We start from the raw sequence: 54,422 nt of genomic DNA on the forward strand, positions 1-54,422 counted from the left end.
CATGTCGCGGGCGCCGTCCCGGTCGTCGGCGGCGACGTAGCCGATCTTGGCGGTCTGGCCGAGGGGCTTGCCGCAGGCGACGACGGGGACGCCGGCCTCGTGCAGCCGGGCCACCACGGGATCGCCGGAGTGGCTGGAGACGAGGAGGACGCCGTCGACGTGGCCGGCCTCGATGTAGCGGAGGTTGCGGCGGCGTTCGTCCTCGGTGCCCGCGATCATCAGGAGGAGCGGGATGTCCTGGGCGGCGAGGGCCTGGGTGCAGGCCCTGAGGAGGACGTTGAAGTTGGGGTCCTCGAAGAAGCGCTCCTGCGGTTCGGTCAGGAGGAAGGCGACCGAGTCGGACTTGCCGGTGATCAGCGAGCGGGCGTGCCGGTTGACGACGTATCCCGTTCTTCGGATCGCGGCGTCGACGGCCGCCTTCGCGGTCGGGCTGACGTAGTGGCCGCCGTTGAGGACGCGGGAGACGGTGCCGCGCGAGACTCCGGCCTCGCGGGCCACGTCGTGGATGGTCGCCGGGCGGCGCCTGCTCGCTGCTGCGCTCATGCTGTGTGTTTCCCCTCGATCCCCTGTGGTCAGGACTTTACGGCGCCGGAGAGCAGGTCGAGGCTCCAGAAGCGCTGGATGACCAGGAACAGGGCGATGAGCGGGACGACGGCGAGGAAGGCTCCGGTGATGACGAGGGTGTAGAGGGAGGGCTGGCTGGCGCCCTGCTTGAGGAGGGTGAACAGGCCGACGGTCATGGGGAACTTCTCGTCGTCGCCGAGCATGATGAAGGGCAGCAGGAAGTTGTTCCAGATGGCGACGAACTGGAAGAGGAAGATCGTCACCAGGCCCGGGGCCATCATGGGGACGGCGATCCGCAGGAAGATCCGCCATTCGCCCGCGCCGTCCATGCGGCCCGCCTCGACGAGTTCCATCGGGATGGCGGCCTCGGCGTAGATCCGGCCGAGGTAGACGCCGTACGGGGAGAGGACCAGCGGCAGCAGCACGGAGGCGTACGTGTCCGTGAGGTCGGCCTCGGCCATGATCAGGTACTGCGGGATGGCGAGGATGACCGGGGGCATGAGGACGCCGGTGAGGATGACGTTGAAGAAGGGCTCGCGGCCGCGGAAGCGGTAGACCGCGAAGGCGTAGCCGGCGAAGGCGGAGACCACGGTGGACAGGACGGCGCCGAGGCCCGCGTAGAAGACGGAGTTGCCCATCCATCGCCAGTAGATGCCCTCGCGGTACGTGTCGAGGTCGGCGAGGTTGTCGGCGAAGCCGTCGCCGGGCAGGAAGGTGAAGGTGGAGAAGAGGTCCTGGCCCGACTTGGTGGCGGCGACCACGACCCAGGCGACGGGGAGCAGGCAGTAGAGCGCCCCGAGGACGAGCGCGGCGGTGGGGAGCAGGGCCGTGCGGCGGGGGCGGGGCGGGCCCTGGGAGGTGCCGGGGGTGGTGCCGGCGGCCGGGGCGGACGCGCGGAGCGGCGGGGAGGCGAGCCCGGTCATCGGCCTGCTCCTTGTGCGGTGCGGCGGTTGGAGGCCCTCAGGAGGGTGAAGGAGAGCGCGAAGGTGGCGAGGGCGAGCACCACGGCGGTGGCCGAGGCGGCGTGGATGTTCCCGCCGGTGAAGGCGTCGCCGTAGACCTTCATGAGGGGGCTCCAGGTGGAGGGGATGCCGTTGGTGAGCGGCTTGAGCGTCATGGGCTCGTTGAAGACCTGGAGGGTGGCGATGATCGAGAAGAAGAAGGTGAGCACCAGGGAGGGCGCCACCATCGGGATCTTGATGCGGAGCGCGATCTGCAGCTCCGAGCAGCCGTCGAGCTTGGCCGCCTCGTGCACCTCGGCGGGCAGGGAGCGCAGCGCGGTGTAGATGACGATCATGTTGAAGCCGGTGCCGCCCCAGACGGCGATGTTCGCCATCGACAGGTAGAGGAGTCCGCCGTCCATGAGGTCGGGCCGCGGGAGTCCGAGGGCGTCGAGGAGGTGGAGGAAGGGACTGACGTCGGGGAGGTAGAGGAAGCCCCAGAGGAGCGCCGCGATGACGCCGGGCACGGCGTACGGCAGGAAGATCGCGAGGCGGGCGAAGGAACGGGCGCGGACGCGCTCGGTGTCGAGCAGGAGCGCGAAGAGCAGGGCGAGGCCGAGCATGACGGGGACGACGATCGCGCCGTAGCCGAGGACGCGCAGGGCGCTGTGGAGGAACTCGGAGTCGGTGAGGGCGGCGGTGTAGTTCTCCAGGCCGGCCCAGACCTCGCTCCTGGCTCCCTTGCCGAGGCCGAGGCCCTTGATCTCGACCTTGTGGAAGCTGAGCCAGACGGCGTAGCCGATGGGCAGGGCGAAGAAGAGGGCGAAGAGGACGGCGGCGGGGAGGAGGAAGAGGTAGGGGGCGCTTCGCGCTCGTTTGGGGGTGGTGGTGGGCGACGGGAGGTCGTACGGGGCCGCTTCGGCCCCGTACGACCGGCGCACGCCCTGGCGGGGCCGCGTCACTTGGCGACTCCGAAGCCCTGCTTCTCCAGGTCCGCGACGGTGGTGTTCCGGACGGCGGTCAGGGCGGTGCCGAAGCCGGACCTGGCCTTGGCGGCCTTGCCGAACTCGTCCTTGAAGGAGGTGTAGGCGACGTTCACGTTGGGGCCCCAGGCGGCCGGCGCGGTGGTCTTCGCGATCTCGGCGGCGCGGGTGTAGAAGTCGGGCTGGTTGGCGAAGTAGGCGGGGGCCTCGGCGAGGGCGCCGCTGGTCTGGGCGGCGGTGGCGGCGGGGTAGATGCCGCTCTCCTTGACGAGGGCGGCGAGGGCCTTCGGGTCGGTGTTCAGCCAGACGGCGAACTTCGCGGCGGCCTCCTTGTGCTTCGAGTCGGAGGTGACGGCGGTGGAGGAACCGCCCCAGCTGCCGGTGGAGTTCCCGTCCTCGGTCCACTGCGGGAGCGGGGCCATGGCCCACTTGCCCTTGCCGTCGGGGGCGGCGGTGGTGAGGGTGCCGGGGGCCCAGACGGCGCTGACCCAGGCGAGCTGCTCGCCGGTGTTCATGGCCTTGTTCCAGGCGGGGGTGTACATCGGCTGGTTGTCGATGGCGCCCTCGGCGACCAGGCCGCCCCAGAAGTCGGCGACCTTCTTGGTGGCGGCGTCGTCGATGCCGACCTTCCACTTCTCGCCCTCGAAGGTCCACCACTTGGCGCCGGCCTGCTGGGAGAGGCCGGCGAAGAGGCCGGCGTCGTTGGCGGAGAAGGTGGTCAGGGACTTGCCGGGGGCCTTCTTCTTCAGGGTGCGGGCGGTGGCGGCGAACTCGTCCCAGGTGGTGGGGACGGAGAGGCCGTACTGCTCGAAGAGGTCCTCGCGGTAGAAGAACATCAGCGGCCCGGAGTCCTGCGGCAGGGCGTAGACGGCCTCGCCGCCGAAGGTGGTCTGCTGCCAGATGCCGGGTGCGAAGGCGTTCTTGACGTCCTCGGGGACCTCGGCGGCCACGTCGGCCAGGGAGTCGTTGCTGACGAGGGTGGGGAGGGCCTGGTACTCGGCCTGGACGAGGTCCGGTCCCTTGTGCGCCTTGGTCGCGGTGATGACCTTGGTGACGAGGTCGTCGCCGGAAGCCTGCTTCTGCACGGTGACCTTGATGTCGGGGTGCTCGGCGTTCCAGAGGGCGGCGACCTTGTCCATGCCGGGTGCCCAGGCCCAGTAGGTGAGCGAGACGGGGCCGGAGCCGGCGCCCGCCTCGTCGTCGGAGCCGGAGGAGCCGCAGGCGGAGAGTGCGGTGGCGCCGAGCAGGACGGCGGTGGCGGCGGCGAGACCGCGGCGCGTGATGTGAGGCATGGGGTGCTTCTCCCTGACCGAAAAAGGGGCCTCTCCCTGGAGCGGGGTGGCCGGTCATGCATCTGTGAGCGTTCACAGTAGAGAAACGTTCCAGACACTTGTCAATGGTTGTTCGTGTGCGGTTATGTTGCGTTGCCGCATCGAGATCGAGTGTGTGCACGTTCCCAGGTAGCCCAGAGCTTCCGTCTTCCGAGGTTTCAGGAGAGACTCATGCCGCAGACCACTCCGAAGGGCCTGCACCGGCTCGCGTTCGGCGGGGACTACAACCCCGAGCAGTGGCCGGAAAGCATCTGGCAGGAGGACGTCCGGCTGATGCGGGAGGCCGGCGTCACCATGGTGAGCGTCGGGATCTTCTCCTGGGCCCTCCTCGAACCCGAGCCGGGCCGCTACGACTTCGGCTGGCTCGACCGGCTCCTCGACCTGCTCCACGAGAACGGCGTCCGCGTCGACCTGGGCACCCCCACCGTGGCGCCGCCCGCCTGGTTCTACCGCGCCCACCCCGAGGCCCTGCCCGTCACCGCCGAGGGCGTCCGCTTCTCCTACGGCTCACGCGGGGCGATCTGCCACGGCAACGGCGACTACCGCGCGGCCGCCGCCGGCATCACCACCCGGCTGGCCCGCCGCTACGGCAGCCACCCGGCGCTCGCCCTGTGGCACGTCCACAACGAGTACGGCGTCCCCGTCAGCGCCTGCTACTGCGACAACTGCGCCGCCCGCTTCCGCCGCTGGCTCCACGAGACGTACGGCTCGGTCGACGCCGTCAACGAGGCCTGGGGCACCGCCTTCTGGGGCCAGCGCTACGGCTCGTACGAGGAGATCGACCCGCCCCGCGTCACCCCCACCGTCGGCAACCCGGCCCAGCAGCTCGACTACCGCCGCTTCGCCGACGCCACCATCCGGGAGAACTTCCGGGCGGAACGGGACGTCCTGCACGAGCTCGCCCCCGGCATCCCCGTCACCACCAACTTCATGACCGCGCTCAGCCAGTGCGACTCCCTCGACTACTGGGCCTGGGGCCGCGAGGTCGACCTCGTCACCAACGACCACTACCTCATCACCGACGGCCGCCGCACCCACGTCAACCTCGCCATGGCCGCCGACCTCACCCGCTCCGTCGCCGGCGGCGCGCCCTGGCTGCTCCTGGAGCACTCCACCTCCGGCGTGAACTGGCAGCCCCGCAACCCCGCCAAGCGCCCCGGCGAGATGGCCCGCAACTCCCTCGCCCACGTCGCCCGCGGCTCCGAGGGCGCCATGTTCTTCCAGTGGCGCCAGTCCCGGCGCGGCGCCGAGAAGTTCCACTCCGCGATGGTCCCGCACGGCGGCACCGACACCCGGATCTGGCGGGAGGTCGTCGCCCTCGGCGCCGACGTGGAGGCCCTCGCCGAGATCCGCGGCACCCGGACCGTCCCGGACGTCGCCATGGTCTGGGACTGGCACTCCTGGTGGGCGCAGAGCCTGGAGTGGCGGCCGAGCGAGGCCCACGAGGCCCGCGAGCGCGCCGACGGCTTCTACGAGGCCCTCTACGACCGGCACCTCACCGTCGACTTCGCCCACCCCGAGTCCGACCTCTCGGCGTACCCGCTGGTCGTCGTCCCCGCGCTCTACCTCACCACCGAGGCCGCCGGAGACAACCTGCGGGAGTACGTCGAGAACGGCGGCACCCTCGTCGTCTCGTACTTCTCCGGGATCGTCGACGAGCACGACGCCGTCCACCCCGGCGCCCACCCGGGCGCCCTGCGCGAGGTCCTCGGCCTCACCGTGGACGAGTGGTCCCCGCTCCTGGACGACCAGCGGGTGACCGTCACCGGACCGGACGGCGCCACACTCACCGGCGACGTCTGGACGGAGTTCGTCCGGCCGCGCGGCGCGGAGACGGTGTGGACGTACGCGGACGGACCGGCCGCCGGCGGGCCCGCCGTCACCCGCCACCGGCTCGGCCGGGGCACCGCCTGGTACGTCTCCACCCGGCTCGACGCGGCCTCGCTCGACGCGATCCTCGCCGCCGCCTGCGAGGACGCCGGGGTCGCCCCGCGCACCGGACTCCCGCGCGACGTCGAGGTCGTGCACCGCGCCGGGGACGCCGGGCAGCGGTACGTCTTCGCGCTGAACCACTCCGCCGAGGACGCCGAGGTGCCGCTGGACGGCTCCGGCACGGAGCTCCTCCACGGCGATCCGGCGGACGGCAGGCTGACCGTCCCGGCCGGCGCCGTCAGGGTCGTACGCCTCGACGCCTGACCACACCTCCTCCGGGGCCCTCCGATCTCCCCGGGGGCGGCCCGCACCCGTTGCGCCGCCCCCGGGCGAGCCGTGCCACCGCACCACCCGCAAGGAACCGCCCCGCACCACTTCCCCGTCCGTCACCGTCGAAGGGACTCGACGATGCGCACCACCAGAAGCCGCTTCCGCCTGCGGGCCCCGTCGCTCGCCGCCGTGCTCGGCGCGGGCCTGTTGCTCGCCCCGCTCCCGGCGCACGAGGCCGCCGCCGCGAGCACCCTCGCCAATGCCGGTTTCGAGGCCGGCGGCACCGGGACCGCCACCCCCTCCGGCTGGTCCACCTACTCCGCCGCCGGCCAGGACGCCGCCTCCTTCACCGAGGCCGGGGGCCACAGCGGCAGCTTCCGCCTCACCCACTGGTCCTCCGCCGCGTACAAGGTGGAGACCTACCAGTACCTCTCCGGTCTCACCGACGGCGACTACACGCTCAGCGCCTGGGTCCGCTCCGGCGGCGGGCAGAACTCCGCCTACCTCGCCCTGCGCAACTGCGGCTCCGCCGAGCAGCGCACCGACCTCCCGGTGACGTCGAGCGGCTGGATACGGATCGTCACCCCGGTCAAGGTCGTCGGCGGGGCCTGCACGATCAGCGTCAACTCCGACGCCAAGGCGGGCAACTGGATCAACGTCGACGACCTGACGTTCGCCTCGGGCACGAGCGGTCTGACGGTCAGGGGCGTCGACCTGTCCGCGCTGAAGAAGAGCGAGGACCTCGGCGGGACGTACAGGTCGAGCGCGGGCACCACCGGTGACGCGGTGGCGCTGCTCAAGGGGGCGGGCGCGAACTACGGCCGCCTCAAGGTGTGGGTGAACCCGGCCGACGGCTACAACGACAAGGCCCGCGTCCTGGCCACCGCGCAGAGGATCAAGGCGCAGGGCATGAAGCTGCTCGTCGACTTCCACTACTCGGACATCTGGGCCGACCCGGGGGCCCAGACGAAGCCGGCGGCCTGGTCGGGGCACTCGTACACCCAGCTGAAGACCGATGTCCACGACCACACGTACGACGTGCTCAACGCCCTCAAGGCGCAGGGCACCGCGGCCGACATGGTGCAGATCGGCAACGAGATCAACACCGGCATGCTGTGGCCCGAGGGCTCCACGAGCAACTGGACCCAGCTGGCCGGGCTGCTGAAGTCCGGGATCTCCGCCGCCAAGGAGGTCAGTTCGAGCACCCGGATCGCACTGCACCTCGCCAACGGCGGCGACAACGCCCTGTACCGCACCTGGTTCGACAACGCGGCGGCGCAGGGCGTGAGTTACGACGTGATCGCGCTGTCCTTCTACGGCTACTGGCACGGCGCCCTGCCCTCGCTCCAGGCCAACCTGGACGACATCTCGGCCCGTTACGGCAAGAAGGTGATGGTCGCGGAGACCGCGTACCCGTTCCGGCTGGACAGCGAGGACAGCCACGAGAACATCATCGACCTGCCGAGCGAGCTCGTCTCCGGCTACCCGGCGAGCAGCGCCGGCCAGTCGGCGTGGCTGCGTGACGTGATGAACGTCGTCGAGGCGGTGCCGAACGGCCGCGGCCTGGGCGTCATCTACTGGGAGCCGGCGTGGACCGCCGTCGCGGGCAACGGCTGGGACCCGGCCGACTCCTCGTCCGGCAACGGCTGGGAGAACCAGGCCCTGTTCGACTACGACGGCAAGCTGCTCCCGGCGGCGGGCCGGCTGGCCCACCGCTGACCGACCCGTACAGCCGACGGAACACCGGGGCGGACTCCTGAAGGAGCCCGCCCCTTCGGCGTGGCCGCTACCACTCGGCCGGCGAGCCGTCGTCCCGGCGCCGGGCCGGGTTGCGCCAGCGGTGCCCCACCTCGGCGGCCCGTCCGACCGCCTTCGCGTCGACCTCGATCCCGAGGCCCGGGCCGGCCGGCAGGGCCACGTGACCGTCCTCGTACCGGAAGACCGAGGGGTCGACGAGGTAGTCGAGCAGGTCGGACGGCCGCCCGCGCCTCGGCGGGGGCGGTGCCCCTGCGCGCCGGTGTCGGAGCGGGGATCGCGATCGGCGGCCGGCTCTACCGGGGCTTCACCGACAGCGCCGGCGAGTGGGGCCACACCTGCCTCGCCGTCGACGGCCGGCTGTGCACCTGCGGCAACCGGGACTGCGTCGAGGCGTACGTCAGCACCCGGGGGATCGCGCAGACCCGGCGCGAGCTCGCCCCGGGCGACGCGCGGGCGGCGGGGACGGACGACGCGGCGACGGTCGCCGCCCTGGCCCGCGCGGTGGCGGAGCGGGACCCGGTGGCCGAGGCCGTCGTCGACCGGACCGCGCGTCACCCGGGGGCGGCGGTCGCCAATCTGCTGAACCTGCTGAACCCCCGCGCGCTCGTCCTCGGCAACCAGGTCGTGGACCTGCTCGGCGAGCGACTGCTGAGCGCCACGTACGAGGCGGTCACCCGGCACGTCCTGCCGCTGCCGCACCGGGCGGCGGCCCTGCGGCGCAGCGCGGTGCCGCACAACGCGGTCACGCGGGGCACGGCCGCCTTCGCCCTGGAGGGCTTCCTCGACGACCGGGAGGTCTTCGGGCCGGTCAGCCGCATGCGCCGGCCGCGCGGGCGCCGGGACGCGGGACGCGCGGACGCCGACGCGAGCGCGTGACGCGTGCCCGACTCAGCGTCCCGCCCGATGGCCCAGGCGTGCCGAGAGTTCGCCGGCGCCCCTGACCGCGAGGGCGGTGAGTTCGTTCTCCCGCTCCTCGCTCCAGCGGTGCACCGGCACGGAGACGGACAGCGCCGCGACGACCCGGCCGGAGCGGTCCCGTACGGGTGCGGCGACACAGCTGACGTCGGGGTTGGACTCCTGCTGCTCGACGGCGACCCCGAGGACCCGGATCTCCGCGAGGGCGGCCCGCAGCGCGTCCGGGTCGGTGAGGCTCCTGGGCGTCATGGCGACGAGTTCGCGCCCTTCGAGGCGCTCGTCGAGCTCGTCCTCGGGGAGCGTGGCGAGCAGCATCTTGCCGACGGCCGTGCAGTGGGCGGGGAGCCGGCGACCGACCGCCGAGACCATCCGCACCGCGTGACTGGAGTCCACCTTGGCGATGTAGATGACGTCGGTGTCCTCCAGGAGGGCGACGTGGACGGTCTCGCCGCAGGTGTCGGCCACCTCGCGGGCCACCTCCCGGCCCTCGGCCGCGAGGTCGAGCTGCTCCGCGTACCGGCTGCCGAGCTGGTACGTGCGGACGCCGAGCCGGTAGCGGCCGGGCTGTTCCGGCACGGGGGCGAGGTAGTTGCGGGCGGTCAGGGTGGTGACCAGCTCGTGGGTGGTGGTGCGCGGCAGCCGGAGCCTGCGGGTGATCTCGGGGGCGGACAGCGTGCCGTCGCCCTCGAGGAAGAGCTCCAGTATGTCGAATGCCCTGGTCACCGCGGGTACGAGTCGTCCCATGGCCCCCCACCTCACGCTCGCACTGTTCGATATTCCGCACCACGACCGAAATCGCGGACAGAGAGTAGCGTGGGCGCGCTTCCGTCGACACCCCCGTGGGCCGCTCCCCACGGTCACGCCGCCACTCGCCGGACCGCGTCCGGCCTTCCGAACGGAGCAAGCACCGTGCGCATCACGGGAATCACCACTCATGCCGTCGGCACGCCCCGGCGCAACCTCACGTACGTCCTGGTCCACACGGACGAGGGGCTGACCGGCGTCGGCGAGACCCGCACGCTCGGCCACACCGACGCCCTGGTCGGGTATCTCCGCGAGGCGGAGGCGAACCACATCGCGGGCTCCGACCCGTTCGCCGTGGAGGACCTCGTCCGGCGCATGAGGTACGGGGACTTCGGACGGGCCGGCGAGATCGTCATGTCCGGGATCGCCGTGGTGGAGACGGCCTGCTGGGGCATCAAGGGCAAGGCGCTCGGCGTGCCCGTCCGGCAGCTGCTCGGCGGGAAGGTGACCGACCGGGTCAAGGCGTACGCCAACGGCCGGTACACCACCGAGCGCACCCCGGAGGTCTATCACGCGGCGGCCCGCGCGTGTCCCGTACCGCGTCCGCCACCCCGGGCAGAGGACCCCGATGGCCACGCGACCGGCACCCCGACGTCCCGGCAGCAGGGTCCGTCGGCCCGCTTCCCGGCAGCCGGCGCCTGGCGGCCCTTCACCACCAGCCGAGTGCGCGGCCCTTCACCGCTCGTCGGGCGCGCGGCCCTTCAGTCCGCCCGCGGCGGCTCGGCGAGCAGGTCGTCGACGAGGGTGAGGCGCGTCTCGGGGAAGTACTCCGCGATCGCCTCGCGCATCATCGCCTCGCCCTCCGGATCGGGGGTCCCGCACCTCTCCCGCGTCTCACGGTCGGGCCATCGGGCGTACGCCACCCAGGTGCCGTCGTCCGCCCGGTGGAGCCGGGAGCCGTAGCTGCCGCACTCCCGGTGGATCGCCACGGTCACCCGGTGCCAGCCGTCGACGAGCAGTTGCTCCTTGCCCGGACTCACCCGCCACCGGTACACCACCGCGAACATCTCTCCGCCTCCCTCGTCCTGGCCGACGGCCCGCGCCGCCCCCGGGAAGGAGAGAACTATACCGATCGGTTCACTGTCAAGACTGAACGGTTCAGGAAACAGGGGAGTCCGCCTTTCGTCGAAGCGCTTCGGCATCGCGCCGCCCCCGCTCCGGACACCTCGACTTCCCCGCGTCACGGTCGTCCCGGGTCGCCGAAGCGATCACTCGACGGGTCGCGTCGAGGCGATTCACATGGACGCACCACCGTCCTGGCCGCGGGGAGAACGGCCCGTCGTACACGTCGTTCGCCTACGACGAGCAGTCCGGCGCGGTCATCGTGGACCGCACGAAGGCCGCGGGCGACGTGGTGACCCCTGCGGATCCGGTGGAGGGAGGCGAACTCCTCTACAGTTCCTGCGACTTCGCCGACCGGGTGACGGAGGCCGCCGTGACGGTGGCGGGCGGGGGCGCGGTCGAGCCGGCCCCCGGCGACGGCACCCTCCTGGCCCGGATCGAGGTCGCGTGGCCCGGATCGAGGTCGCGCCGGCGGGTGGCCCGTACGCCTACCGCACGCTCGGCGCCCTGCTGCACCTCCAGGACGTGACGGACCTCCGGGTCCGGCCGCACGGGCCCGTACGCCTCGCGCACATCGCCTTCGCGGGCTGAACGGTCCGCCGCCGGGGGCCCGGCACCGGTTCGTTCCCGGGGCGGGCCCCGATGACGAGGCATGCGCACCCCGCATGGCGGGCCTGCGGGATCCTCGCTTGTCGCAACCCTCGCGATCGCTCACGCTGGGACGCATGACCACAGCGCACCCGAGCGCGGCGGACGCCGCCGTGCTGGCACCCCTCCACGCCTACATGCGCGGCCACGCCACCGGCGACCCGGCCCACTTCCGCGCCGCTTTCCTGCCCGGCGCCCACGTCGAGGGCATCCGGGACGGCGCGTTCGTCTCGTGGACCCTGGACGAGTACTGCGCGCTCTTCCCCGGCCGGCCGGCCCCGGACGAGCCGGACCGGTCCCGCGTCATCGACGCCGTCGAGGTCCACGGAACGGTCGCCACCGCGACGATGACGCTCCACCACGGGACGGACACCTTCACCGACGTGTTCCTGCTGCTCCGGGTGGACGGCGGCTGGCTCATCGCCAACAAGGCCTACCACCGGCACTCCTGAGCTCAGGCCCCGTCCGCCCAGACGCCGTCCCGCATGATGTGGCGCCCCGCGATCTCGGGCTCCTCGATCCAGGCCTCCACCGCCACCGGCCCGACCCGGAACCAGACGTAGGCGGGGCCGGACTTCCGGGGGTCCCAGCCGCACTTCGCGGCGAAGGCCTCGATCGCCGCCACCGGTACGTCGTCGCTCGGGTGGGTCGTGACCTCGCCGTCCATGAGGACGACGTCCCGGGTGTCTCCGAGCGCGAGCCGGGCACGGCCCCCGGCGGCGAGGTTCCGCCCGGTGGGGTTGGTCCGCCGGGTGCACAGCCAGACGGCCTCGCCGTCCCAGAGGAAGGCCAGCGGCACGAGATACGGCCGTCCGTCTCCGTCGGCCGAGGCCACCCAGATGTCCACCTCCTTCTCGAGCCGCGCCAGCACGTCCTTCTTCCGCTGCGCGGTGTCGCGCAGCGTCCCCTTGTTCTCGGTCATGCGGGCGACCCTACTCGGGCGGTGGGGAGGAGCAGCAGGACGACGGCGACGAGGGCCGCACTCACCCAGAGCGGGCCCCGGTCCCCGGCCGCCGTGCCGAGGGCGAGCCCGGCGAGGAGCGGGCCGAGGACGGCGCCGGTGTTGAGCGCGGCCGTCGCGTAGGCACCGGCCAGGGTGGGGGCTCCGTCGGCCTCGTGCATGACCCGGGTGATCAGGGTGGCGCCCACCGCGAACGACAGCGTGCCGAGGACGAACACGAGGACGAGAACGGCGGCCGGCCACGCGGCGAACAGGGCCAGTGCCGGCCAGCCCACGAGCAGCAGCGGTGCACCGGCGGACAGTACGGGGCCGGGCCGCCGGTCGGCGAGCCGTCCGGCGATGCCCACCCCGGCGAAGGATCCGGCGCCGAAGAGCACCAGGACGACGGGGACCCACACCGCGCCGAGCCGGGCCGTGCCGGTCACGAGGGGCGCGAGGAAGGTGAAGCTGCCGAAGGTGGCGGCGTTCACCAGGGCGCCGAGCAGCATCACCAGGAGCAGGCGCGGGCGCCTCAGCCGCGCGAGCTCCGCCCGCAGCGCCGGTCGCACCGCCCGCTCCCCGTCCGGGACGGGGAGGCCGCGCAGGACGCCGAGGACGGCGGGCAGACAGAGGACGGCGACGGCCCAGAAGGCGGCCCGCCACCCGAGGAGCGCCCCGAGCAGCGCGCCGCCGGGAACGCCGGCGATCGTGGCCACGGTCGTGCCGGACAGCAGGACGGCAAGCGCGCGGCCCTTCCGCTCCGGCGGGACGAGCGCGGCGGCGGTCGTCAGGGCGACGGCGAGGAACCCGGCGTTCGCGAGGGCGGCGGCGACACGGGTGGCGAGGAGCACCGGGAAGCTCGTGGTGGTGGCCGCGAGGACGTGGGCGGCCAGGAACACGAGGACGAGGCCGGGGAGTCCGGACCGGCCGGACCGGCCACGGGCGAGTACGGCCGTCAGCGGGGCGCCGACGACCATCCCGGCGGCGAAGGCCGCGGTGAGCAGTCCGGCGGTCCCGACCGGGACGCCGAGTTCCGCGGCGATGTCCGGCAGCAGGCCGGCGAGCATGAACTCGGAGGTGCCCATGGCGAAGACGGCCAGGGCGAGCAGGTACAGGGGAAGGGGCAGGGGGCGGCGTTGGGCCTGGGGCTGGGGCACGGATGGCTCCGGGGTGGGCGAGAACGGTGGACGTCGTCTCGTCACCGCCGCCGGCCCGGGTGCCGCCCTCCCGTGCGCGGGCGTGCGCGACCGGCCGCGCGGTCGCGGCAGCAGGTCGGTGATGTCACCGGCTCAGGGGAGAACGGACTCAGGGGCTGACGGCACGTGACCGAAAGCCCCCCGCTCTGGACGCCTCGGGGCTCGCCATACGGGGCAGGCTAGCGGCCCGGTACGCCGCCCGCACCGGTTTCCCGCCCGCCGACGCCTCAGGCGCCGGGCCGCTGCTCCTTGAGCGAGTCGACGAAGGCGGTGAAGGCGGCGGCGGAGACGGCGAAGGTCGGGCCGCCCGGAACCTTCGAGTCGCGGACGGGGACGGTGCCGAGGGTGGGGACGAGGTTGTGGGCGACTTCGACGCAGTCAGCGCCACCGTTGCCGCTGAAGGAAGACTTGAACCAGAGGGGAGACTCGTTGGTCACAGCATGCCCTTTCGCACTTCCTTGATCATGGTCACGGAGCCGGCTTGCGAGAGCGATTCCGCCGCGAGCTGATGATAGGCCGTGAGCATGGACGATACGGCTCCGTTTTCCCGCTCCAAATGGCCTTTGGACTGCGATTCGGCATAGGAGATCACGGACCTGTCAGGCAAGGTCAGCAGGTAGAGAGGAAGATCGAGCGGGCGCCTCTCCCCTATGGCGAACGGCGCCACCTGGACGACGGTGTTTGGGTGCTCCGCGAACTCCACGAGCCGGTCGAGCTGCGCAGCCATGACGCCGGGGCCGCCTACGGGGCGACGGAGACAGCTCTCGTCCATCACGACGAAGAGCATCGGGGGCCTCCCTTGCTCCAGGATCTTCTGGCGCTCCATCAGGTACGCCATTCGCTCTGCGGCCTGGTCCGCCGTAGCGGCCCCACGCGAGACGAAGCTATCCGTCACTGTCCGCGCGTACTCGGGCGTCTGAAGGAGCCCCGGGATGATCCCGATCGTGAACAGGCGGATCTCAACGGCCTTGCGCTCTTGGGCGACGTATTCAGGGAAGCCCTCCAGCAGCACACCGTGCCGCACTTGCCGACACTCGCGATCGAACGACTGACCTGTTCCCACCAGTCCGAACGACTCGTCAATAGCTCTCGAGAATCTGAGAGTTGCGGGTCGACTACCGATTTCGACGCCCGAAATATGCTTGCCGGAGTATCCCGTACGCGCGGCCAGCTCCTCCTGCGTCCAGCCCCGCTCCTCGCGTAACCTGCGCAGACGTGCCCCGTACGCGGCCATGGGTCCACTGTCCGGGTCAAGCCTCTTGCGATAGCCCACAGTTCTCCCCCAGAAAACCGAACGTTGAGGACTCTCCGACTGTAGGCCACGCCGAGTGCTCCAGGTAGTGGTTTCACTACGGAGAGGAGCGACCATGCCCGCATGCGACCACCCCGGCCCGGTCCCCGGCCTCGGGACGTTCATGGCGGAAGACACCACCGAGGGGACCCCTCGGCTCGGCAAAGTCACCGCGTGGGACGGGAACGTCGTCCATCTGCAACCGCCAGGCGGGGGAACCGTGTGGACGGCCGCACCGTCCGGGCTTCGCCGCCCGACCGAGGAAGAACGCGCGCTGATCCTTGTCCTCACCCGCCCGGTCACGGCGACGAGGCCGACACGCCGTGCACGGCAGACCTGTCCCGAGCCACCAGTGGTGCTCTCGGTGGACCCCGTACCGCCCGCCGTACCGGCCCCGGGCTGCGCGACGTGCGCGCTCGCCGCCGATTGGGAGCGGTACCGCCTCCGGACGCACGACCAGTCGGCGGCGGCGGACTTCCGGGTCGAGATGCGCAACCACCCTCACGCCAAGCCGAAGTTGAGCCTCCCGGTGGACCCTCCTGAGCAGCCGTGATCACGGCGGAGGTTCCGCACCGCCAAGGCGCCGCGGAGCCGCCCCCGTCGGGTCAGACGGTGATCGGCTTGCGGTAGCGGACGTGCTCGCCCTGGCGCCGGAACCCCACGCTCTCGTAGAGGTCGTAGGAGCGGTGCGGATTCGCGGTCCCTGTGTACAACCGGGCGGTTTCGGCACCGTGCTCGCGAAGGCATCGCAACCCGTCCAGCAGCAGGGCCCGCCCGAGTCCCAGCCGTCTCGACTCCTTCCGGACGCTCAATTCCTCGACCTCGCCCACGGTGGGGTCCTGCCGACGGATGGAGCACAGGGCGACACCGGCCATGTGTTTCCCCTCCCAAGCGGCCCGCCAGCAGGTCGGATCGGCCGTGGCGAGGAAGCTCTCGAAGGTCCACCTCTCGGTGAAGGCGGCGCCCGCATAGGAGTCGACGACCGTCTTCCAGGCCGCGCGGTAGCTGCTTGGATCGATGCGACCGACTCGGATGCCGACCGGCAACGTCTTGCGGTCGGGGAGCTGTCGGAGATCTGCCAGCTCCAGCTCCACCAGGCTGAAGACACGTCGGTATCCGGTTTCGAGCAGCAGTGTCGTCGCATCCTGTTCAGAGGCCATGGCGTTCGCGCCGAGCACGGCCGTCCGTGCGGTTCCGTGCTGTCGCACGAGCCGGCGGATACGGCGTTCCGCCCAGCCGAGCATGGCTGAGCCGATGCCCCGGCCGCGGTGCTCGGGCAGCAGGTAGCCACGGTGCAGGTACAACCACGTCCCGTCTCGCTCCTGCCACCACCTGATCGTCGAGTAGCCGACGACGCCACCGTCGTGCTCCACCAGGACTTGGTCATGGGACGGGTCGTCCAGCCTGGCGGAGGCTTCGGCGATCTCGGCTGCCGTCGGGAGACCTTCCACGACCGAGCGGGCATCGATCCGGTCCCGCTTCGCGCAGCCCAGCCGCACGGCGGCCATGGCGCCGTGGTCTTCCTGACCGCGGTACGGCCGGAAGACGTAACCAGGCACGCATTCCAGCGGCACAAGGCCGTCGCCGCTGCTCACGCCCACACCAGGACCCCCGTCGCGTCGGATGTGCGATGTCATCGATCACGCAAGCGTAGGCCGCGTCGATCGAACGGCGGAACTCGTTTGGTGCGGCGCGCCCCGGACGTACTCCATGGCCTTCCTGTTCGCTGCTGGTGCCGCCGTCGGCCTGCCAGATGTCGACGCTCTGGCCGTTCTTCACGAAGGGCGTGAAGCGTTCGCCGAGGCCGAGGATCTGCTCGCCGACGCCGAGTGCCGGCTGGACGGCCATATGGTGGGCGCCGTCGGGGGTGGTGACGAAGGCGGTGCCCTTGCGGCCCGCCTCGGCGAGGGGGCGGCCCGCCGGATCGCGGAACTCCAGGGTCCAGGGCTTCGAGCGGTCCAGGCGCAACCGGAGGGGTCCGGAGGCGAGTTCGACGACGGGTCCGTCCTCGTGGACCGCGCCCTCGGCGTTCCCGGAGGCGTCGAGGGCGAAGTCGGGGCCCGGGCGGGCCTTTCCGGCGTGGTGGGTGACGCGGACGCCGATGACTCCCTCAGTCATCCCGGAACAGTCATCCCGGAAAACAACACGGCGAACCAGCCCCCGGGTCCCGCCCACTCCGTTCAGAAAGCGCTTGCGCGACCCATTGACGAAACATCAGCGCCCCCTTAGCTTCATGCCCGTTGCACTTCGTACGTCATATATGAGACGCGATACACGAGATCTGAGAGTGCTCCATGGCCTTCGCCCCCAGCCCCATCCCCTCCCGCACCCAGTACGTCCTGGAAGCGATCAAGCACGACATCCTCACCGGGGGCCTCAGACCCGGCCAGGCGCTCGTGGAGACCGAACTCGCCGCGCGCTTCGGGGTGTCGAAGACCCCGGTCCGCGAGGCGCTCAAGACCCTCGCGGGCAGCGGGCTCGTGGTGATGAGCCAGTACAAGGGCGTCACGGTCCGGACGGTCGACGCGGACATGGCCCGCGCGGTGTACGACGTGCGCCTGCTCCTGGAGCCCGAGGCCGTCCGCCGCGCCGTCGCCTCCGGCGCCCCGCTCGACGCGGCCGACGAGGCCCTGCGCCGCGCCGCCGGAGCCGAGGACCCGGCCGAACGGTCCCTCGCCAACCGGGACTTCCACCGGGCGCTCTACCTGCCCTGCGGCAATCCGCTGCTCGGCCGGATGCTCGACGAGGTCCGCGACCAGGCGGCCCTGGTCTCCACGGTCGCCTGGGCCGCCGTCCCCTCCTGGGAGCGCGAGGCCGCCGAGCACGCGGAGATCCTGCGCCTCGCCGTCGCGGGCGACGTCGAGGGGGCGGGCAGGGCCGTGCACGACCACATCGCCTCGTTCGTCGAGCGCGCCTTCCCCCGGTCCCCCGAACCGCGTCTCCCCCAGTCCCCCGTGAACAGCGAACGAGCGAACAGCGAGTGAGCATGGAATTCGAGACGATGAGGGCCGCCCTCGCCGACGTCGTGGCCATCCCGGTCACCCCGTTCGCCGAGGACGGCTCCGTGGACACCGCCGCCCACCGCGCGCTCCTGCGCCGGCTGCTCGACGGCGGGGTCCGCACCCTCACCCCCAACGGCAACACCGGCGAGTTCTACGCCCTCACCCCCGAGGAGCGCCGCTCCCTCACCGAGGCCACCGTCGAGGAGGCCGCCGGTCGCGCCGCGGTCCTGGTCGGCGTCGGACACGACGTGCCGACCGCGGTGGAGGCCGCCCGGCACGCCCGCGCCGCCGGCGCCCACATGGTGATGGTCCACCAGCCCGTCCACCCGTACGTCTCCGAGAGCGGCTGGGTCGACTACCACCGGGCCATCGCCGAGGCCGTGCCCGAGCTCGGCGTCGTCCCCTACCTCCGCAACCCGCTCCTGAGCGGGGCCCGGCTCGCCGAACTCGGCTCCGCCTGCCCCAACGTCGTCGGCGTGAAGTACGCCGTCCCGGACGCGGCCCGGTTCGCCGGCTTCGCGCGTGACGCGGGCCTCGACCGGTTCGTGTGGGTGGCGGGCCTCGCCGAGCCGTACGCGCCCGCGTACTTCGCGGGCGGCGCGACCGGCTTCACCTCCGGTCTGGTCAACGTCTCCCCCGCACTCTCCCTGGAGATGCTGGAGGCGCTGCGGGCGGGCGACTACCCGACGGCGATGAAGGTGTGGGAGCGGATCCGCCGCTTCGAGGAGCTGCGCGCGGCCAACGCGAGCGCCGACAACGTGACCGTGGTGAAGGAGGCCCTCGCCTCGCTCGGCCTGTGCCGCCGTGACATCCGCCCGCCGAGCCGGGAACTCCCGGAGGCGGAGCGGGCCGAGGTGGCGGCGATAGCCGCCGGGTGGCCGGTATGAGCAGGCGTCCGGAGGAGCTCCGCAGCCACCAGTGGTACGGCACGGACGGGCTGCGCTCGTTCAGCCACCGCGCCCGCACCCGGCAGCTCGGCTACCTGCCCGAGGAGCACCTCGGCAAGCCGGTGATCGCGGTCCTCAACACCTGGTCCGACATCAACCCCTGCCACGTCCATCTGCGGGACCGGGCGCAGGCGGTGAAGCGGGGCGTGTGGCAGGCGGGCGGCTTCCCGCTGGAATTCCCGGTCTCCACCCTGTCGGAGACCTTCCAGAAGCCGACCCCCATGCTCTACCGCAACCTCCTGGCGATGGAGACGGAGGAGCTGCTGCGCTCGTACCCGGTGGACGGGGCGGTCCTCATGGGCGGCTGCGACAAGACGACCCCGGCGCTCCTCATGGGCGCGGCCTCGGTCGACCTGCCGACCGTGTTCGTGCCGGCGGGACCGATGCTGCCGGGCCACTGGCGGGGCGAGACGCTCGGCTCCGGCACGGACATGTGGAAGTACTGGGACGAGAAGCGGGCCGGAACGATCGGCGACTGCGAGATGGCCGAGCTGGAGAGCGGTCTCGCCCGCTCCCCCGGCCACTGCATGACGATGGGCACGGCGTCCACGCTCACCGCCGCCGCCGAGACCCTGGGCGTGACCGTGCCGGGTGCCTCCTCGGTGCCGGCGGTGGACTCCGGGCACGACCGGATGGCCGCCGCGTCGGGGCTGCGGATCGTGGAGCTCGTGCGGAAGGACGTCAGGCTCTCCCGGATCCTGACCCGGGAGGCGTACGAGGACGCCGTGGCGGCCGTCCTGGCCCTCGGCGGTTCGACCAACGCGGTCATCCATCTGATCGCGATGGCCGGCCGGTCGGGGGTGAAGCTGACGCTCGACGACTTCGACCGGATCGCGCGGACCGTGCCGGTGCTCGCGAACCTGCGGCCCGGCGGGCGGTACCTGATGGAGGACTTCCACTTCGCGGGCGGCATGACCGGGTTCCTGTCCCGGCTGACCGACGTGCTCCACCTGGACCGGCCGACCGTCTCGCACGCGACGCTGCGCGAGCAGCTGGCCGGCGCCCTCGTCCACGACGACGAGGTGATCCGGCAGCGGTCGAGGCCGCTGGCCGCCGAGGGCGGGGTCGCGGTCCTGCGCGGCAACCTCTGCCCCGACGGCGCCGTCATCAAGCACATCGCGGCCGAGCCCCGCCTCCTGAAGCACACCGGTCCCGCGGTCGTCTTCGACGACTACCGGACGATGCAGCGGACCATCGACGACCCGGCGCTCGGGATCACGGCCGAGCACGTGCTCGTGCTGCGCGGCGCGGGTCCGAAGGGCGGGCCGGGGATGCCCGAGTACGGCATGCTGCCCATCCCCCGGTACCTCCTGGAGCAGGGGGTGCGGGACATGGTCCGGATCTCGGACGCCCGGATGAGCGGGACGAGTTACGGGGCGTGCGTGCTGCACGTGGCGCCCGAGTCGCACGTCGGCGGACCCCTCGCCCTCGTCCGTACGGGCGACACGATCACCCTCGACGTCGCGGCCCGCTCCCTCCACCTGCACGTCACGACCGAGGAGCTGGACGGCCGCAGGGCCGCGTGGACGCCGCCGCCGGCCCGGTACGAGCGCGGCTACGGCGCGCTCTACATGGAGCAGATCTCCCAGGCGGACACCGGCTGCGACTTCGCGTTCCTGGCCCGGCCGGGAGCCACCCCCGATCCGTACGCGGGCTGATCCACGCCCGGCCGCGCACTCCCCGTCCCGCCCGTCCGAAATCTCGAACGTCGTTCGCGAAGCGCTTCACCGAGAACGGAGCCGCCGTCATGGCCTCAGCTGTGACCCCAGCACGCCGAGCCGCCGTCGTGGCCCCGGCCGTGACCCCCTCACGCCGGGCCGCCCTGCCCTACCTGCTGATCGCCCCCGCGGGCCTGCTGATGCTGGGGTTCATCGCGTACCCGGTGCTCAGCGTCTTCTATTACAGCCTGCGCCACCACAACCCCACCAAGCCCTGGCGGAACGGCTTCGCCGGCCTGGACAACTTCACCCGGATCTTCACCGACGACCCGCGGTTCTGGGGGACGCTGACCTTCAGCCTCAAGTGGGTCGTGGTGGAGGTGGCCCTCCAGCTCCTCTTCGGGCTCGCGCTCGCCCTCATCGTGAACCAGACCTTCGCCGGCCGCGCGCTCGGCCGGGCCCTGGTCTTCTCGCCCTGGGCGGTCTCGGGCGTCCTCACCTCGGCGATCTGGGTGCTGCTCTACAACTCCCAGACCGGGATCAGCCGTTACCTCGCGGACCTCGGCATGGGCACGTACGGCACGTCCTGGCTCTCCGACACCTCGACCGTCTTCCCCGCGGCGGTCGTCGCCGACCTCTGGCGCGGGGTGCCCTTCTTCGCGATCCTCATCCTGGCCGACCTCCAGTCCGTGCCGAAGGACCTGTACGAGGCGGCCGAGGTCGACGGGGCGGGCAGGCTCAGGCAGTTCCTGCACATCACGCTCCCCCACCTCCGGGACGCGATCGTCCTGTCCACGCTGCTGCGCGCGGTCTGGGAGTTCAACAACGTCGACCTGCTGTACACGCTGACCGGCGGCGGCCCCGCGGGCGAGACCACCACCCTGCCGCTCTACATCGCCCACACCAGCGTCGACGCCCACAACTTCGGTTACGCCTCCGCCCTCACCACGGTGGCGTTCGTGATCCTTCTCTTCTGCTCGATGGTCTATCTGCGCCTGAGCAAGTTCGGAGGCGACGGCAAGTGACAGCCGCGATCCCCCTGACCGCCGCTCCCGCCCGCACGAGGCACAGGGCCTGGGACGAGGTGCCCCGCTGGCAGATCTACCTGCCGCTCGGGATCTACCTCCTCTTCACCCTCGTGCCCTTCTACTGGATCCTGCTCTTCGCCGTACGGCCCGCCGGCTCGACCTCGCTGCTGCCCTGGCCGATGACGACGGCGCACTTCGAGAAGGTGTGGACCGAGCGGAACTTCGCCGTCTTCTTCCAGAACAGCCTGCTCATCGGCCTGGCGGTGCTCGTCAGCACCACCGTCGTCGCCCTGGCCGGCGGATACGCCCTCGCCCGCTTCGACTTCCGGATCAAGAAGGGCTTCATGCTGGCCCTGCTCTGCTCCCAGTTCGTGCCGGGCGCCCTGCTCCTCGTCCCGCTCTTCCAGATCTTCGCCGGGCTGCGGATGATCAACTCGCTGGGCAGCGTCGTCATCGCCGAGACCGTCTTCCAGCTCCCGCTGTCGATGATCCTCATCAGCGGCTTCATCAGGAACGTGCCGTACTCCCTGGAGGAGGCGGCCTGGGTCGACGGCTGCAACCGCTTCCACGCCTTCCGGATCGTCGTCCTGCCGCTGCTGCGGCCCGGACTGGTCGCCGTCGGCTCCTTCGCCTTCGTGCACGCCTGGAACCACTTCCTCTTCGCCCTGATGTTCCTCAGCAGCCAGGACAAGCAGACCATCCCCGTCGGCCTCAACACCCTCATGGGCGCCGACAGCGTCGACCTCGGCGCGCTCGCCGCGGGCGGCGTCATCGCCGCCGTCCCCGTGGTCGTCGTCTTCGCCTTCATCCAGAAGTGGCTGGTCACCGGCTTCAGCGCCGGGGCGGTGAAGGGATGACCGGGAACCCCACGACCAAGGAAGACATGAACACCGCACGCACCCCGCTGCCGGTCGTCCTCGCCGGCGCCCGCGGCCACGGCCGCAGCCACCTCCTCAACATCCGCCGCCTCGAAGAGCGCGGTCTCGTCCGCCTCGCCGGGGTCTGCGAGCTCCGCCCCCTCGACGCGGCCGAACTGGACGGCATCGGCGACCCGGAGCAGTCCGCCGACTTCGAGACGCTCCTCGCCTCCACCGGCGCCCGGATCGCCGTGCTCTCCACCCCCATCCAGACCCACACCGACATGGCACTCGCCGCCGCCCGGCACGGCGCGCACATCCTCCTGGAGAAGCCGCCCGCCCCCTCGTACGCCGAGTTCCGCCGGATGGCCGACGGCGTCGAGGCCGCCGGAGCGGCCTGCCAGATCGGCTTCCAGTCGCTCGGCTCGCACGCCGTCCCCGCGGTCCGCCGGATGGTGGAGGAGGGCGCGATCGGCGAACTCCTCGGCGTCGGCGCGGCCGGCGCCTGGATCCGCGACGAGGCGTACTTCCGGCGCGCGCCCTGGGCGGGACACCGGCGGCTCGACGGCGTGGACGTCGTCGACGGGGCCCTCACCAACCCGCTCGCGCACGCCGTCGCCACGGCGCTCGCGGTCTCCGGCTCCACCCGCGCCGAGGACGCCCCGCACATCGAGACGGAACTGCTGCGCGCGAACGCCATCGAGTCCGACGACACCTCGGCGGTACGGGTCGTGACCTCGGCCGGCACCCCGGTCACGGTCGCGGCGACGCTGTGCGCGGAGAAGTCCGCGGAGCCGTACGTCCTCGTCCACGGCAGCCGGGGCCGGATCACCTTCTGGTACCGGCAGGACCGGGTCCTGGTGCAGCGCGCCGGGCACGGTCCCGTGGAGACCGATCACGGCCGCACCGACCTCCTGGAGAACCTCGTCGCGCACGTCACCGAGGGCGAGCGGCTGTGGGTGCCCCCGGCGGAGACCGGTGCCTTCATGCGGGTCGTCGAGGCGGTGCGGACCGCCCCCGAGCCCCTGGACGTCCCCGCCGCCCACTGGCGCACCGAGCCCGGCGGGAGCGGGCCGCGCCGGGTCGTCGAAGGCGTGGACGCCCTGGTCGACGCGAGCGCCGAAGCCCTCGCGCTCTTCTCCGAACTCGGCGCCCCCTGGGCGCCGTCGCCCCGGGCGGAGGCCCGATGACCGCCGGCGCCTCCACCGTCCTGCGCTGCGCGGGCCGCGTCGTCGCCCGCTACACCACCCGGCCCGAGCTCGCCGCCGACCGCTCCCCCCGGCCGTACCTCCACCCCGTCACCACCCTCGCCGGGCTGCCGGTGACGGAGACCGCGCCCGAGGACCACCCCCATCACCTCGGGGCGGGCGTCGCCGTGGCCGACGTCGCGGGCCACAACTTCTGGGGCGGGCGCACCTTCGTGCGCGGCCGGGGCTCCGTCGAGCTCGACAACCACGGGACGCAGCGGCACGACGGCTTCAAGCTGTGCGACCCGGACGGCTTCGTGGAGGAGCTGAGCTGGACGGCCGGCGGCGAGCGGCTGCTCCGCGAGCACCGGACGGCGGCGGCCACCGCGCTCACCGACACCGCCTGGGCGCTCGACCTCACGTTCTCCCTGACCAACGTGTCGGGGCGGGAGCTGTCGATCGGCAGCCCGGCGACGAACGGCAGGCCCGGGGCCGCGTACGGCGGCTTCTTCTGGCGCGCGCCGAAGGAGGCGGCGGCACCCGTCGTCTTCGGGCCGGAGACGGACGGCGAGGAGGCCGTGCACGGCGCCGTCGCCGACTGGGCGGCCCTGGCCGGCGAGGGCTGGACCCTGGTGTTCGCCGGGGCGACCGCGCGGACCCGCCGCGACCCGTGGTTCGTGCGGGCCGCCGAGTACCCCGGGGTCGGCTCCTCCCTCGCGCACGGGGCGCGGCTCCCGGTGGCGGCCGGGGAGACCTTCGTACGCCGGGTGGTGACCGTGGTCGCCGACGGCCGGCTCGACCGGCCGCAGGCCGCGGCCCTGGTGCGCAAGGCGGTGGCCTCATGAGCGCCCCGCCCGCCGGCGACCTGGGCGACGGCACGTACCGCAATCCGGTCCTGGCGGCCGACTGGTCGGACCCGGACGTCCTGCGGGTCGGCGAGGACTACTACCTGACCGCGTCCAGCTTCGGCCGCGCCCCCGGGCTGCCCCTGCTGCACTCCCGGGACCTGGTCAACTGGACGCTGGTCGGCCACGCCCTGGAGCGGCTCGAACCGGCCGCGGCGTTCACCGCGCCCCGGCACGACCGCGGGGTGTGGGCGCCCTCGCTCCGCCACCACGACGGCCGGTTCTGGATCTTCTGGGGCGACCCCGACCACGGGATCTTCCAGGTCAACGCCCCTTCGGTGCGCGGCCCCTGGACCGCGCCGCACCTGGTGAAGGCGGGCCGCGGTCTGATCGACCCCTGCCCGCTGTGGGACGAGGAGTCGGGCGGGGCGTACCTCGTGCACGCCCTGGCCAGGTCCCGTGCCGGGGTCAGCAACCGGCTGATCGGGCACCGGATGAGCCCGGCCGGCGACGAGGTCCTCGACGAGGGCCGGGTCCTGGTCGACGCCGACCGGATCCCCGGCTGGTTCACCCTGGAGGGCCCGAAGCTGTACCGGCACGACGGCCGGTTCTGGATCCTGGCTCCGGCCGGGGGCGTGGCCACCGGCTGGCAGGGCGCCTTCCGGTCCCGGTCGTTCTCCGGCCCGTACGAGGAGCGGATCGTCCTGGCCCAGGGCGGCACCGACGTCAACGGGCCGCACCAGGGCGGATGGGTGCGCACCCAGCGCGGCGAGGACTGGTTCCTGCACTTCCAGCAGTCCGGCGCGCACGGCCGGCTCGTCCACCTCCAGCCGATGCGCTGGGGCGCGGACGGCTGGCCGGTGCTCGGCGACGGGGGCGCACCCGTCCGGGTCCACCGGAAGCCGGACCTGCCGGAGCAGCCGCCCGCCCGGCCCGCGGTGGACGACACCTTCCCCGGCGGGCGGTTCGGCCGGCAGTGGCAGTGGACCGCCAACCCGGCCGCGGGCTGGGCCAGTCAGCACGCGGGCGACGGCCTGCGCCTCGGCTGTGTGCGCACGGAGCACCCGGACGATCTGCGGAGCGTGCCGCACGTGCTCACCCAGCGGCTGCCGGCCGGGGCCCTGACCGTCGAGGTCGGGCTGCGGCTCGCCGGCGAGGCGCCCGGGGCCCGCGCGGGCCTGGTCGTCCTGGGCGACGCGTACGCCTGGATCGGTCTGGAGCGGGCTCCGGACGGCACGACCCGGCTCGTGCACCGCTTCGCCCCGGCCGGCGCCGACCGGGAGCGGGACGCGGCGCACGCGCTGCCCGTCCCCGGGGACCGGGCGCTGCTGCGGATCGAGGTCACGGCGGACGCGCGCTGCCGCTTCTCGTACGCCGTCGACGGGGCCGCGGCCCCGGTCCGGCTCGGGCCGGAGTTCGCCGCCACGCCCTGGCGCTGGGTCGGCGCGCTCCTCGGCCTGTTCGCGGGCGCGCCGGAGGGCGCGGGGCACGCCGGGACGGCCGTGTTCTCCGCCTTCCGCGTCACCCCCGCCTGACGTCTCCCCTCCGAACCCCCCACCTCCCCATCACCCGCAAGACCCGAGAGAAGAGAGCCGACGATGACCATCTTCCCCGGCGGGCGGCGCAGAGCCGCTCTCGCCCTCGCCCTGTCCGGTGTCCTCGCCCTGACCGCCACCGCCTGCGGTGACGACGGCAGCGGCGCGGCCGGTGACAAGGGCACCGAGGGATCGGGCAAGGGAAAGATCACCTTCTGGGACAACAACGGCGGTGTCCGCACCGAGGTCTGGAAGGAGATCATCGCGGACTTCGAGAAGGCGAACCCCGACATCGACGTCGAGTACGTCGGGATCGCCTCCAAGGAGGTCCAGTCCAAGTACGACACCGCCATCCAGGGCGACGGCCTGCCGGACGTGGGCGGCGTCGGTGCGGCGATGCTCGCCGGGATCGCCGCGCAGAACGCCCTGGAGCCGCTGGACGCCCGCATCGAGGCGAGTTCGCTCAAGGGCAAGCTGAACCCGGGCATGCTCGCGAGCGTGAAGTCCGCGGGCGGTCAGGGCAAGCTGTTCACCGTCCCCACCTCGGCGAGCAACGGCGTGCTGTACTACCGCACCGACCTGTTCGAGGCCGCGGGTCTGCCGGAGCCCACCACCTGGTCGAAGTTCTACGCGGCGGCCGACAAGCTGACCGCCGTCGACAAGAACCGCTTCGGCTACACGATCCGCGGCGGCGCCGGTTCCATCGCCCAGGCGCTCGACGCCATGTACGGCCAGAGCGGCATCACCAGCTTCTGGAACGGCGACAGGACGACCGTCAACGACCCGAAGAACGTGGCCGCCCTGGAGAAGTACGCGGCGCTGTACAAGAAGAACACCCCGGCCGCCGACGTCAACAACGACTTCACCAAGATGGTCGCCCAGTGGGACAGCGGCGAGATCGGCATGCTGAACCACAACCTGGGCTCGTACCAGGACCACGTGAAGGCGCTCGGCACGGACAGGTTCCGGGGCATTCCGAACCCGACGCTCGACGACGGCACCCGCGTCCAGGTCTCCAACCCGGTCGACGGCCTGGGGCTCTTCTCGTCCAGCAAGAACAAGGCCGCCGCCTGGAAGTTCATCGAGTTCGCGGCCTCCCACGCCTCCAACAGCAAGTGGAACAGGTCCGCCGGCGCGATCCCCGCCAACACCGAGGCCGCCGCCGACCCGTGGCTCGCGGAGGCCGAGCCGACCAAGCTCGGCGCCGAGGTCCTCTTCAGCGGCAAGGCCACGATCGTGGAGCTGCCCTACTACCTGCCGGACTGGAACACCATCTCCAAGGCCGACAACGAGCCCGGTTTCCAGAAGGTCCTGCTCGGCAAGTCCACCGCGAAGGAGTTCCTCGACCACCTCGCCGAGCAGCTGAACACGGCCCAGGCCGAGTGGAAGCAGCAGAACAGGTGAGCGTCGGCCGCCGCACGGTCGTCACGGCCGGGGCGGGCCTCGCGCTCGCCCTGGCCGGGGCCCCCGCCGCCCGAGCCCAAGGACATCCCCACATGCGCACCCTCTTCATCGCGGGCGACTCCACGGCCGCCCGGAAGTACGCCGACGCCGCGCCGGAGACCGGCTGGGGCATGGCGCTCCCCTTCTTCCTGCACCGGGGCCTGACGGTCGCCAACCACGCCGTCAACGGCCGCAGCACCAAGAGCTTCCTCGACGAGGGGCGGCTCGACCCGGTCCTGGCGGCGCTCCGCCCCGGCGACCTGCTCCTGGTGCAGTTCGGCCACAACGACGAGAAGGCCGCCGACCCCACCCGCCACACCGAGCCGTGGACCACCTACCAGGACAACCTCCGGGTCTTCGTCGAGGGGGCGCGCTCCCGGGCCGCCCTCCCGGTGCTCGCCACCCCGGTGGAGCGGCGGAGGTTCGCCGTGGACGGCACCGCGCTGCGCACCCACGGCGCCTATCCGGCGGCGATGCGGGAGGTGGCCCGGGAGTCGGACGTACCGCTGCTCGACATCGAGGCGCTGTCCCTGGCGCTGTGGCAGCGGCTGGGGCCGGAGGCCACGAAGACGTACTTCAACTGGACGGCGACCGAGCGGGACGACACCCACTTCAATCCGCCCGGGGCGATCGAGGTGGCCCGGCTCGTCGCCACCGAGCTGCTCGCCACCCACGTCCTCGCGCCGCGCGAGACGCGCCGCCTGCACGACGGGATCGACCCCGCCCGGATCACCTGGCCCGCTTCCGAGGAGAGCCCCTCATGAACCGACGCAAGCAGCTGGGAGCGGTGGCCGCGGCCGCCCTCGTCCTCACCGTCACCGCGCCGGCGGCCGGTGCGCACGCCGGTCACCGGCCGGCCGCCGACCCGGCCCGCGCGGTCCTGCCGGCCGGGGACGGCTGGGCCGCCGCCGACGGCGGCACCACCGGCGGGTCCGCCGCCGACGCCTCCCGGGTCTTCACCGTCACCACCTGGGAGGAGTTCCGGGACGCGCTCGCCGTGCCCGGCACGGAGCCCCGCATCGTGAAGGTGGCCGGCGTCCTGGACGCGACCGCCGCCGGCTGCGCCGCCTTCGAGGCCCCCGGCTACGACTTCACCCGCTACCTCGCCGACTACGACCCGGCCGTCTGGGGGTACGAGAACGAGGTCAGCGGCCCCCAGGAGGAGCTGCGGGCGGCCTCGGCCACGGCACAGGGACGGGCGATCAAGGCGCAGGTGCCCGCCAACACCACGATCGTCGGGGTGGGGAGGCACGCGGGGATCACCGGCGGCAGCCTCCAGGTGCAGGGCGTGGACAACGTCGTCGTCCGCAACCTGACCCTGGAGTCCCCGCTCGACTGCTTCCCGCAGTGGGACCCCACCGACGGCGCGACCGGGGCGTGGAACTCCGAGTACGACAGCCTGGTCGTGCACGGCTCCACGCACGTCTGGATCGACCACAACACCTTCACCGACGGCGCCCACCCGGACAGTTCGCTGCCCTCGTACTACGGGGAGGTGTACCAGCGGCACGACGGCGAGCTGGACGTCGTGCGGGGCGCGGACCTCGTCACCGCCTCCTGGAACGTCTTCGCCGACCACGACAAGACCCTGATGATCGGCAACAGCGACGGCGCGGGCGCCACCGACCGGGGCAAGCTCCGGGTCACCCTCCACCACAACCTCTTCGAGAACGTGGTGGAGCGGGCGCCCCGGGTGCGCTTCGGCCGGGTCGACGCGTACAACAACCACTTCGTCGTGCCGGGTTCGGCGTACGTGTACAGCCTCGGCATCGGCCAGGAGTCGCAGCTGGTCGCCGAACGGAACGCGTTCACGCTCGCCGCGGGCGTCCCCGCCGGGAAGATCCTCAAGAAGTGGAAGGACGCGCCGGTCACCACCACCGCCAACCACGTCAACGGCGCCCCGGTCGACCTGCTCGCCGTCCACAACGCCCAGTACCCCGCAGAGCAGCTCCGCGCGGACGCGGGCTGGACCCCCGTCCTGCGCACCCGGGTCGACCACCCGAAGGCCGTCCCCGCCCTCGTCGACCGGCACGCGGGCGCCGGCCGCCTCCGCTGAGACCCCCAGGAGGACACGCATGCCCGCGCACCCCGACGGAGCCGCCCGCCCCGGACGCCGCACCCTGCTGGCCGCCGGTCTCGGCGGCGCCCTCGCCCCGGCCCTGCAGGCCGGGACCGCGACCGCCGCCCCCCGGGCCCCTTTCGGCCGCCTCGGCTCGCCCGGCGACCGGCTCACCCCCCGGACCCTGTACGTCCACCCCGGCGGTCTCGGCGACCACACCACGGTCCAGGCGGCGGTCACGGCGGCCGACGGTCCCGGCCGGACGCTGGTGCTCGCCCCCGGCACGTACCGCGAGACGGTCGTCGTCGGCCCCGGCCGCACGGACATGACCTGGATCGGCGCGAGCGGGGACCCCCGGGACGTCGTCGTGGTGTACGCCAACGCGGCCGGCACGCCCCGGCCCGGCGGCGGCACCCACGGCACGTCCGGATCCGCGACCACCACCGTCCAGGCGGACGGCTTCACCGCGCAGGACGTCACCTTCGCCAACGACTTCCTCCGCACGGACCTCCCCGGGAACCCCGGCACCCAGGCCGTCGCGCTGAAGGCGCAGGGCGACCGGTCGGCCTTCTTCCACTGCCGGTTCCTCGGCCATCAGGACACCCTGTACGCCGACTCGACGGCGCTCACGGCCGTGGCCCGGCAGTACTTCGCGCACTGCCATGTGGAGGGGGACGTCGACTTCGTCTTCGGCCGGGCCCGGGCGGTCTTCGAGCACTGCCACTTCCGGACGCTGGTCCGCCCGGACCTGGCGGCGGCCCCGTACGGCTTCGTCTTCGCGCCGTCCACGGCCCGGAGCAATCCGTACGGCTTCCTCGTCGCCCGCTGCCGGATCACCAGTGAGGCGCCGGACGGCTTCTACAAGCTGGCCAGGCCCTGGGTGCCGGGCTCCGACCCCACGGCCCGGCCGTCGCTCGTGGTCCGGGACGGCGTCCTCGGCCCCGGCATCGACGCCGTCGCGCCGTACGCGAACATGCGGGACGCCCACCCCTGGCAGGAGCAGCGCTTCGCCGAGTACCGCAACACCGGCCCGGGCGCGGTGATCACGGTCCCGGAGAACCGCCCCCAGCTCGATCCCGCCGAGGCCGCGTCCGCGACCCGGACGGCGTACCTGGGCGACTGGACGCCGCGACGGCCCTGCGCCTGACGGCCGCTCGCGCCCTCACGGGCGCAGGAGGGGGAACTCGGCCTCCGCCCAGAGCTCCCGGGGAGCGGCGGGCACGTCGTGCGCGTCGCACTCGTCCGTCCGCCACACCTTCGGCTGCCCCGGGGCGTCGTCGTACGACGGCCAGCCGGGGTCCCCGGTGGCGGCGAAGCCGGACCAGGCACCCACCATCCGGTGGGCGAGGTCGTGGTCGGCGGCGGTGGGGGCGCCGCCGATGAGGAAGGTCACGCACTCCTCGTCGACGTTGCCGAAGGCGAAGGGGACGTCCGCGCAGTGCCAGGCCCGCACGATCCCGCGCGGGTCCGTGCGCCGCCGGTCGAAGAGGGCCTGGAACGCCCGGCCGCCGCCCCGGGCGTGCTGCTCGACGAGTCGGTGGGCGTACTCGCCGAAGAGGAGGTCGCCGAAGACGGCCAGGTAGACGTCGGCGACCGGGGCGTCGGGCAACGCGGCGCGATAGCCGGCGAGGAGGCCGTCGGGGAGCCCGAAGTCCTCGGCGAACGCCGCCAGTCGCTCCTCGGTGGTGACCTCGGCGCAGCTGCCGACGGCGTCGAGCAGCCGGTACTCCTCCGTGGTGTGGCAGACGAGGAGGTCCACGTCCCCGGCCGCGCCGGCGGCCAGGCCCGTGAGGGGGTCGACGGGCAGGACGTCTCCGTCGAGGACGGGGGCGTAGAGCGAGGGGTCGTAGTGGCGGGATCCGGAGGCGGGGTCGCGCCGGTACTCCTCGACGACCCGGTCGGAGGCGGCGAGCAGCGCCTGCGGGGTCGCGGAGAGCAGGCCCTCGGCGGTGGCCGGGCGGCCGGCCGCGGCGGCGACCTCGCGGGTGGTCGCGGCGGCTAGGTCCCGTGGGTAGTGGGGGCTGGCGGGGCTGTGGGCGATGGCGCGGCGGAACAGGCCGCGGGCCCGGTCCATCACCATGAGGCAGGCGATCGACGCAGCCCCCGCGGAGTGACCGGCGACCGTGACGTTGCCGGGGTCGCCGCCGAACGCGGCGACGTTCTCCCGGACCCAGCGCAGGGCGGCGATCTGGTCGAGCAGCCCCCGGTTGTCAGGGAAGGCGGTCCCGTCGGCGTCGGGCACGTGCCCGAACCCCTCGAAGCCGACCCGGTAGTTGAGGGTGACGACGACCAGTCCGGCGCGGGCCAGGGCGGTGCCGTCGAGGTCGGGCTGGGCCGAGGAGCCGAAGGTGTAGGCGCCGCCGTGGATCCAGACGAGGACGGGCAGGGAGCCGCCGTCCGGGGCCGGGGTCCAGACGTTGACGGTGAGGACGTCCTCGTCGCCGGGCGACCACACGGGAGAGCCGGGCAGCTCCGCCGACTGCGGGGCCACGGGGCCGAAGGCCGTGCAGTCCCGCACTCCGGTCCACGCCTCCGCCGGGGCGGGCTCCCGGAACCGCAGGGCGCCGAACGGCGGTGCGGCGTGGGGGATTCCGAGCGCGGCGACGACGTCGCCGGACGCCCGGAAGCCCCGCACCGCACCGCTGGCCGTCTTGAAGATGTCCATGGGCTCAGCTTGTCATCGCGTCCGTGGCCGGCACCAACACCGAGATCATGACGATTCACGCGCCGCCGGTGTCAATGCCGGGCCGCGGCCGTCAGGCAGCAGGTCGACGCGGTCGATCGCCGTGCCCGGGCTGAGGGTTGCCGGGTGCGGCCGGCTGCTGCCGGAGCACCGCGGACCGGCCCCCTCCCCCGTACGGGCGGGAGGAGATCGGTCCGGAGTCGCGGGCGAGCCGCCCTCAGCCCAGCCGGGCGTCCGCGTAGACGTCCATCGCCTGCTGCTGGTACTCGGCGAGGCCGTCGGCGATCCTGTCGAAGTTCTCGCGGAAGCGCGGGTCCTCGACGTACGTCCGGGCCAGACCCCGGTACGCCTCGGCGCACGGGGTCCAGAAGCGGCAGACGTCCCGGTAGTGGGCGTCCACCTCGGCCTGGACGGCCGGGTCGGCGGCGGGCGTGCCGGCGGCCATGTGCTCCGCGAAGCGGATCATCCGGGCGGTGGCCTCGCGCTGCCACTGCTCGACGGCCTCGGGGGGCAGCCCTTCGAGCGCCTGCCGGGACCGCTCGTACGCCTCCGGCCACCGCTCCCGCGCCTCGGCCTCGATCTCGGGGTCGGCCCCGAAGCCCTCGAAGAGGTTCTCGGGGCGGTTGATGCTCACCATGTCCTGGTCCTCGCTTTCCTCGAGTTCGGCGATGGTGCGGGCCACCGTGCGGGCCAGGGTGCCGAGCCGGTCCCGCTCCGCGAGCAGCCGGGCGTGGTGCTCGCGCAGGACCGCCACGCGGTCCGCCCCGCTGTCCAGGACGTCCCGGATCTCGCGCAGGCCGAGGTCCAGCTCCCGCATGAGCAGGATCTGCTGGAGGCGCAGCAGCTGGGGCTCCTCGTAGTACCGGTGCCCGTCGCCCGCGGTCCAGGCGGGCGCGAGCAGGCCGATCTCGTCGTAGTGCCGCAGCGTCCGGGAGGTCACCCCGGACATCCGGGCCACATCCGCGATCGACCAGGCCATGACGGTGTCCTTCCTTCGCCGGGGGCCGGTGTCTCCGGCCCCGTACGAAGACCGTAGGAGTTGACGCCGCGTCAACCGCAAGTCGTTCAGGAGCCGCCGTACCCGAAGCCGCCCCGGAGGACGGTGCGGCCGCCGTCGGCACCGGTGAGCAGGACGGTGTACGTGTCGGCCGAGGCGTCCCGTACGCCCTCGGCGTGGTTGTACTGGGCGGCGAAGGTGTGGGGACCGGGCGGCACCGCGCGGCCCGGCTTGAGGGTCCACCGGTAGACCAGGGCACGGGGTTCCTCGGTCACCGTGACGGTGAAGTCCTCGGCGGGCCGGGTGCGCCAGTGGCCGGTGCTCACGACGCCGGGCGTGCGGGCGACCCGCAGCTCGACGGTGAGGCCGGCGACCGGGGACTCCGTCGTCACGGCGAGGTCGCTCTGCGCCCACCAGCGGTTGCTGCCGGGGTCGATCGTGCCGGCCGCCCGTGCCGTCGGACCGGGCGCGGGCAGGGTGGTGGCGGGTCCGGCCGGCCGGTCGTCCAGGGTGGTCGCCGCGAGGCCGCCGAGGCCGACGACCCCGGCGACGGCGGCGACGACGGCCACGACCGCCGGCCGGCGGCGGCCGGACCAGGGGCGCGGCGGCCGGTTCCGGCGCCCGGCCGGGGCGGGCGCGGCCATGCCCCGCTCCACCCGGGCGAGGATGCGGGCGTGGTCGGGCCGGTGTGCGAGCGCTGCCTCCCGCAGCTCGCGGCGGAGCTGTGCCTCGTCCATCAGCGCCTTCCCGCGGCGAGTTCGGTGGCGGCCCGGTCGCCGAGCAGCCGCTGGAGTTCCGCCATGCCCTTGGCGGTCTGGCTCTTGACCGTCCCGACGGAGACGCCGAGCGCGAGGGCGGTGTCGCGTTCGGACAGGTCGAAGGCGTGCCGGAGCACGACGCAGGCGCGCTTGCGGAAGGGCAGGGCGCGCAGGGCGGTGCGGACCGTCCACGACGGCGGGTACGTCCGGGTCCTCGGTGTGCTCCGGGCGCCGGTCCCAGAAGGCGGCGATCCGGCGCCGTTCGCGGACGGTGCCTCGGATGCGGGTGCGGACGAGGTTGGCGACGACGCCCCGGGCGTAGGCGGCGGGGTGGTCGGCGGCTCGGACCCGGTCCCAGCGGTGCCAGAGGGCGAGCATGGCGTCGGCGGCCACGTCGTCGGCGGCGTCGGTCTCGCCGGTCAGCAGGTGGGCCAGGCGCGCGAGTTCGGCGTAGTGGCGCTCGAAGAAGGCCCGGAACTCCGTCGCGCCGTCGTCGGCCGTGATCACGAGACGGAGGCGGACGCCGGGCCCGTGCTCGCGCGGGGCGTCAGGCGGGGCGGGATGAGCTCCGTGCCGCGAGGGGCCCCGCCGGACAGGCGCGCGACGAGCCGCTCGACGGCCAGCCGGCCCATCTCCTGGGCGGGTACGGAGACGGAGGTGAGCGGCACGGAGGCGTGCACGGCGACCTGGTCGGGGCAGATGGCGACGACGGAGACGTCCTCGGGCACGGCACGGCCCTGGTGGCGCAGGAGCGCGAGGAGCGGCTCGACGGCGGCCTCGTTCTGGACGACGAGGCCCGTGGTGCCGGGGCGTTCCTCGAAGACGCGGGTGACGGCGGCGGCGACGGCCGCGTAGGTGCCCTCGACGGGCCGGTGGAGCAGCCCGACGCCGTGGGCGCCGGCGGCGGCGCGCAGTCCGGTGAGGGTGCGGGCGGCGAAGCCCGTACCCCTCTCGTACACGGCGGGGGGTTCGCCGAGGACGGCGATCCGGGTGTGGCCGAGTCCGGCCAGGTGTTCGACGCAGCGGGCTCCGGCGGCCCCGAAGTCGAGGTCGACGGAGTCGAGTCCGGTGGCGTCGGCGGCCTCGGCGGTCTCGGCGGGCAGGCCGATGAGGACGGAGGGGCGCTCGGCCTCCTGGAGGCAGGGGAGCCGGGGGTCGTCGAGCCCCACGTCCATGACGATCATGGCGTCGGCGACGGCACTGCCCTCGACGCGGCGGACGGCTTCGGAGCCTTCCTCGCCGGTGAGCAGCAGCACGTCGTAGCCGTGGGAGCGGGCCGTGGTGGTGACGGCCATCGCGATCTCCATCGTCACCGGCACGTAGAGGCCGGTGCGGAGCGGCATCATCAGCGCGAGGACGTCCGTCCGGCTGCTGGCGAGGGCACGGGCGCCGGCGTGCGGCCGGTAGCCGAGGGCGTCGATGCTGTGCTGGATGCGCTCGCGGGTGGGCGCGGATATGGAGCGTTTGCCGCTGAGCACGTAGCTGACGGTGCTGGCCGAGACCCCGGCGTGGCGGGCGACATCGGCGAGGGTGACCACGTGCGTGCTCCTGGACGGTTCCCGGTGTTCCGGGCGACCGCCCGACGATTCGGCTCCCGACCCTAAGCGGCGGCTCGACGAGCTGTCCAGACGGACCGCGAAGCCTCCGGTGTCCGGGGAGGGCGCGCTCGCCCGCACCTCGGTGGGCGGGCGTCCCGCGGGGGCGAGGGGCGTCCCCTGCCCGAGCGGGGCCGGGAGCCCGCCGAGGCGGCTACCGGTCGTGACCGCCTCCTGTGAACGTGCGAAGCGCTCCGGCGGGTGCTCGAATGGGAGAGGACTTCCTCCGGCCGCGTCCGGCGAGATGCGACACGGACGGGGGCGGATTTCGGTCAGGTCCTCACCAACCGCATGTGGAGTGGTCATGAGCGATGAATTCGAGGACATGGGACCGGTGGACTATCTGGTCATCGAGTTTCCCGGCAACCGCATGACGGGCAAGGGGCTGCCCATGCTCCTCGACCTGGTGGACAGAGGCATCGTCCGCATTCTCGATCTCGTGTTCGTCCGGAAGGACACCGACGGCAGTGTCGTCGGCATGGAACTTCGGGACCTCGACGCCGACGGCGAGCTGGACCTGTCCGTGTTCGAGGGTTCCTCGTCCGGGCTCCTCGGACAGGACGACTTCGACGAGGCGGGGGCGGCCCTCGAGCCGGGCAATTCCGCCGGCATCCTCGTCTACGAGAACCTCTGGGCCGCCCCCCTCGCGCGGGAACTGCGGCGCGGCGGCGCGCAGCTCGTGGCCGGCGGGCGCATCCCCGTGCAGGCCCTGCTGGCCTCGCTGGACGCCGAGGAGGAAGCCGGCGGCAGCGCCGCTGCCTGACACCGGCGGACGGCCGTCTCGGGACGACCGAGAAGGCCGACCCACTCGAAAGCGGTCAAGGAGGACCGACATGCCAGGGCTTCTCAGAGGTGTGGCGCGCACCGCGGTGGTGGCCGGGACGGCGACCGCCGTCTCCAACAGGGTCTCGCGACGTCAGGCGGGCCGTTGGGCCCAACAGGACATGGCGGCGGCCGAACAGTACGCACCGCCGCCGCCACCGCCCCAGGCCGCGCCCCCCGCACCGGCCGACGACATGAGCAGCAAGATCGATCAGCTCAAGGAACTCGGACAGCTGAAGGAACAAGGCGTGCTGACCGAGGAGGAGTTCGCGGTCCAGAAGAGCCGGATCCTCGGCTCCTGACCGCCGGCGCGGGCGTCCCCCGCCCCGGGCGGCTCACTGCTGCCGGGGCGAGGGACGGCGCGGCCGACCGCTCGGACGCTCGCCGAAGGCGGGGACGCGGGGGCCCTGCGGCAGGAGCTCGGTGACGACGAAGGACAGGACGACGGCCAGCACCACCAGGGCCACCGTCTCGACGTTCCCCAGCAGGAGCACGACCAGGATCACACTGCTCACGGGCAGCCGCAGGGCCGCGGTCACCGAGGCGGCCATGCCGACCGCCATCGCCGGCACGAGCCCCAGGCCCGGCAGCGGGGCCAGCAGGACTCCGGTCGCCCCGCCCAGGAACAGGGCGGGGAAGACGGGGCCGCCGCGGAGGCTTCCCAGACATAGCATGTACGCGAGCCCCTTGAAGACCAGCACCGCGACGAGGGCGCCCACCGACCACGCGTGGGGATCCCGCGCCAGGTCGGACAGCGTGGCCTCGCCGGACAGGGCCGCCTCCGCCGGCGAGCGGCCGGTGGTGACGGCGTAGAGCGTGACGCAGACCGCTGCGCCCGCCGCGCAGAGGACGGTGTTCCGTACGATCCGGCTCACCACGAAGCGTGCCGCGAACCGGCCGCCCACGAGGGTCCAGTGGACGACGAACGCGACAACGGGCGCCACCACGAGCACCCACAGCACGTCCGCCGCGTCGAGCGGCGGCGGCTCGGGCAGACCGATGTCCAGGCTTCCCGTCTCCAGTCCCGTCCAGTGGACGAAGCCGGTGAAGATCAGCGCTCCCACGCCGCTGGACAGCAGGGCCGGCAGCATCACCGCGAACAGCTGGGGTCCGCCCACCCCGGCCACCTCCATGAGCAGCACGGCGCCGACCACCGGGTTCCCGAAGAGCGCGGAGATGGCCGCCGCCGCCCCCGCGGCGCCGAGCAGCGCCGTGCTCGCCTGCGTCTGCGGTGCCCGGGCCAGGCCGGCGAAGAACAGCGCCAGCCCCCCTCCGAGGGCGATCAACGGCGCCTCGGGCCCCAGGACGGCGCCCAGCGGGAGTCCGGCCACCGCGGTGAGGACGACACCGGGCAGCGCCCCCTTCGAGACCCCTCCCGAATGGAGCCCGCCCGCCGGGACGTGGCCGCCCCGGCCGGGAAGATGTGCGACCGCCAGACCGACGACGAGGCCGGCGACCGGCAGCAGTGCGAGCCCCCACCACCAGGGAGCCTGCTTCCAGCCCAGGTCCCTGGGCCAGTCCGTCCAGACGAGCTGCTCGAGCTGGTGCAGCGTCACGAGGAACCAGAAGGCGATGAGCGCGACCGGAACGCCGATCAGCCCGGAGAACACCAGAGCCTTGCGGTATTCGGGTCGCCGCAGCATGGTCCGCAGCAGGTCGGCTTCCTGGGGCTGGCTTCCCGGAGCGTCCGCCGACGGGGGCTGCGGTGGGGTTCCGGCGATGGGGTCCTCCTCGGCTCGGCACCACCCCGGGAGGCCAGGTCGGTGGGGCACGGGTGGCGATAGCGGCGCATATGCGGGCGTATATACCGTGAGGGCGGCACGGTTATGCGTGTGCGCATCGATTCGGCGTCGCGACAGCCCCGGAGGGGTCCCTCCGGCCGGGAACGGTTCCCCTGCCGGCCCGTACGTCAGAGCGCGTCCGGGCCGCGCTGTCCCGTGCGTACGCGCACCACCGTCTCCACCGGCACCGCCCACACCTTGCCGTCGCCGATCCTGCCCGTGTGGGCGGCACGGACGATGGCGTCGACGACCGGGTCCGCGTCGGCGTCCTCCACGACGACTTCGATGCGGACCTTGGGGACCAGGTCCACCCGGTACTCGGCGCCCCGGTACACCTCGGTGTGACCGCGCTGGCGCCCGTAGCCGCTGGCCTCGGTGACCGTGAGCCCGTTGACGCCGAGTTCCTGGAGCGCGTTCTTCACCTCGTCAAGGCGGAACGGCTTGACGATCGCGGTGATCAGCTTCATGCGGAGGGCTTCCTGTCCTTGACGAGCGAGGTGACGGGGGACGCGGCGTGCAGCGGCGAGCCACCGTGGCCGAGCACGCCGTGATCGTAGGCGGTCTCCGCGTGCACCGTCTGGTCGAGTCCCGTCACCTCCTCCTCGGCGGAGGCCCGAAGTCCCATCACCCGGTCGAGGACCTTGCCGATCCCGTAGGTGACGAGGAAGGTGTACGCCGCCACGGCCGCCACCGCGAGGGCCTGCCGACCGAGCTGGGCGAGCCCGCCGCCGTAGAACAGCCCCTCCTTGCCGCCGGTCATCTCCGAGGTCGCGAACAGGCCGATCAGCAGCGTGCCGACGACACCGCCGGCGAAGTGCACGCCCACGACGTCGAGCGAGTCGTCGTACCCGAAGCGGAACTTCCAGGCGACCGCGTACGAGCAGACGACGCCCGCGGCGAGACCGACCGCCGCCGCCCCGGGCATCGCGACGACCCCGCACGCCGGAGTGATCGCGACGAGCCCCGCGACCGCGCCGGACGCCGCGCCGAACGTGGTCGGGTGGCCGTCGCGCCGCTGCTCGACGAAGAGCCAGCCGAGCAGGCCGGTGCACCCGGCGACGAGGGTGTTGAGGAGGGACGCGGCGGCCAGACCGTTCGCGCCGAGCGCCGAACCGCCGTTGAAGCCGAGCCAGCCGAACCAGAGGAGCCCCGCGCCGAGCAGCACCATCGGCAGGTTGTGCGGCCGCATCGCCTCCTTCTTGAAGCCGATGCGCGGGCCGATCACCAGGCACAGCGCGAGGCCGGACGCGCCCGACGAGATTTCGACGACGAGTCCGCCGGCGAAGTCGAGGGCGCCCAGCGAGTGCGCGATCCAGCCGTCGGGGCCCCACACCCAGTGCGCCACGGGAACGTATACGAGCAGCGTCCACACCGGCACGAAGACGAGCCAGCCCGCGAATCTGGTGCGGTCCGCGACCGCGCCGCTGATCAGCGCCGCCGTGATGATCGCGAACGTCAGCTGGAAGGTGCTGAAGAGGAACGTGGGAACGGTGCCGGTGAGGGTGTCCGGACCGATCCCCGCCAGGCCGAGGTGGCCGAGGCCGCCGATCAGACCGGCGAAGGCGTCGTCGTCGAACGCGAGCGAGTGGCCCGCGACCAGCCAGACCACCGTGACGAGGGCGATCGACACGAAGCTCATCATCAGCATGTTGAGGACGCTCTTCGTACGGACCATGCCCCCGTAGAACAGGGCCAGGCCGGGGGTCATCAGCAGAACGAGCGCGGTGGCGACGAGCAGCCAGGCGGTGTCGCCGGTGTCGAGCCGGGGTGCGGCGGCGAGGGGCATCGAGGGTCTCCTCCTACGGTTTGGGGGAGAGCCTCGTGGCGGCGCATTTCGCGATGCGTACACGGAAGTTTCCGCAGTGTTTCGCATTGCGCGGATATTGCCGAACCCTCACGTCGCACCCCGCTCCGCCCTGGGGGTCCCCGGCCGGAGTCCGGGGGGGAACGACCGCCCGCTACGGGCGGAGCGGGCCACGACGGACGGCCGGCGGAAGCGGGCGGGCGGCAGGACGCCCCGGGCCCGTAGGCCGGCCGCGACCGGCGTCGCGCACTCCGTGGCCCCCCGCACCGACGTGCGGGTGTCGTCCCGCTTCTCCGCCGTTTCGACGAGGGGCCTGTCAGACCAGCCTGATGACGTTCCAGGACATCGGCTCCAGGACCGCCCGCAGCACCCCGTCCGCGAGGCGCGCGCCCTCCACCGCGTGCGGCACGACCCGCTCCGGCTCGTCGCGGGTGTTGCGGGCCTCGGGGTCCGCGTCGGCGAGCGCGCTGTGCTCCACGACCCGGCTCAGGTCGAGGCCGCGGAGCGCCACCTCCAGGGGCAGGGGCGCGTTCCGGCCACGGTTGACCGCGAAGACCGTCACCCCGCCGTCCTCGCCGCGCACGGCCGTGGCGTGCAGCAGCGGGACGTCCCCGAACCGGTCCGTCGGATACGTCGGCGAGACCACCCGCACGTCGAGGACGGTCCCCCGGCCGTACCGGGAGGCCTGGGCGAAGGGGAAGAAGATGGTCTGGCGCCAGGCGGGGCCGTCGGGCTCGGTCATGATCGGGGCGATCACGTTGACCAGCTGGGCGAGACAGGCCACCGCGACCCGGTCGGCGTGGCGGAGCAGCGTGATCAGGAGGCTGCCGAAGACGACGGCGTCGGTGACGGTGTAGACGTCCTCCAGGAGGCGCGGCGCCTCCTGCCAGTCCTCCACCGGGTGCGGATCGGCCCGGCGCTGGTACCAGACGTTCCACTCGTCGAAGGAGAGGGTGAGCTTCTTCGGGGACTTCAGCCGGGCACCGACGTGGTCGCAGGTGGCGACGACCTCCTCGATGAAGGCCTCCATGTCGACGGCGGAGGCGAGGAAGGAGTCGCGGTCGCCGTCGGTCTCCTCGTAGTAGGCGTGCAGCGAGACGTGGTCGACGACGTCGTACGTCTCCGCGAGCACGGTGGCCTCCCAGGCGGCGAAGGTCGGCATGCCGCGCCCCGAGCTTCCGCAGGCGACGAGTTCGAGGCCGGGGTCGATCCGGCGCAGGGCCCGCGCGGTCTGGGCGGCGAGCCGGCCGTACTCCTCGGCGGTCTTCTGGCCGGTCTGCCAGGTGCCGTCCATCTCGTTGCCGAGGCACCACAGGCGGATGCCGAAGAGGTCCTTGTCGCCGTGGGCGATGCGGCGTTCGGAGAGCTCGGTGCCGCCGGGGTGGTTGGCGTACTCGACGAGGTCCATGGCCTCGGCGATGCCGCGGGTGCCGAGGTTGAGCGCCATCATCGGCTCGGCCTGCGGGCCGAGCTTGCGGAGGAAGGCCATGAACTCGCCCAGGCCGAAGCGGTTGGTCTCGACGGACCGCCAGGCGACGTCGAGCCGGCGCGGCCGCTGCTCGACCGGACCGACGCCGTCCTCCCAGCGGTGGCCGGAGACGAAGTTGCCGCCGGGGTAGCGGATGACGGTGACGCCGAGCTCGCGGACGAGCTCCAGGACGTCGGTGCGCAGTCCGTCCTCGTCGGCGGCGGGGTGGCCGGGCTCGTGGATGCCGGTGTACACGCAGCGCCCGAGGTGCTCGACGAAGGAGCCGAAGAGCCGGGGGTCGACGGGGCCGACGGTGAAGTCGGGGTCGAGGGTGAAGCGGGCGGCGGGCTCGGGAAGTGACACGCGAATCCCTCTCGTTCGAGATGTTCGAAATATCGACCGACGGTCGTATGTCCGGACGAGAACGTAGGAGCGGAGCCCGCGCGCGTCAATGGGACCGTGTCCGCGCGAACGTCGCAGGTCGCGGGCGCCGGCACGGGCGAGCGAGCACGGGCCTCCCGGGGCGGGCCCGGCGGCGCGGGGCGCTCGGGCGACCGGGCCGGCCGTGGCGCGCGGAAGACGCCCGGGCAACGCGGCTGACGGCCCGTCAACCACTACGCTCGGCCCGTGACCAGCCGTTCGGACCGGGCCGCCGCCCGCACCGCCCTGCCCAGGATCGGGGTGGAGGAGGAGTTCCTCCTCGTCGACCGGACGAACCGGACCCCGTTCGGCTCCGCGGCCGCCGTGGTCAAGCGCGCCCGTGACCGACTGGCCGACCGGGTCGGACCGGAGATCTTCACCGACATGGTGGAGACCCGCACCCGACCGGTCGCCGATCTGCTCGGTCTGCGCACCGAACTGGCCGAGCTGCGCGCGGGGGTGGCCGGGGCCGCCGACGAGGCGGGCTGCCTGGCGCTGGCGTCCGGCACCGCCCCGCTCGCCCCGCTCGACGGCCAGGAGCTCACCGACGAGGCGCGGTACCGGCGGATCGCCGACCGCTACGGCCCGCTGGTGACCGCCGCGAGCGGCATCGGGGTGTGCGGGTGCCATGTGCACCTGGAGGTGGCGGACCGCGAGGAGGCGGTGCTGCTCGGCAACCGGTTGCGCCCCTGGCTGCCCGCGCTGCAGTCGCTGGCCGCCAACTCCCCTTTCCACTGCGGCCGGGACAGCGGCTACGCGAGCTGGCGTTTCATGCGCTGGGCACAGCTGCCGGGAGCCGGACCGGCCCCGCTGCTGGCCGGCGCCGCGGAGTACGACCTGCTGGTGGACCGACTGGTCGGCTCCGGCATGCTGGTCGACCGGCGGACGGTCTACTGGCACTGCCGGCCCAATGAGCACTGGCCGACCCTGGAGGTACGGGTCGCCGACGTGTGCGCGGAGCTCGACACCGTCCTGCTGCTGGCCGGACTGCTTCGTGGGCTCGCGGCCGCGCTGCTGGCCGAGGTCCGCCGGGAAGTCCCCGCGCCGGGGATCAGCGATGCGCTGCTGCGCGCCGCCCACTGGCGGTCGGCGCGCGACGGCTTGGCGGGGCACGGTCTGGACCCGCTGAGCGGGACCCTGCGCCCGGCGGTGGAGCTGGTCGAGGACCTCCTCGCGAAGGCCGCCCCGGCCCTGGCGGCAGCCGGCGAGCTCGACCTGGTGCGGGAGCTGTGGGCCCGCCGACGGGTCGCCGGATGCGGCGCCGCCCGGCAGCGTGCGGTGTTCGCGCGGCGGGGCTCGCTCGCCGACGTGGTCGACGAGGTGGCGCTCCGCACGGACGCTTAGCGCCCCGCACGCGGAACGACGAAGCCTGGCGGCGGGCACCCGCCGGGGGCGCCCGGCGGGTGCCGGGAGACACCTCCTAAGGCCGGGCGGGACCCTCTCGGGGACCGCCCGGCCTCGTCGTACGCGGAGCCCGCTCTCGCGGGGCGGGCTGTTATTCGAGCAGCTCCGCGTACGAGCCCATGGCCAGGGCGATGTCCGCCTGGGCCCAGAACCGGTGGTAGGTGAAGACGGGGGCGGCGCCGCCCGCCAGGTAGGCCTCGACCTTCGGCCAGGCCGGGTCGTCCTTGTAGAAGGAGCGGATCGAGGCGAAGGTGGAGGAGGAGTTCACCGCGTCGCCGTTCGGCATGGTGCCGGTCCAGCCGCTCGGCACGTACACCGGGTCGTCGAAGCGGTTGTAGTCGGCGCGGGTCTCCGGGACGGCGATGCCCAGGGCGTCCTGGTGGTGGTTCCACATGCCGTCGAGGAGGGCCTTGGCGACGCGCTTGGCCTCGGCGTGGCCGGACTTGGCGGCGTAGTAGGTGAGCGTCTTGGCGTAGGCGGCGGCCACGCCGACGTCGTCGGTGTAGTCGGCCACGGTGACGTGCAGTCCGGCGTTGGCTCCGGGGTTCGCCGCGTTCCAGGTGTCGGGCGCGCCGGACCACTGGAGGGTGGAGGGGACGCGGTAGGTGCCGTCCGGGTTGATCGTGGTCTTGGACAGCGCCCAGGAGACCCACTTGTCGAGGACGGTCTTCGCCTTGGCGTCGCCCGTCTGCTGGTAGTACTCGGCGACCCGTTCCATGGACCAGGCCTGGAAGCCGAACCACTGGTTGGACGCGGGGTCGTGGTAGACGGGCTTCTCGTCGTAGTACATGCCGTGGAAGGTGGGGGTGCCGGCCGGCGGGGTGGCGTAGCGGCCCTGCCAGCTGTTGGTGGCGCCGCCCGCGATGGCGCCCTCGTCCGACTGGAGCCAGCGGTAGAACTCCAGCTGTCGGCCGAGGCTGGTGGCCCAGTCGGCCGCGCCCGTCGCCGACTTGGGCTTGAGGGGGGCGTAGGAGCTGAGGGCGTAGGCGGCGAGGGGGTTCTGGTAGCCGCTGTGGTTGTGGCTGGAGCCGATGCGCCAGGACCAGCCGGCCGAGGTGTCGGTGGCACCGCCCCAGGCGTAGTACCAGGACAGCAGGTAGTGGGCGCTGTCCTTGCCGGTGCCGGCCGGGCAGGCGGTCGGTCCGACGCAGTTCCCGACCTTCTTGAAGTACTTGTCGAACATGGCGTACCGCAGGTAGTCGCCCATCTTGGCGGCCTTGCCGACGGTCGTGGCGACCTGGGAGCCCTTGCCCTGCTGCTTGGCCCAGAGGTCGGCCCAGTAGGCGGCCTGGATGGCGCGGGCGTCGGCGTCGGGGGCGTCGGTGAACTTCCACTGCTTGGCGTAGGAGGAGTCTCCGGTGAAGAGGTCCAGGTAGCCGTTCTTCCCGCCGAAGGAGAAGTTGTCGCAGGTGGGGTGGGTGACGGTCTCCCAGACGGACTCCTGCGGGCCGCGCTGGAAGGTGTTGATGTACGAGGGGCCGGTCGCCGTCGGTCCGGCGGAGCACTTCCCGGGCTCGTTGCCGTAGCCGTAGACGTTGTCGACGTCCTGGATCCAGTGCATGCCGTAGATGTCGTCGGTGCCGTAGGCGCTCTTGAGCTCGGCGGCGATCGGGTCGGAGCCGGAGGTCACGCCGGAGTCGAGCCTCGCCGGGTACTGGGACGGGAGGTCCCACTCGGGGGCGTACGTCGCCGGCTTGGAGGCGTTGTAGGAGGAGCCGGTGGGCTGGTCGGCGTGGGTGGGGATCATGAATTTCTCCATGGTCTCCCAGGCGCCGTTGAACTTGGTCCAGTCACCGGTGATCTTGCCGTACATGGCCTGGAGCCAGATGAGGTAGCTGTACGCCTCCGAGGTCGTCTCGTGCCCGTGGTCGGGGGCCTCGACGATCAGGGTCTCCACGGAGTGGTACGGGATGCCCTCGGGCGAGAAGTAGCCGTTGGCCGGGTTGGTGATCTTCCCGTGCAGGTCGAGGAAGCGCGCGTCGTACGTGGAGTCCGCGGCCAGCTGGGCGACGGTGACCTCGGCCTTGGCGTGACCGGGGGCGGTCGCGGTGAAGACGGCGGAGCCGGTGCCGGTGGCCGCGGCGGCGACGGTCACCTTCTGGGCGGTGTTCCAGTTCGCCGGGGTGAAGGTGAGGGCGGCCGGGGTCGCGGTGAGGTTGGTGTTGCCCGAGGTACGGGCGATGCTCACCGTGACGTTGGCGGTCGGGGCGGTGGAGAGCTTCAGGTCGAAGGTGCCCGTGGAGCCCTGGCGCACGCCGAGCTGGGTCGGTGAGGCGACGAGCGCGGGTCCGGCGGCGACGGTGATGCCGACGGGCGCGGACTCGGCGGAGGCGCCGAGGCTGTCGTAGGCCTTGGCGTAGAGGGAGTGGGCGCCGGCGGCGAGACCGGTGGCGCTGTAGGTGAAGGGCGCGGTGGTGTCGGTGCCGAGGAGGGTGGTGTCGCTGTAGAACTCCACCTTGTTCACGGTGGCGCTGTCGGCCGCGGCGGCGGTGGCGGCGAGCGGCACCGCGTCGCCCTCGGTGTAGACGGCTCCCGGGGCGGGGCTGGTCAGGACCGCGACCGGGGGCTGGTGGGCGCCGGCGCACGTGGTGCCGTTGACGGCGAAGCCGGTCGGGGCGGCGTTGGTCCCGCTGTAGGAGAACTGGGCGCCGGTGGTGGTGGCGGCGCCCGCGGCGAGGGTGCCGTTCCAGGACGCGTTGGTCACCGTGACGTTCTTGCCGGACTGCGACCAGACGCCGTTCCAGCCGTTGGTGAGTTTCTGGTCGCCGGCGTAGGAGTACGTCAGCGTCCAGCCGTTGAGGGGTTCGGCGGCCCTGTTGGTGAGGGTGAGTTCGGCGGTGAAGCCCGAACCCCAGTCGTTGGTCCTGTAGTCGACGCTGCACTGGACGGCGGCGGCCTGGGCCGTCGTGGCGCCGACGGCCGTGAGGCCGAGGGGGAGGGAGAGCGATGCGGCCAGCGCGGTCAGGCGCCGCCGTGTTCGCGTTCTCTGTCGGAGAGATGCCATGGGGGTGGTTCTCCTCGCGGCTCGGGAGGTCGGGGTTGCGAAGAGCGGGAAGTGCGACGGTCAAGCCCTGAACCAGTGGGAGCGCTCCCACTGTGCAGTTGGGGCCCAACGCCGTCAAGGTGTGTGAGGAAGTCGAAGCCAAAAGTCGGGGAATTTACTCAACTCCTCTTTTGCTTGGCGGCTGTTGGCGCTACGGTCTGCCCCGACCCAGTGGGAGCGATTCCATCCAGTCGGCACACCGTCAGGGGTGTGCCCTCGCTGCGAGGACTCGCTCATGCGACATCCCCCACGTCTGTCCGCGCTGCTCGCAGGAGCGGCGCTCACGATGGCGAGCACCGCTCTCGCCGTCATGGGTACGGCCTCAGGAGCCGCGGCCGCACCCGCCTGCACGGTGGAGTACTCGGTCGTCGGCCAGTGGGCCGGCGGCTATCAGGGCGCCGTGACCGTCACCAACGGCGGTGCCGCGCTGAACGGTTGGCGCCTCGGCTTCGACTTCCCGGCCGGCCAGGTCCTCAGTCAGGGCTGGGGCGGCAAGTGGTCCCAGTCCGGGACGTCCGTCACGGTCGTCAACGAGGGCTGGAACGGCGCGCTCGGCACGGGCGCCAAGGTCTCGGCCGGCTTCATCGCCTCCTGGACCGGCACCAACACGGCGCCCACCGCGTTCACGCTCAACGGCACGCCGTGCGACACGGATGCGCCTCCGACCCCCACGCCGACGCCGACACCCACCACGCCGACGCCGACACCCACCGATCCGACCGTTCCCCCGACCACCCCTCCGACGACTCCCCCGACCACCCCGACACCGGTGACCGGAGCACCCGAACTCACCGTCTCCGGGAACAGGTTCACCGACCAGAACGGCGCCACCCGCCGTCTCCTCGGCGTCAACCGCTCGGGCGGCGAGTTCATGTGCGTCCAGGGCTACGGCTTCTTCGACGGCCCCGTCGACGACGCCTCCGTCCGGGCGATCGCCGACTGGAAGGCCAACACGGTCCGCATCCCCCTCAACGAGGAGTGCTGGCTCGGCCTGGACAACATCAAACCCGAGTACCGGGGTGCGAACTACGTCACCGCCGTCAAGGACCTGGTGGCCAAGGTGCTCGCCCACGGCATGACCCCCGTGGTCGAGCTCCACTGGACGCACGGCCAGTACACCGGGAACTCGGCGGGCTGCTCCGACGTGCACGCCACCTGCCAGAAGCCGATGCCGGACGCCCGGTACACCCCGGCGTTCTGGACCTCGGTCGCGAACACCTTCAAGAACGACGAGCGGGTCGTCTTCGACCTCTTCAACGAGCCCTACCCGGACCGGGCGACCTCCACCGCCGCGCAGGCCTGGTCCTGCTGGCGCGACGGAGGCACCTGCCCCGGCATCGGCTACGAGGTCGCCGGCATGCAGGACCTGGTGGACGCCGTCCGCGCCACGGGGGCGAAGAACCTCGTCCTCGTCCCGGGCCTCGCGTACTCCAACGACCTGAGCCAGTGGCTCACGTACCGCCCCACGGACCCGGCGGGCAATCTGGCCGCCGCCTGGCACGTCTACAACTTCAACACCTGCGCCGACGAGACGTGCTGGAACAGCACCCTCGCCCCCGTGGCCGCCCAAGTGCCCCTCCTCGCGGGCGAGATCGGAGAGAACACCTGCGGGCACGCGTTCATCGACCGCGTCATGAAGTGGTTCGACGACCGCGGCCTCTCGTACCTGGGCTGGACCTGGAACACCTGGAACTGCAACTCCGGCCCCGCGCTCATCACTTCGTACGACGGCACCCCCACCACGTTCGGCATCGGGCTGCGCGACCACCTGCGCGCCCTCACCTCCTGAGAGGAACCCCCACCCCATGAGCCGCACCAGCCGCACCGCCCTCCTGGCGGCACTCGGCCTCGTCACCGCGACCGGAGCCACCGCCACGGTCTTCGGCACCGCCACCGCCGGCGCCGCCGCCGCCGGCTGCAAGGTCGAGTACCAGATCACCAACCAGTGGAACACCGGCTTCGGCGCCAACGTCGTCGTCACGAACACCGGCGACCCGACGTCCTCGTGGACCCTGGAATGGAGCTACGCCGGCAACCAGCAGGTCACCCAGGGCTGGAACGCCACCATCACCCAGTCCGGGGCCGCCGTCACCGCCAAGAGCATGTCCTACAACGGCGCGCTCGCGAGCGGCGGTTCGACCTCCTTCGGCTTCAACGGCTCCTACAGCGGCACCAACGCCGTGCCGGCCGCCTTCAAGCTGAACGGCGTCACCTGCAACACGGCCACGCAGCCGACCGACCCGCCCACCACTCCCCCGACGACCCCGCCGACCACACCGCCCACCACCCCGCCGGCGGGCACCAAGGCCGACAACCCGTACGCCGGCGCCAAGGTGTACGTGAACCCCGAGTGGTCCGCGAAGGCGGCGGCCGAGCCCGGCGGCACCAAGGTCTCCAACCAGCCCACCGGCGTCTGGCTGGACCGCATCGCCGCGATCAACGGTTCGAGCACCTCCATGGGCCTGCGCGCCCACCTCGACGAGGCCCTGAGGCAGAAGGGCTCCGGCGAGCTCGTCGTCCAGCTGGTCATCTACAACCTGCCCGGCCGCGACTGCGCCGCGCTCGCCTCCAACGGCGAGCTCGGCCCGACGGAGATCGGCCGCTACAAGACCGAGTACATCGACCCGATCGCCGCGATCCTCGCCGACTCCAAGTACGCGGGCCTGCGGATCGTCACCACCGTCGAGATCGACTCGCTGCCCAACCTGGTCACCAACGTCTCCGGGCGTCCCACGGCCACCGCCAACTGCGACGTCATGAAGGCGAACGGCAACTACATCACCGGCGTCGGCTACGCGCTCAAGAAGCTCGGCGCGATCGCCAACGTCTACAACTACGTCGACGCGGGCCACCACGGCTGGCTGGGCTGGGACGACAACTTCGGCCCCTCCGCCGAACTGTTCAAGCAGGCCGCCACGGCGGAGGGCTCGACCCTCTCCAACGTGCACGGCTTCATCGTCAACACGGCCAACTACAGCGCCCTGAAGGAGGACCACTTCAAGATCGACGACAGCGTGAACGGCGTCTCCGTGCGCCAGTCCAAGTGGGTGGACTGGAACCGCTACACCGACGAGCTGTCGTACGCCCAGGCCATGCGCGCCAAGCTGGTCTCGATCGGCTTCGACAGCAACCTCGGCATGCTGATCGACACCTCCCGCAACGGCTGGGGCGGCACCGCCCGGCCCACCGGCCCGGGCGCGCTCACCAGCGTCGACACGTACGTCAACGGCGGCCGCTACGACCGGCGCCTCAACCCCGGCAACTGGTGCAACCAGTCCGGAGCGGGTCTCGGCGAACGGCCCCAGGCGGCACCCGCCGCGGGCATCGACGCGTACGTCTGGATGAAGCCCCCGGGCGAGTCCGACGGCGCCTCCAAGGAGATCCCGAACGACGAGGGCAAGGGCTTCGACCGGATGTGCGACCCGACGTACACGGGCAACGTCCGCAACGGGAACAGCATGTCCGGCGCGCTGCCGGACGCCCCGCTCGCCGGGAAGTGGTTCTCGGCGCAGTTCCAGGAGCTCCTGAAGAACGCCCACCCGGCGCTGTAACCCCGCCCGTGGGCCTGCGGCCGGCCGGACCCCCGGGTCCCGGCCGGCCGCAGTGCCGTGCGGAGCCCCGTACCGCTCAGGACGAGTCGCGCACCACCAGCTCCGTCGGCAGCACGTGGCGGCGCGGCTCCACCGGGGCGGCCTCCGCGTTCCCGGGGATCTCCTGGATCAGCATCCGCGCCATGGTGCGGCCCATCTCCTCGGTGGGCTGCCGCACGCTCGTCAGCGGCGGGTCCATGAGCCGCGCGACCGGCGAGTCGTCGACCCCCACGAGGGCCACGTCCTCCGGCACTCGGCGGCCCGCCTCGCGCAGGACGCCCCGCGCGCCGGCCGCCATCACGTCGGAGGCGGCGAAGACGGCGTCCAGGTCCGGCCGGCGGTCCAGGAGCCGCCGCATGGCCCGTCGGCCGCCCTCCTCGGTGAAGTCGCCGTTGGCGACGAGCGTCTCGTCGGGCGGGAGTCCGGCCTCAGTGAGACCGGCCCGGTAGCCGCCGAGCCGGGCGCGCGCCACGTACATGTCGAGGGGGCCGGTGACGGTCGCGACCCGCCTCCGGCCGCGGCCCACCAGGTGGGCGACGGCCGCCCGTCCGGCGCCGATGTTGTCGGAGTCCACGTACGGCACGGGCTCGGCCTCCGCGCGGCGGCCGTTCAGCACGACCGGGAGGCCCAGTTCCCTGATGCGGTCGGGAAGCGGGTCGTCGCCGTGGACCGAGGCGAGCAGCACCCCGTCGACGCGCTGGGCGGCGAGGTACTGCTCGAAGCGCTGCCGCTCCTGCTCGCTGCGGACCAGGGTGAGCAGGAGCTGTCTGTCGGCCTCGGCGAGTTCGGCGCTGACCCCGCGGATGAGGTCGAGGAAGTAGGGCTCGGCGAAGAGCCGGGCCTCGGCCTCGGGGATGACGAGCGCGATCGCGTCGGTGCGGCTGCCCGCCAGGGCGCGGGCGGCCTGGTTGGGCACGTAGCCGAGTTCGGCGACGGCTCGGGCGACGGCCCTTCTGGTCTGCTCGCTCACCCGGGGGGAGCCGTTGATGACCCGGGAGACCGTGCCCCGGCCGACCCCGGCCATGGCCGCGACCTGCTCCAGGGTGGGTCTGCCGCTCTGCCGTCCGCTCACAACTTCCGAACTCCCCTCGTAGGACAACGCGCCGCTCACCTGCCCGGAAGGACGCCCGGACGGATGGGAGCGCTCCCACAGTAGTCCACGGTCACGCGCCGCGTCACGCGCCCGCGTTCAGGAGATGACGGCCCGGCACCCCGCGGGACGCCGCGAAACCCCCGGAAAACCTTCCGGTAACGAATCCGCGTTCATGTCTTGACACCCGCACCCGCCAGGCAGCAACCTTCCGGCAACGACGTGGGAGCGCTCCCATCGGGACGCGACACAGCCTTCATCAGGTCCTGGCGGCCGCCGCCGAGCCGCGATCAGCCGGCCGGACCCCTTGGCGCACAAAGAGCACCACCTTGGACGAGGAGAGTGGAATGCGCACTTCCAGCAGCAGACGCGGACGCCGGGCGGCGATCGCGGCGGTCGCCGTCGTCGTGACCGGCACGACCCTGCTCACCGGTTGCGGCAGCGACGAGGACAACGGCGCCGGCAAGGACGGCCAGGGCTCCGGGAAGATCACGCTGCGGATCGGGACCTTCGGTTCCTTCGGCTACGACAACAAGACCGGCGCCAAGCTCTACGCCGAGTACGAGCGGCTCCACCCGAACATCAAGATCGAGGAGTCGAACGTCTCCGACGGCCAGAAGTACTGGGACACGCTGAAGCTGCGCCTCGCCCAGAACAGCGGCGTCGCCGACATCCAGGCCGTCGAGGTGGGCTACATCGCCGAGGCGACCGGCACCGCCATGGCGAACAAGTGGGTCGACCTGGGCAAGGAGGGCGGCGCGGACCTCGGCGACTTCGTCGACTGGAAGGTCAAGCAGGCCACCACGGCCGACGGCAAGGTCATCGGCCTCGGCACCGACATCGGCCCCATGGCCATCTGCTACAACAAGGAACTCTTCGCCAAGGCCAAGCTGCCCACCGCCCGCGAGGAGGTCGGCAAGCTGTGGGCCGGCGACTGGTCCAAGTTCATCGAGACCGGCGAGAAGTACAAGGCGGCGGCGCCCGCGGGCACCTCCTTCCACGACTCCGCGAGCGGCCTGTTCAACGCCGTCGTCTCCAGCGACCCGGTGCAGTACGCCAACGCGAGCGGCGAGCTCGACTGGGAGAACAGCCCCGGCGTGAAGAAGGCCTGGGAGACCGCCGTGAAGGCGGCCCAGGGCGGACTCACCGCCAAGCTGCGCCAGTTCGACGAGAAGGGCACGTGGAACGCGGCCTTCAAGAACTCGAAGTTCGCCACGGTCGCCTGCCCGAGCTGGATGACCGGCATCATCAAGGACCAGGCCGGTCCCGCCAACCAGGGCAAGTGGGACATCGCCGCCCCGCCGGTCGCCGGCAACTGGGGCGGCTCCTTCCTCGCCGTGCCCAAGGCCGGCAAGCACACCAAGGAGGCCGCCGAGCTCGCCGCCTGGCTGACCGCCCCGGAGCAGCACGCCAAGGTGTTCGCGGTCAACGGCAACATCCCCTCGTCCAAGGACACGCTCCTCTCCTCGGCGGTCCAGGAGGCGAAGCTGCCGTACTTCGGCGACACGCCGGTCGGCAAGATCTTCTCCAGCGCGGCGGTCGGCATCACCCCCGCCGTCATCAGCCGCTACGACGGCCAGGTGAAGACCTTCCTCACCGACAACGGCATCCTCGACATCGAGCAGCGCGGCACCGACCCGGCCAAGGCCTGGGAGAACGTCAAGAAGCTGGTCGACGACAAGATCGACCAGTAGCGGGGGCGCCTGCCGGTCCGCCGCCGTCCGCGGGCGGCGGCGGACCGGCACCGTCCGCACCACCGCACGCATCGACCTGGAAGGACGCCCCCGTGGCCACCTCCGTTCGGGCGAAGCGGGCCGGCTCCCCGCCGCCCGCCGCGCCGCCCTCCTCCCCCGGCGGCCCGCGCGGCCGCCGTGCCGCCCCGGGCGCCTGGCGCAGCACGCTCTACCGCTGGGACATCAAGGCGATCCCGTACGTCTTCATCGCCCCCTTCTTCCTCACCTTCGCGGCCTTCGGCCTCTTCCCGCTGCTCTACACCGGCTGGCTCTCGCTGAACCGGGTCGAACTCGGCGGCGACCCGACGTGGAAGGGCCTGGAGAACTACACCGACCTCGCGACCAGCGAGTTCTTCTGGAACGCGCTCCTCAACACCTTCACCATCGGGGTGATCTCGACCGTCCCGCAGCTGCTCATGGCCCTGGGCCTGGCGCACCTGCTCAACTACAAGCTCCGCGGCCGCGGCTTCTTCCGGGTCGCGATCCTCGCCCCGTACGCCACCTCGATCGCGGCGGCGACCCTGGTCTTCGCCCAGCTGTTCAACACCGACTACGGGATGATCAACGGCCTCCTCGGCTGGATCGGCATCGACCCTGTGGACTGGGAGTCCTCCAAGTGGCCGGCGCAGATCGCGATCTCGGTGATCGTCACCTGGCGCTGGACCGGCTACAACGCCCTGATCTACCTGGCCGCCATGCAGGCCGTGCCGCAGGACCTGTACGAGGCGGCCTCGCTCGACGGGGCCTCGCGCTGGCGGCAGTTCATCAGCGTCACCATCCCGTCGATCCGGCCGACGATCCTCTTCACGATCATCGTCTCCACCATCGGCGCCACCCAGCTGTTCGGCGAGCCGATGCTCTTCGGCGGCAGCGTCGGCATCAGCGGCGGCAGCGGCAACCAGTTCCAGACGCTGAGCCTGCTGATGTACGAGAAGGGCTGGGTGACCGGCGCCCTGGGACAGGCCTCCGCGATCGCCTGGGTCATGCTCCTGCTCCTCCTCCTGATCGGCGGCGTCCAGGCGCTGGTCTCCCGCCGCGACCGCACGAAGCCGAGGGGATGACCTCATGGCCCGCACACTCGACACGACGCCGATCGGGACCGGGGCCCCGGCGGCCCGGCCGGGGCCCCGCTTCCGCCAGTCGGCCGGCCGTCAGCACCACGCGGGACCGGTGACGTACGTCCTGCTCGTCGTCGCCGCGTTCGTCTCGCTCTTCCCGCTGTACTGGAACGTGGTCGCCGCCTCCCACACCGGCGAGCGGGTCGTGGAGGCCCCGGCGCCGCTGCTGCCCGGCAAGCGGCTCCTGGACAACCTCAGCTTCGCCTGGAACCAGGTCGACATGGGCGAAGCGCTGGTCAACACCACGATCGTGGCGAGCCTGGTGGCGCTGTCCACCGTGCTCTTCTCCACGCTCGCCGGCTTCGCCTTCGCCAAACTGCCCTTCCGGGGCCGGGGGATGCTGCTGTCGCTCGTGGTCGCCACGATGACGGTCCCGCCGCAGCTCAGCGTGATCCCGCTCTACCAGATCATCACGGACCTCGGCTGGTTCGACCAGCTCCAGTCGGTCGTACTGCCCTCGCTCGTCGCCGCCTTCGGCGTCTTCTTCATGCGCCAGTTCCTGGTGGAGGCGCTGCCGATGGAGCTGGTGGAGGCGGCCCGGATGGACGGGGCGCACAGCCTCCGGATCATCTGGCACGTGGTCTTCCCCGTGGCCAGGCCCGCCATGGCGGTGCTCGGCATGCTGGTCTTCGTCCAGGCCTGGAACGACTTCTTCTGGCCGTTCATCGCGCTCACCCCGGACGGCAACCCCACGCTGCAGGTGGCGCTCGCCGGCCTCGGCGCGGGCAACCACACCGTGGACCACGCCGTGGTGCTGACCGGCGCCCTGATCTCCACCGTGCCGCTGCTGCTGGTCTTCGCCTTCCTCGGCAAGCACATCGTCGGCGGCATCACGGCCGGCGCCGTCAAGAGCTGACCGGCCGCGCCGCCCCCCTCTCCGTACCGAAGTACCGAAGTACCGACGTGCCGACGTACCCGTA

General features: G+C 72.5%; 45 protein-coding genes and 4 pseudogenes (1 of these 49 only partly in view). 26 read left to right on the plus strand and 23 right to left on the minus strand.

Annotated elements, in window-relative coordinates; genetic code table 11:
* The 4 genes in view from K7G60_RS07530 to K7G60_RS07545 are tightly spaced (at most 29 nt apart) and all read right to left on the minus strand, a layout consistent with a single transcriptional unit that may run on beyond the window.
* On the minus strand, positions 1–543 hold the 5' portion of the coding sequence (locus K7G60_RS07530) for a LacI family DNA-binding transcriptional regulator (RefSeq protein WP_225800013.1). The gene continues 483 nt to the left of window position 1, outside the view; 543 of the gene's 1,026 nt are visible here — the first part of the coding sequence; the start codon lies at positions 541–543; the stop codon falls past the left edge of the window.
* Between the two features lie 29 nt (positions 544–572).
* Positions 573–1,487 (minus strand): carbohydrate ABC transporter permease, encoded by a 915-nt coding sequence (locus K7G60_RS07535; RefSeq protein ID WP_225800014.1) that lies wholly within the window; start codon positions 1,485–1,487, stop codon positions 573–575.
* Complete coding sequence (locus K7G60_RS07540) at positions 1,484–2,446, minus strand: carbohydrate ABC transporter permease (RefSeq protein ID WP_374115606.1); 963 nt, start codon at positions 2,444–2,446, stop codon at positions 1,484–1,486. Before K7G60_RS07540 ends, K7G60_RS07535 begins: the two co-directional genes overlap by 4 nt.
* A 17-nt stretch (positions 2,447–2,463) precedes the next feature.
* Positions 2,464–3,780, minus strand: a complete 1,317-nt coding sequence (locus K7G60_RS07545) for an ABC transporter substrate-binding protein (protein ID WP_225800016.1) — start codon at positions 3,778–3,780, stop codon at positions 2,464–2,466.
* A 210-nt stretch (positions 3,781–3,990) separates the two neighbouring features.
* Here K7G60_RS07545 and K7G60_RS07550 point away from each other — a divergent pair, with 210 nt between their 5' ends.
* Positions 3,991–6,015, plus strand: coding sequence for a beta-galactosidase (locus K7G60_RS07550; protein WP_225800017.1), 2,025 nt, complete (start codon positions 3,991–3,993; stop codon positions 6,013–6,015).
* A 144-nt stretch (positions 6,016–6,159) separates the two neighbouring features.
* A complete protein-coding gene (locus K7G60_RS07555; RefSeq protein WP_225800018.1) occupies positions 6,160–7,740 on the plus strand; it encodes an arabinogalactan endo-1,4-beta-galactosidase in 1,581 nt (526 codons plus the stop codon).
* A gap of 67 nt (positions 7,741–7,807) precedes the next feature.
* Here K7G60_RS07555 and K7G60_RS38795 read toward each other — a convergent pair whose 3' ends face one another.
* The gene (locus K7G60_RS38795; RefSeq protein WP_263985622.1) at positions 7,808–7,939 is read right to left on the minus strand and encodes a hypothetical protein; all 132 of its coding nucleotides are present in this window, start codon (positions 7,937–7,939) and stop codon (positions 7,808–7,810) included.
* Between the two features lie 83 nt (positions 7,940–8,022).
* On the opposite strand from K7G60_RS38795, the gene K7G60_RS07560 reads away from it, so the two are divergent.
* Positions 8,023–8,655 carry an ROK family protein gene (locus K7G60_RS07560; RefSeq protein ID WP_225800019.1) on the plus strand — a complete coding sequence of 211 codons (633 nt, stop codon included), beginning with the start codon at positions 8,023–8,025 and terminating at the stop codon, positions 8,653–8,655.
* Between the two features lie 12 nt (positions 8,656–8,667).
* Here K7G60_RS07560 and K7G60_RS07565 read toward each other — a convergent pair whose 3' ends face one another.
* On the minus strand, positions 8,668–9,438 hold the full coding sequence (locus tag K7G60_RS07565; RefSeq protein ID WP_225800020.1) for an IclR family transcriptional regulator: 771 nt from the start codon (positions 9,436–9,438) through the stop codon (positions 8,668–8,670).
* 165 nt (positions 9,439–9,603) lie between these two features.
* Between K7G60_RS07565 and K7G60_RS07570 the strand changes: the two are divergent.
* From K7G60_RS07570 to K7G60_RS07585, 3 genes and pseudogenes are all read left to right on the plus strand, one after another.
* Positions 9,604–10,023: pseudogene (locus K7G60_RS07570) on the plus strand (mandelate racemase/muconate lactonizing enzyme family protein); the annotation flags it as partial.
* A 984-nt stretch (positions 10,024–11,007) separates the two neighbouring features.
* A complete protein-coding gene (locus K7G60_RS07580; protein WP_225800021.1) occupies positions 11,008–11,151 on the plus strand; it encodes a hypothetical protein in 144 nt (47 codons plus the stop codon).
* Between the two features lie 164 nt (positions 11,152–11,315).
* A pseudogene (locus K7G60_RS07585) lies at positions 11,316–11,660 on the plus strand (nuclear transport factor 2 family protein); the annotation flags it as partial.
* Positions 11,661–11,662: 2 nt separating this feature from the next.
* Here the strand turns inward: K7G60_RS07585 and K7G60_RS07590 are convergent.
* From K7G60_RS07590 to K7G60_RS07615, 6 genes and pseudogenes are all read right to left on the minus strand, one after another.
* Positions 11,663–12,130 (minus strand): pyridoxamine 5'-phosphate oxidase family protein, encoded by a 468-nt coding sequence (locus K7G60_RS07590; RefSeq protein WP_225800022.1) that lies wholly within the window; start codon positions 12,128–12,130, stop codon positions 11,663–11,665.
* Positions 12,127–13,275, minus strand: coding sequence for a Cmx/CmrA family chloramphenicol efflux MFS transporter (locus K7G60_RS07595; protein ID WP_225800064.1), 1,149 nt, complete (start codon positions 13,273–13,275; stop codon positions 12,127–12,129). Before K7G60_RS07595 ends, K7G60_RS07590 begins: the two co-directional genes overlap by 4 nt.
* A 296-nt stretch (positions 13,276–13,571) precedes the next feature.
* A complete protein-coding gene (locus tag K7G60_RS07600; protein ID WP_225800023.1) occupies positions 13,572–13,781 on the minus strand; it encodes a DUF397 domain-containing protein in 210 nt (69 codons plus the stop codon).
* A complete protein-coding gene (locus K7G60_RS07605) occupies positions 13,778–14,578 on the minus strand; it encodes a helix-turn-helix transcriptional regulator (protein WP_225800024.1) in 801 nt (266 codons plus the stop codon). Before K7G60_RS07605 ends, K7G60_RS07600 begins: the two co-directional genes overlap by 4 nt.
* 662 nt (positions 14,579–15,240) lie before the next feature.
* A complete protein-coding gene (locus K7G60_RS07610; RefSeq protein WP_225800025.1) occupies positions 15,241–16,236 on the minus strand; it encodes a GNAT family N-acetyltransferase in 996 nt (331 codons plus the stop codon).
* Positions 16,237–16,354: 118 nt separating this feature from the next.
* Positions 16,355–16,765: pseudogene (locus K7G60_RS07615) on the minus strand (alpha-xylosidase); the annotation flags it as partial.
* A gap of 164 nt (positions 16,766–16,929) precedes the next feature.
* On the opposite strand from K7G60_RS07615, the gene K7G60_RS07620 reads away from it, so the two are divergent.
* The 12 genes from K7G60_RS07620 (at position 16,930) to K7G60_RS07675 (ending at position 30,343) form a co-directional block, all read left to right on the plus strand.
* Positions 16,930–17,619: a GntR family transcriptional regulator gene (locus tag K7G60_RS07620; RefSeq protein ID WP_225800026.1), complete on the plus strand. Its 690-nt coding sequence runs from the start codon at positions 16,930–16,932 to the stop codon at positions 17,617–17,619.
* A gap of 2 nt (positions 17,620–17,621) precedes the next feature.
* The gene (locus K7G60_RS07625; protein WP_225800027.1) at positions 17,622–18,524 is read left to right on the plus strand and encodes a dihydrodipicolinate synthase family protein; all 903 of its coding nucleotides are present in this window, start codon (positions 17,622–17,624) and stop codon (positions 18,522–18,524) included.
* On the plus strand, positions 18,521–20,242 hold the full coding sequence (gene araD / locus K7G60_RS07630; RefSeq protein WP_225800028.1) for an L-arabinonate dehydratase: 1,722 nt from the start codon (positions 18,521–18,523) through the stop codon (positions 20,240–20,242). Before K7G60_RS07625 ends, araD begins: the two co-directional genes overlap by 4 nt.
* A gap of 89 nt (positions 20,243–20,331) precedes the next feature.
* Positions 20,332–21,267, plus strand: a complete 936-nt coding sequence (locus K7G60_RS07635) for a carbohydrate ABC transporter permease (RefSeq protein WP_225800029.1) — start codon at positions 20,332–20,334, stop codon at positions 21,265–21,267.
* The gene (locus K7G60_RS07640; protein WP_225800030.1) at positions 21,264–22,127 is read left to right on the plus strand and encodes a carbohydrate ABC transporter permease; all 864 of its coding nucleotides are present in this window, start codon (positions 21,264–21,266) and stop codon (positions 22,125–22,127) included. Before K7G60_RS07635 ends, K7G60_RS07640 begins: the two co-directional genes overlap by 4 nt.
* A 26-nt stretch (positions 22,128–22,153) precedes the next feature.
* A complete protein-coding gene (locus tag K7G60_RS07645; protein ID WP_225800031.1) occupies positions 22,154–23,317 on the plus strand; it encodes a Gfo/Idh/MocA family protein in 1,164 nt (387 codons plus the stop codon).
* Positions 23,314–24,159 (plus strand): PmoA family protein, encoded by an 846-nt coding sequence (locus K7G60_RS07650; protein ID WP_225800032.1) that lies wholly within the window; start codon positions 23,314–23,316, stop codon positions 24,157–24,159. The genes K7G60_RS07645 and K7G60_RS07650 overlap by 4 nt, the downstream gene beginning before the upstream one ends.
* Positions 24,156–25,694 (plus strand): glycoside hydrolase 43 family protein, encoded by a 1,539-nt coding sequence (locus K7G60_RS07655; protein WP_225800033.1) that lies wholly within the window; start codon positions 24,156–24,158, stop codon positions 25,692–25,694. Before K7G60_RS07650 ends, K7G60_RS07655 begins: the two co-directional genes overlap by 4 nt.
* Before the next feature lie 63 nt (positions 25,695–25,757).
* Entirely contained in the window at positions 25,758–27,098 is a 1,341-nt protein-coding gene (locus tag K7G60_RS07660; protein ID WP_225800034.1) for a sugar ABC transporter substrate-binding protein, read from the plus strand.
* On the plus strand, positions 27,095–27,901 hold the full coding sequence (locus tag K7G60_RS07665; RefSeq protein WP_225800035.1) for a rhamnogalacturonan acetylesterase: 807 nt from the start codon (positions 27,095–27,097) through the stop codon (positions 27,899–27,901). The genes K7G60_RS07660 and K7G60_RS07665 overlap by 4 nt, the downstream gene beginning before the upstream one ends.
* Positions 27,898–29,193 (plus strand): polysaccharide lyase family 1 protein, encoded by a 1,296-nt coding sequence (locus K7G60_RS07670; RefSeq protein WP_225800036.1) that lies wholly within the window; start codon positions 27,898–27,900, stop codon positions 29,191–29,193. The genes K7G60_RS07665 and K7G60_RS07670 overlap by 4 nt, the downstream gene beginning before the upstream one ends.
* 19 nt (positions 29,194–29,212) lie before the next feature.
* The gene (locus K7G60_RS07675) at positions 29,213–30,343 is read left to right on the plus strand and encodes a pectinesterase family protein (protein WP_225800037.1); all 1,131 of its coding nucleotides are present in this window, start codon (positions 29,213–29,215) and stop codon (positions 30,341–30,343) included.
* 15 nt (positions 30,344–30,358) lie between these two features.
* Here K7G60_RS07675 and K7G60_RS07680 read toward each other — a convergent pair whose 3' ends face one another.
* The 5 genes and pseudogenes from K7G60_RS07680 to K7G60_RS07700 all read right to left on the minus strand — a co-directional run bounded on the left by K7G60_RS07680 (position 30,359) and on the right by K7G60_RS07700 (position 35,172).
* Positions 30,359–31,861 carry a carboxylesterase/lipase family protein gene (locus K7G60_RS07680; protein WP_225800038.1) on the minus strand — a complete coding sequence of 501 codons (1,503 nt, stop codon included), beginning with the start codon at positions 31,859–31,861 and terminating at the stop codon, positions 30,359–30,361.
* Between the two features lie 235 nt (positions 31,862–32,096).
* Positions 32,097–32,858, minus strand: coding sequence for a MerR family transcriptional regulator (locus K7G60_RS07685; protein WP_225800039.1), 762 nt, complete (start codon positions 32,856–32,858; stop codon positions 32,097–32,099).
* An 86-nt stretch (positions 32,859–32,944) separates the two neighbouring features.
* Positions 32,945–33,613, minus strand: a complete 669-nt coding sequence (locus tag K7G60_RS07690; RefSeq protein ID WP_225800040.1) for a hypothetical protein — start codon at positions 33,611–33,613, stop codon at positions 32,945–32,947.
* Positions 33,613–34,141: pseudogene (locus tag K7G60_RS07695) on the minus strand (SigE family RNA polymerase sigma factor). The gene K7G60_RS07690 and the pseudogene K7G60_RS07695 overlap by 1 nt, the downstream one beginning before the upstream one ends.
* A complete protein-coding gene (locus K7G60_RS07700) occupies positions 34,138–35,172 on the minus strand; it encodes a LacI family DNA-binding transcriptional regulator (protein ID WP_225800041.1) in 1,035 nt (344 codons plus the stop codon). Before K7G60_RS07700 ends, K7G60_RS07695 begins: the two are co-directional and overlap by 4 nt.
* Positions 35,173–35,533: 361 nt before the next feature.
* On the opposite strand from K7G60_RS07700, the gene K7G60_RS07705 reads away from it, so the two are divergent.
* Complete coding sequence (locus tag K7G60_RS07705) at positions 35,534–35,992, plus strand: DUF6325 family protein (RefSeq protein WP_225800042.1); 459 nt, start codon at positions 35,534–35,536, stop codon at positions 35,990–35,992.
* A 70-nt stretch (positions 35,993–36,062) separates the two neighbouring features.
* Positions 36,063–36,353, plus strand: coding sequence for an SHOCT domain-containing protein (locus tag K7G60_RS07710; RefSeq protein WP_225800043.1), 291 nt, complete (start codon positions 36,063–36,065; stop codon positions 36,351–36,353).
* Positions 36,354–36,386: 33 nt separating this feature from the next.
* Here the strand turns inward: K7G60_RS07710 and K7G60_RS07715 are convergent, their stop codons facing one another.
* The 4 genes from K7G60_RS07715 to K7G60_RS07730 all read right to left on the minus strand — a co-directional run bounded on the left by K7G60_RS07715 (position 36,387) and on the right by K7G60_RS07730 (position 41,467).
* A complete protein-coding gene (locus K7G60_RS07715; RefSeq protein WP_225800044.1) occupies positions 36,387–37,694 on the minus strand; it encodes a chloride channel protein in 1,308 nt (435 codons plus the stop codon).
* A 266-nt stretch (positions 37,695–37,960) separates the two neighbouring features.
* Positions 37,961–38,299 carry a P-II family nitrogen regulator gene (locus tag K7G60_RS07720; RefSeq protein ID WP_225800045.1) on the minus strand — a complete coding sequence of 113 codons (339 nt, stop codon included), beginning with the start codon at positions 38,297–38,299 and terminating at the stop codon, positions 37,961–37,963.
* On the minus strand, positions 38,296–39,618 hold the full coding sequence (locus tag K7G60_RS07725) for an ammonium transporter (protein ID WP_225800046.1): 1,323 nt from the start codon (positions 39,616–39,618) through the stop codon (positions 38,296–38,298). The genes K7G60_RS07720 and K7G60_RS07725 overlap by 4 nt, the downstream gene beginning before the upstream one ends.
* Before the next feature lie 334 nt (positions 39,619–39,952).
* Positions 39,953–41,467, minus strand: a complete 1,515-nt coding sequence (locus K7G60_RS07730) for an alpha-N-arabinofuranosidase (RefSeq protein WP_225800047.1) — start codon at positions 41,465–41,467, stop codon at positions 39,953–39,955.
* 264 nt (positions 41,468–41,731) lie between these two features.
* Between K7G60_RS07730 and K7G60_RS07735 the strand changes: the two genes are divergently transcribed.
* Complete coding sequence (locus K7G60_RS07735) at positions 41,732–42,868, plus strand: glutamate--cysteine ligase (protein ID WP_225800048.1); 1,137 nt, start codon at positions 41,732–41,734, stop codon at positions 42,866–42,868.
* A 151-nt stretch (positions 42,869–43,019) separates the two neighbouring features.
* Here K7G60_RS07735 and K7G60_RS07740 read toward each other — a convergent pair whose 3' ends face one another.
* A complete protein-coding gene (locus tag K7G60_RS07740) occupies positions 43,020–45,932 on the minus strand; it encodes a glycoside hydrolase family 48 protein (RefSeq protein ID WP_225800049.1) in 2,913 nt (970 codons plus the stop codon).
* A 274-nt stretch (positions 45,933–46,206) separates the two neighbouring features.
* Between K7G60_RS07740 and K7G60_RS07745 the strand changes: the two genes are divergently transcribed.
* A complete protein-coding gene (locus K7G60_RS07745) occupies positions 46,207–47,760 on the plus strand; it encodes a cellulase family glycosylhydrolase (RefSeq protein ID WP_225800050.1) in 1,554 nt (517 codons plus the stop codon).
* Between the two features lie 16 nt (positions 47,761–47,776).
* Entirely contained in the window at positions 47,777–49,522 is a 1,746-nt protein-coding gene (locus K7G60_RS07750; protein WP_225800051.1) for a glycoside hydrolase family 6 protein, read from the plus strand.
* A 76-nt stretch (positions 49,523–49,598) separates the two neighbouring features.
* On the opposite strand, the gene K7G60_RS07755 is transcribed toward K7G60_RS07750, so the two are convergent.
* Positions 49,599–50,633: a LacI family DNA-binding transcriptional regulator gene (locus K7G60_RS07755; protein ID WP_225800052.1), complete on the minus strand. Its 1,035-nt coding sequence runs from the start codon at positions 50,631–50,633 to the stop codon at positions 49,599–49,601.
* A gap of 365 nt (positions 50,634–50,998) precedes the next feature.
* Between K7G60_RS07755 and K7G60_RS07760 the strand changes: the two genes are divergently transcribed.
* From K7G60_RS07760 to K7G60_RS07770, 3 genes are all read left to right on the plus strand, one after another.
* Positions 50,999–52,345 (plus strand): ABC transporter substrate-binding protein, encoded by a 1,347-nt coding sequence (locus K7G60_RS07760; RefSeq protein WP_225800053.1) that lies wholly within the window; start codon positions 50,999–51,001, stop codon positions 52,343–52,345.
* A 92-nt stretch (positions 52,346–52,437) separates the two neighbouring features.
* On the plus strand, positions 52,438–53,445 hold the full coding sequence (locus tag K7G60_RS07765; protein ID WP_225800054.1) for a carbohydrate ABC transporter permease: 1,008 nt from the start codon (positions 52,438–52,440) through the stop codon (positions 53,443–53,445).
* 4 nt (positions 53,446–53,449) lie between these two features.
* Complete coding sequence (locus K7G60_RS07770; RefSeq protein ID WP_225800055.1) at positions 53,450–54,358, plus strand: carbohydrate ABC transporter permease; 909 nt, start codon at positions 53,450–53,452, stop codon at positions 54,356–54,358.
* Positions 54,359–54,422: the final 64 nt, after the last annotated feature.

Origin of the sequence: Streptomyces sp. NK15101 (genome assembly GCF_020400725.1) — a bacterium.
Lineage (GTDB): Bacteria > Actinomycetota > Actinomycetes > Streptomycetales > Streptomycetaceae > Streptomyces.

Excerpts from the sequence above, each read along its gene's own strand:
- K7G60_RS07760 (WP_225800053.1), top strand. The coding sequence starts at position 50,999 with ATGCGCACTTCCAGCAGCAGACGCGGACGCCGGGCGGCGATCGCGGCG.
- K7G60_RS07565 (WP_225800020.1), bottom strand. The coding sequence starts at position 9,438 with ATGGGACGACTCGTACCCGCGGTGACCAGGGCATTCGACATACTGGAG.
- K7G60_RS07680 (WP_225800038.1), bottom strand. The coding sequence starts at position 31,861 with ATGGACATCTTCAAGACGGCCAGCGGTGCGGTGCGGGGCTTCCGGGCG.
- K7G60_RS07770 (WP_225800055.1), top strand. The coding sequence starts at position 53,450 with ATGGCCCGCACACTCGACACGACGCCGATCGGGACCGGGGCCCCGGCG.
- K7G60_RS07635 (WP_225800029.1), top strand. The coding sequence starts at position 20,332 with ATGGCCTCAGCTGTGACCCCAGCACGCCGAGCCGCCGTCGTGGCCCCG.
- K7G60_RS07550 (WP_225800017.1), top strand. The coding sequence starts at position 3,991 with ATGCCGCAGACCACTCCGAAGGGCCTGCACCGGCTCGCGTTCGGCGGG.
- K7G60_RS07670 (WP_225800036.1), top strand. The coding sequence starts at position 27,898 with ATGAACCGACGCAAGCAGCTGGGAGCGGTGGCCGCGGCCGCCCTCGTC.
- K7G60_RS07620 (WP_225800026.1), top strand. The coding sequence starts at position 16,930 with ATGGCCTTCGCCCCCAGCCCCATCCCCTCCCGCACCCAGTACGTCCTG.
- araD (WP_225800028.1), top strand. The coding sequence starts at position 18,521 with ATGAGCAGGCGTCCGGAGGAGCTCCGCAGCCACCAGTGGTACGGCACG.
- K7G60_RS07725 (WP_225800046.1), bottom strand. The coding sequence starts at position 39,618 with ATGCCCCTCGCCGCCGCACCCCGGCTCGACACCGGCGACACCGCCTGG.
- K7G60_RS07555 (WP_225800018.1), top strand. The coding sequence starts at position 6,160 with ATGCGCACCACCAGAAGCCGCTTCCGCCTGCGGGCCCCGTCGCTCGCC.
- K7G60_RS07740 (WP_225800049.1), bottom strand. The coding sequence starts at position 45,932 with ATGGCATCTCTCCGACAGAGAACGCGAACACGGCGGCGCCTGACCGCG.
- K7G60_RS07655 (WP_225800033.1), top strand. The coding sequence starts at position 24,156 with ATGAGCGCCCCGCCCGCCGGCGACCTGGGCGACGGCACGTACCGCAAT.
- K7G60_RS07535 (WP_225800014.1), bottom strand. The coding sequence starts at position 1,487 with ATGACCGGGCTCGCCTCCCCGCCGCTCCGCGCGTCCGCCCCGGCCGCC.
- K7G60_RS07590 (WP_225800022.1), bottom strand. The coding sequence starts at position 12,130 with ATGACCGAGAACAAGGGGACGCTGCGCGACACCGCGCAGCGGAAGAAG.
- K7G60_RS07705 (WP_225800042.1), top strand. The coding sequence starts at position 35,534 with ATGAGCGATGAATTCGAGGACATGGGACCGGTGGACTATCTGGTCATC.
- K7G60_RS07545 (WP_225800016.1), bottom strand. The coding sequence starts at position 3,780 with ATGCCTCACATCACGCGCCGCGGTCTCGCCGCCGCCACCGCCGTCCTG.
- K7G60_RS07605 (WP_225800024.1), bottom strand. The coding sequence starts at position 14,578 with ATGGCCGCGTACGGGGCACGTCTGCGCAGGTTACGCGAGGAGCGGGGC.
- K7G60_RS07690 (WP_225800040.1), bottom strand. The coding sequence starts at position 33,613 with ATGGACGAGGCACAGCTCCGCCGCGAGCTGCGGGAGGCAGCGCTCGCA.
- K7G60_RS07685 (WP_225800039.1), bottom strand. The coding sequence starts at position 32,858 with ATGGCCTGGTCGATCGCGGATGTGGCCCGGATGTCCGGGGTGACCTCC.
- K7G60_RS07660 (WP_225800034.1), top strand. The coding sequence starts at position 25,758 with ATGACCATCTTCCCCGGCGGGCGGCGCAGAGCCGCTCTCGCCCTCGCC.
- K7G60_RS07645 (WP_225800031.1), top strand. The coding sequence starts at position 22,154 with ATGAACACCGCACGCACCCCGCTGCCGGTCGTCCTCGCCGGCGCCCGC.
- K7G60_RS07750 (WP_225800051.1), top strand. The coding sequence starts at position 47,777 with ATGAGCCGCACCAGCCGCACCGCCCTCCTGGCGGCACTCGGCCTCGTC.
- K7G60_RS07720 (WP_225800045.1), bottom strand. The coding sequence starts at position 38,299 with ATGAAGCTGATCACCGCGATCGTCAAGCCGTTCCGCCTTGACGAGGTG.
- K7G60_RS07650 (WP_225800032.1), top strand. The coding sequence starts at position 23,314 with ATGACCGCCGGCGCCTCCACCGTCCTGCGCTGCGCGGGCCGCGTCGTC.
- K7G60_RS07625 (WP_225800027.1), top strand. The coding sequence starts at position 17,622 with ATGGAATTCGAGACGATGAGGGCCGCCCTCGCCGACGTCGTGGCCATC.
- K7G60_RS07715 (WP_225800044.1), bottom strand. The coding sequence starts at position 37,694 with ATGCTGCGGCGACCCGAATACCGCAAGGCTCTGGTGTTCTCCGGGCTG.
- K7G60_RS07675 (WP_225800037.1), top strand. The coding sequence starts at position 29,213 with ATGCCCGCGCACCCCGACGGAGCCGCCCGCCCCGGACGCCGCACCCTG.
- K7G60_RS07745 (WP_225800050.1), top strand. The coding sequence starts at position 46,207 with ATGCGACATCCCCCACGTCTGTCCGCGCTGCTCGCAGGAGCGGCGCTC.
- K7G60_RS07710 (WP_225800043.1), top strand. The coding sequence starts at position 36,063 with ATGCCAGGGCTTCTCAGAGGTGTGGCGCGCACCGCGGTGGTGGCCGGG.